This is a genomic window from Thalassoglobus sp. JC818, from assembly GCF_040717535.1.
Classification (GTDB): Bacteria; Planctomycetota; Planctomycetia; order Planctomycetales; family Planctomycetaceae; genus Thalassoglobus.
Genome location: NZ_JBFEFI010000004.1, coordinates 634,386 through 692,056, shown reverse-complemented (window position 1 = coordinate 692,056; position 57,671 = coordinate 634,386). Strand labels below are relative to the sequence as shown.

Annotated in this window: 50 protein-coding genes; 25 read left to right on the top strand and 25 right to left on the bottom strand. The window is 53.3% G+C overall.

The genetic code is table 11. The annotated features are described in order from the left end of the window. Positions 1-29 precede the first annotated feature (29 nt). The 7 genes from AB1L42_RS13795 (at position 30) to AB1L42_RS13765 (ending at position 6,911) form a co-directional block, all read left to right on the top strand. On the top strand, positions 30-908 hold the full coding sequence (locus tag AB1L42_RS13795; protein WP_367056438.1) for a DUF4912 domain-containing protein: 879 nt from the start codon (positions 30-32) through the stop codon (positions 906-908). A gap of 113 nt (positions 909-1,021) precedes the next feature. Beyond that, entirely contained in the window at positions 1,022-1,597 is a 576-nt protein-coding gene (folE, locus tag AB1L42_RS13790; protein WP_367056659.1) for a GTP cyclohydrolase I FolE, read from the top strand. A gap of 95 nt (positions 1,598-1,692) precedes the next feature. After that, on the top strand, positions 1,693-2,388 hold the full coding sequence (locus tag AB1L42_RS13785) for a hypothetical protein (RefSeq protein WP_367056433.1): 696 nt from the start codon (positions 1,693-1,695) through the stop codon (positions 2,386-2,388). A gap of 148 nt (positions 2,389-2,536) precedes the next feature. Next, entirely contained in the window at positions 2,537-2,998 is a 462-nt protein-coding gene (locus AB1L42_RS13780) for a hypothetical protein (protein WP_367056430.1), read from the top strand. 219 nt (positions 2,999-3,217) lie between these two features. Further along, on the top strand, positions 3,218-6,154 hold the full coding sequence (locus tag AB1L42_RS13775; RefSeq protein WP_367056425.1) for an FAD-linked oxidase C-terminal domain-containing protein: 2,937 nt from the start codon (positions 3,218-3,220) through the stop codon (positions 6,152-6,154). Further along, positions 6,151-6,396: a molybdopterin converting factor subunit 1 gene (gene moaD / locus AB1L42_RS13770; protein WP_367056420.1), complete on the top strand. Its 246-nt coding sequence runs from the start codon at positions 6,151-6,153 to the stop codon at positions 6,394-6,396. The genes AB1L42_RS13775 and moaD overlap by 4 nt, the downstream gene beginning before the upstream one ends. Positions 6,397-6,437: 41 nt before the next feature. Continuing rightward, positions 6,438-6,911, top strand: coding sequence for a molybdenum cofactor biosynthesis protein MoaE (locus AB1L42_RS13765; protein ID WP_367056415.1), 474 nt, complete (start codon positions 6,438-6,440; stop codon positions 6,909-6,911). A 205-nt stretch (positions 6,912-7,116) separates the two neighbouring features. Here AB1L42_RS13765 and efp read toward each other — a convergent pair whose 3' ends face one another. Further along, on the bottom strand, positions 7,117-7,689 hold the full coding sequence (efp, locus tag AB1L42_RS13760; protein ID WP_367056410.1) for an elongation factor P: 573 nt from the start codon (positions 7,687-7,689) through the stop codon (positions 7,117-7,119). Positions 7,690-7,811: 122 nt separating this feature from the next. Between efp and epmB the strand changes: the two genes are divergently transcribed. The 4 genes from epmB (at position 7,812) to AB1L42_RS13740 (ending at position 11,808) form a co-directional block, all read left to right on the top strand. Further along, a complete protein-coding gene (epmB, locus tag AB1L42_RS13755) occupies positions 7,812-8,867 on the top strand; it encodes an EF-P beta-lysylation protein EpmB (RefSeq protein WP_367056405.1) in 1,056 nt (351 codons plus the stop codon). A 185-nt stretch (positions 8,868-9,052) separates the two neighbouring features. Then, positions 9,053-10,015, top strand: coding sequence for a DMT family transporter (locus AB1L42_RS13750; protein WP_367056400.1), 963 nt, complete (start codon positions 9,053-9,055; stop codon positions 10,013-10,015). A gap of 244 nt (positions 10,016-10,259) precedes the next feature. Further along, entirely contained in the window at positions 10,260-10,691 is a 432-nt protein-coding gene (locus AB1L42_RS13745) for a hypothetical protein (protein ID WP_367056397.1), read from the top strand. Between the two features lie 106 nt (positions 10,692-10,797). Then, positions 10,798-11,808, top strand: a complete 1,011-nt coding sequence (locus AB1L42_RS13740) for an alpha/beta fold hydrolase (RefSeq protein ID WP_367056392.1) — start codon at positions 10,798-10,800, stop codon at positions 11,806-11,808. A 56-nt stretch (positions 11,809-11,864) separates the two neighbouring features. On the opposite strand, the gene AB1L42_RS13735 is transcribed toward AB1L42_RS13740, so the two are convergent. The 3 genes from AB1L42_RS13735 to AB1L42_RS13725 all read right to left on the bottom strand — a co-directional run bounded on the left by AB1L42_RS13735 (position 11,865) and on the right by AB1L42_RS13725 (position 14,759). Beyond that, complete coding sequence (locus AB1L42_RS13735) at positions 11,865-12,932, bottom strand: tRNA-dihydrouridine synthase (RefSeq protein ID WP_367056387.1); 1,068 nt, start codon at positions 12,930-12,932, stop codon at positions 11,865-11,867. Between the two features lie 48 nt (positions 12,933-12,980). Further along, on the bottom strand, positions 12,981-13,421 hold the full coding sequence (locus AB1L42_RS13730) for an arsenate reductase ArsC (protein WP_367056382.1): 441 nt from the start codon (positions 13,419-13,421) through the stop codon (positions 12,981-12,983). A 210-nt stretch (positions 13,422-13,631) separates the two neighbouring features. Further along, on the bottom strand, positions 13,632-14,759 hold the full coding sequence (locus AB1L42_RS13725) for a sialate O-acetylesterase (protein WP_367056379.1): 1,128 nt from the start codon (positions 14,757-14,759) through the stop codon (positions 13,632-13,634). A 118-nt stretch (positions 14,760-14,877) separates the two neighbouring features. On the opposite strand from AB1L42_RS13725, the gene AB1L42_RS13720 reads away from it, so the two are divergent. Beyond that, positions 14,878-17,799: an FG-GAP-like repeat-containing protein gene (locus tag AB1L42_RS13720; protein WP_367056373.1), complete on the top strand. Its 2,922-nt coding sequence runs from the start codon at positions 14,878-14,880 to the stop codon at positions 17,797-17,799. Between the two features lie 49 nt (positions 17,800-17,848). Here AB1L42_RS13720 and AB1L42_RS13715 read toward each other — a convergent pair whose 3' ends face one another. After that, complete coding sequence (locus tag AB1L42_RS13715; protein WP_367056370.1) at positions 17,849-20,242, bottom strand: PSD1 and planctomycete cytochrome C domain-containing protein; 2,394 nt, start codon at positions 20,240-20,242, stop codon at positions 17,849-17,851. A 229-nt stretch (positions 20,243-20,471) separates the two neighbouring features. Between AB1L42_RS13715 and AB1L42_RS13710 the strand changes: the two genes are divergently transcribed. Further along, entirely contained in the window at positions 20,472-21,194 is a 723-nt protein-coding gene (locus AB1L42_RS13710) for a metallophosphoesterase family protein (protein ID WP_367056367.1), read from the top strand. Between the two features lie 68 nt (positions 21,195-21,262). Here the strand turns inward: AB1L42_RS13710 and sufD are convergent, their stop codons facing one another. The 12 genes from sufD to hisN form a co-directional block, all read right to left on the bottom strand. Next, the gene (gene sufD, locus AB1L42_RS13705) at positions 21,263-22,582 is read right to left on the bottom strand and encodes a Fe-S cluster assembly protein SufD (protein ID WP_367056364.1); all 1,320 of its coding nucleotides are present in this window, start codon (positions 22,580-22,582) and stop codon (positions 21,263-21,265) included. Between the two features lie 141 nt (positions 22,583-22,723). Beyond that, a complete protein-coding gene (gene dapA / locus AB1L42_RS13700; RefSeq protein ID WP_367056361.1) occupies positions 22,724-23,617 on the bottom strand; it encodes a 4-hydroxy-tetrahydrodipicolinate synthase in 894 nt (297 codons plus the stop codon). A 471-nt stretch (positions 23,618-24,088) separates the two neighbouring features. Then, complete coding sequence (locus AB1L42_RS13695) at positions 24,089-25,045, bottom strand: hypothetical protein (protein WP_367056358.1); 957 nt, start codon at positions 25,043-25,045, stop codon at positions 24,089-24,091. A 133-nt stretch (positions 25,046-25,178) separates the two neighbouring features. After that, positions 25,179-25,781: an ATP-dependent Clp endopeptidase proteolytic subunit ClpP gene (clpP, locus tag AB1L42_RS13690; RefSeq protein ID WP_367056355.1), complete on the bottom strand. Its 603-nt coding sequence runs from the start codon at positions 25,779-25,781 to the stop codon at positions 25,179-25,181. 95 nt (positions 25,782-25,876) lie between these two features. After that, positions 25,877-26,509 (bottom strand): ATP-dependent Clp protease proteolytic subunit, encoded by a 633-nt coding sequence (locus AB1L42_RS13685; RefSeq protein ID WP_367056352.1) that lies wholly within the window; start codon positions 26,507-26,509, stop codon positions 25,877-25,879. Between the two features lie 384 nt (positions 26,510-26,893). Further along, positions 26,894-27,853 carry a fasciclin domain-containing protein gene (locus tag AB1L42_RS13680; protein WP_367056349.1) on the bottom strand — a complete coding sequence of 320 codons (960 nt, stop codon included), beginning with the start codon at positions 27,851-27,853 and terminating at the stop codon, positions 26,894-26,896. Between the two features lie 285 nt (positions 27,854-28,138). Further along, positions 28,139-30,034 carry an apolipoprotein N-acyltransferase gene (gene lnt, locus AB1L42_RS13675; protein WP_367056346.1) on the bottom strand — a complete coding sequence of 632 codons (1,896 nt, stop codon included), beginning with the start codon at positions 30,032-30,034 and terminating at the stop codon, positions 28,139-28,141. A 95-nt stretch (positions 30,035-30,129) separates the two neighbouring features. Further along, entirely contained in the window at positions 30,130-31,365 is a 1,236-nt protein-coding gene (gene glp / locus AB1L42_RS13670; protein WP_367056343.1) for a gephyrin-like molybdotransferase Glp, read from the bottom strand. Between the two features lie 24 nt (positions 31,366-31,389). Then, positions 31,390-32,295 carry a hypothetical protein gene (locus AB1L42_RS13665; RefSeq protein ID WP_367056340.1) on the bottom strand — a complete coding sequence of 302 codons (906 nt, stop codon included), beginning with the start codon at positions 32,293-32,295 and terminating at the stop codon, positions 31,390-31,392. A gap of 144 nt (positions 32,296-32,439) precedes the next feature. Next, positions 32,440-33,441 (bottom strand): methenyltetrahydromethanopterin cyclohydrolase, encoded by a 1,002-nt coding sequence (gene mch, locus AB1L42_RS13660; protein WP_367056337.1) that lies wholly within the window; start codon positions 33,439-33,441, stop codon positions 32,440-32,442. 147 nt (positions 33,442-33,588) lie between these two features. Further along, complete coding sequence (locus tag AB1L42_RS13655; protein WP_367056334.1) at positions 33,589-34,821, bottom strand: MFS transporter; 1,233 nt, start codon at positions 34,819-34,821, stop codon at positions 33,589-33,591. An 84-nt stretch (positions 34,822-34,905) separates the two neighbouring features. Continuing rightward, positions 34,906-35,697, bottom strand: a complete 792-nt coding sequence (gene hisN, locus AB1L42_RS13650) for a histidinol-phosphatase (RefSeq protein WP_367056331.1) — start codon at positions 35,695-35,697, stop codon at positions 34,906-34,908. Between the two features lie 201 nt (positions 35,698-35,898). Between hisN and AB1L42_RS13645 the strand changes: the two genes are divergently transcribed. Beyond that, positions 35,899-36,345, top strand: a complete 447-nt coding sequence (locus tag AB1L42_RS13645; protein ID WP_367056329.1) for a hypothetical protein — start codon at positions 35,899-35,901, stop codon at positions 36,343-36,345. An 8-nt stretch (positions 36,346-36,353) separates the two neighbouring features. Here the strand turns inward: AB1L42_RS13645 and AB1L42_RS13640 are convergent, their stop codons facing one another. Both AB1L42_RS13640 and AB1L42_RS13635 read right to left on the bottom strand, forming a co-directional pair. After that, the gene (locus tag AB1L42_RS13640) at positions 36,354-37,682 is read right to left on the bottom strand and encodes a PQQ-binding-like beta-propeller repeat protein (RefSeq protein ID WP_367056326.1); all 1,329 of its coding nucleotides are present in this window, start codon (positions 37,680-37,682) and stop codon (positions 36,354-36,356) included. Between the two features lie 150 nt (positions 37,683-37,832). Then, positions 37,833-38,774: a MoxR family ATPase gene (locus AB1L42_RS13635; protein WP_367056323.1), complete on the bottom strand. Its 942-nt coding sequence runs from the start codon at positions 38,772-38,774 to the stop codon at positions 37,833-37,835. Between the two features lie 220 nt (positions 38,775-38,994). Here AB1L42_RS13635 and AB1L42_RS13630 point away from each other — a divergent pair, with 220 nt between their 5' ends. After that, positions 38,995-39,879 (top strand): prephenate dehydrogenase, encoded by an 885-nt coding sequence (locus AB1L42_RS13630; RefSeq protein WP_367056320.1) that lies wholly within the window; start codon positions 38,995-38,997, stop codon positions 39,877-39,879. Positions 39,880-39,896: 17 nt separating this feature from the next. Beyond that, a complete protein-coding gene (locus AB1L42_RS13625; RefSeq protein WP_367056317.1) occupies positions 39,897-40,874 on the top strand; it encodes an aldo/keto reductase in 978 nt (325 codons plus the stop codon). On the opposite strand, the gene AB1L42_RS13620 is transcribed toward AB1L42_RS13625, so the two are convergent. Beyond that, on the bottom strand, positions 40,849-41,433 hold the full coding sequence (locus AB1L42_RS13620; protein ID WP_367056314.1) for a hypothetical protein: 585 nt from the start codon (positions 41,431-41,433) through the stop codon (positions 40,849-40,851). The two genes, AB1L42_RS13625 and AB1L42_RS13620, sit on opposite strands and share 26 nt — an antisense overlap. 265 nt (positions 41,434-41,698) lie before the next feature. On the opposite strand from AB1L42_RS13620, the gene AB1L42_RS13615 reads away from it, so the two are divergent. The 3 genes from AB1L42_RS13615 to AB1L42_RS13605 all read left to right on the top strand — a co-directional run bounded on the left by AB1L42_RS13615 (position 41,699) and on the right by AB1L42_RS13605 (position 44,937). Continuing rightward, a complete protein-coding gene (locus AB1L42_RS13615) occupies positions 41,699-42,970 on the top strand; it encodes a hypothetical protein (RefSeq protein WP_367056311.1) in 1,272 nt (423 codons plus the stop codon). A gap of 168 nt (positions 42,971-43,138) precedes the next feature. Beyond that, complete coding sequence (locus AB1L42_RS13610) at positions 43,139-44,008, top strand: RimK family alpha-L-glutamate ligase (protein WP_367056308.1); 870 nt, start codon at positions 43,139-43,141, stop codon at positions 44,006-44,008. 2 nt (positions 44,009-44,010) lie between these two features. Continuing rightward, positions 44,011-44,937 carry an inositol monophosphatase family protein gene (locus AB1L42_RS13605; protein WP_367056305.1) on the top strand — a complete coding sequence of 309 codons (927 nt, stop codon included), beginning with the start codon at positions 44,011-44,013 and terminating at the stop codon, positions 44,935-44,937. Between the two features lie 148 nt (positions 44,938-45,085). On the opposite strand, the gene AB1L42_RS13600 is transcribed toward AB1L42_RS13605, so the two are convergent. The 3 genes from AB1L42_RS13600 to AB1L42_RS13590 all read right to left on the bottom strand — a co-directional run bounded on the left by AB1L42_RS13600 (position 45,086) and on the right by AB1L42_RS13590 (position 47,241). Further along, positions 45,086-45,883: an SDR family oxidoreductase gene (locus AB1L42_RS13600; RefSeq protein WP_367056302.1), complete on the bottom strand. Its 798-nt coding sequence runs from the start codon at positions 45,881-45,883 to the stop codon at positions 45,086-45,088. An 83-nt stretch (positions 45,884-45,966) separates the two neighbouring features. After that, entirely contained in the window at positions 45,967-46,905 is a 939-nt protein-coding gene (gene xerC, locus AB1L42_RS13595; RefSeq protein WP_367056299.1) for a tyrosine recombinase XerC, read from the bottom strand. 111 nt (positions 46,906-47,016) lie between these two features. Then, complete coding sequence (locus tag AB1L42_RS13590) at positions 47,017-47,241, bottom strand: hypothetical protein (protein ID WP_367056296.1); 225 nt, start codon at positions 47,239-47,241, stop codon at positions 47,017-47,019. 345 nt (positions 47,242-47,586) lie between these two features. Between AB1L42_RS13590 and argJ the strand changes: the two genes are divergently transcribed. Then, positions 47,587-48,780, top strand: a complete 1,194-nt coding sequence (gene argJ, locus AB1L42_RS13585; protein ID WP_367056293.1) for a bifunctional glutamate N-acetyltransferase/amino-acid acetyltransferase ArgJ — start codon at positions 47,587-47,589, stop codon at positions 48,778-48,780. A 100-nt stretch (positions 48,781-48,880) separates the two neighbouring features. Next, positions 48,881-49,810, top strand: coding sequence for a response regulator (locus tag AB1L42_RS13580; protein WP_367056290.1), 930 nt, complete (start codon positions 48,881-48,883; stop codon positions 49,808-49,810). An 85-nt stretch (positions 49,811-49,895) separates the two neighbouring features. Here the strand turns inward: AB1L42_RS13580 and AB1L42_RS13575 are convergent, their stop codons facing one another. Next, on the bottom strand, positions 49,896-51,068 hold the full coding sequence (locus AB1L42_RS13575) for a hypothetical protein (protein ID WP_367056287.1): 1,173 nt from the start codon (positions 51,066-51,068) through the stop codon (positions 49,896-49,898). A 349-nt stretch (positions 51,069-51,417) separates the two neighbouring features. On the opposite strand from AB1L42_RS13575, the gene AB1L42_RS13570 reads away from it, so the two are divergent. The 4 genes from AB1L42_RS13570 to AB1L42_RS13555 all read left to right on the top strand — a co-directional run bounded on the left by AB1L42_RS13570 (position 51,418) and on the right by AB1L42_RS13555 (position 56,126). Next, positions 51,418-52,224 carry a phosphoribosyltransferase family protein gene (locus AB1L42_RS13570; protein ID WP_367056284.1) on the top strand — a complete coding sequence of 269 codons (807 nt, stop codon included), beginning with the start codon at positions 51,418-51,420 and terminating at the stop codon, positions 52,222-52,224. An 8-nt stretch (positions 52,225-52,232) separates the two neighbouring features. Next, positions 52,233-53,477, top strand: coding sequence for a DUF502 domain-containing protein (locus tag AB1L42_RS13565; protein WP_367056281.1), 1,245 nt, complete (start codon positions 52,233-52,235; stop codon positions 53,475-53,477). Further along, positions 53,474-54,406: a hydroxymethylbilane synthase gene (hemC, locus tag AB1L42_RS13560; RefSeq protein WP_367056278.1), complete on the top strand. Its 933-nt coding sequence runs from the start codon at positions 53,474-53,476 to the stop codon at positions 54,404-54,406. The genes AB1L42_RS13565 and hemC overlap by 4 nt, the downstream gene beginning before the upstream one ends. A gap of 292 nt (positions 54,407-54,698) precedes the next feature. Then, the gene (locus AB1L42_RS13555) at positions 54,699-56,126 is read left to right on the top strand and encodes a tetratricopeptide repeat protein (protein WP_367056275.1); all 1,428 of its coding nucleotides are present in this window, start codon (positions 54,699-54,701) and stop codon (positions 56,124-56,126) included. A 149-nt stretch (positions 56,127-56,275) separates the two neighbouring features. On the opposite strand, the gene AB1L42_RS13550 is transcribed toward AB1L42_RS13555, so the two are convergent. Further along, positions 56,276-57,460 carry a rhomboid family intramembrane serine protease gene (locus AB1L42_RS13550; RefSeq protein ID WP_367056272.1) on the bottom strand — a complete coding sequence of 395 codons (1,185 nt, stop codon included), beginning with the start codon at positions 57,458-57,460 and terminating at the stop codon, positions 56,276-56,278. Positions 57,461-57,671 lie beyond the last annotated feature (211 nt).

The window sequence follows — 57,671 nt, the reverse complement described above, 5'->3', positions numbered from 1 at the left end:
AAGCGGAGAGCTTCTGGGAGGACCCGTTCATGCCACGCCGAGTTTCACGAAATGCTGGGCCGTATCAGACAGCAGAATTGCAGAAGATGACGATGGTCGAGTTGCGTGATCTCGCGAGTCAGCTGGAGCTCAGCGGTCACTCACGTTTAAAGAAGGATGAACTGATCGAGGAAGTGAAGAAAGCGTCTCAGGGGGCAAGCACTCAATTGGTCGATTCCGAAGACGAAGACTCTCTCGAAGTCCAGCAAGTCGCTCCCTTCTGGTTGTCGGCGACATGGTCGGTTTCGATGAAGACATTGAAGCGGGCAGCGGCTGCCATGAAGGAGGACTGGCATCGTTCCGTCTTAGTCCTGCGTCTGTTCCGAGTTCAACACGAAGATTCTGGCCCTCGATCGCGCGAGCTTGTGAAGGATATTTCGCTTCCTTCGGGGGCTCGAAAATGGTTTGTCGAGTTGGATGACCAAACCCTGGCCTGGAAGCTGGAGCTGGGCTATCGAGCAGGCGATCGGAAGTTCTTCTCACTCCTGCAATCGTCAGAAGTTGATGTCCCCGAAAATCAGAAGGACCTGACTCCGCTCGGAGGTGAAGACTCAGCTGGCAATCAGGTCGAATTTCTGGCACCTGACCGGAACGGAGATGTGCGGCTGAGGATTTCCGGAGAGCTGTCACTCAAAGGAGATGTCGGGACGCCCTGTTCCGCCATCGTCGACGGAGAAGCAGTGCAAGTCCACGCTGACGAAGGGGTCTTTTACTGGAGTCGGCCGCTCGAAAACGGCAGAGTCGTCATTCCGGTCGTCGTCGAATGTGGAAGTCAGCGGCAGAGAGCAGTCGTCGCTGTCGATTCGAATGTCCATTACCTGGAAGTGGAACACATTTCCCCGGGTTCGCGAAAATCGACAAAAGAGTGAACGTCCAGGCAACTTTCGGCACTCACCTCTCTACAATATCGCATCACGCACTTGTTGAGTCAGGAAAGTGAGTATCCGTGTCGAAGTCAGAAGCCGAATCCAATTCAGAAGAAATTCCGTCATTCTCCGTCGATCACCCTCGGATCGAAGCTGCCGTTCGTGAAATTCTGGCTGCTGTCGGGGAAGATCCCGATCGAGAAGGGCTTCTCGAAACCCCTTCTCGCGTAGCGAAGATGTATGCGGAGTTGTTCAGCGGGTTGCATCTCGATCCCGGTCGTCACCTGAAGAAGGTCTTCACCGAGACCTACGACGAACTCGTGCTTGTTCGCGACATCAGCTTCAATAGCATGTGTGAACATCACCTGCTCCCATTCCTCGGAGTCGCCCACGTTGGCTACATTCCGAGAGGAAGCGTTGTCGGATTGAGCAAACTTGCACGCATTGTGGAAGAAGTCTCGCGACGCCCGCAGGTTCAAGAACGCATGACGGAAACGATCGCGAATCTCCTCGAAGATCAACTGGCGCCGAAAGGTGTGATCGTGGTGCTTGAGGCGGAACATTCGTGCATGTCCATCCGCGGAATCCGCAAACCCGGTTCTGTGACGATCACGAGTGCTGTTCGCGGATTGTTTCGCAAGAACGAATCGAGTCGTGCAGAAGCGATGGCGTTGATCAACGGCAAGAAATGATTCCCGAATTCTCTCTTAAATTGATTTGTGGGCTCTCTCTCGTCTGGTGTCTGGCGCCCCAGTCTCTCATCACGTCTGGATTCTTTCGGATTCAGATGCTGATCACGTTGGGGCTGAGTGTGCTGGCGTTTTTGACCTCTGGCCAAATGCCTGCAGCCGCTGACGGGGAAAACCCTGCCGCGAGCAGCATGGCCATCTTTGGAGTCGTCTGCGGAATTTTGTCGTTCTTCGGATCGTTCTATTGGACGCTCGAGCGAAGGCGTGTCGGTGCGATTTTTGGCGGGTTGATTGCAGCTTGTTCGTGGCTGTTCCTGATTTTCGTCGTCGCTGGCAGAAGTGCATCTTCTAACCTGGTCGACGCAATTCCGCCCGTGCTCGATGCAGCCAGTTCAGCGATGCTGTTCGGGTCAACGACAGCGGCCATGCTCCTCGGGCACTGGTATCTGACAGCGACCGGGATGTCGTTGGCTCCGTTGACTCGATTCAACCAGTTCTTTCTGGCGAGTGTCCTGTTTCGGATCGTCGTCGTGGCAACAGTCAATTCATCATCCGCAGGCAGCTTTTCATTGAATGATTCGGGGCTGCTAATCCTTCGTTGGGTGGGGTTGCTGGGACCATTGATTCTCGGAATTCTCACGCAAAGAATTCTCAAGTACCGAAACACTCAGTCTGCCACTGGAGTCCTGTATGCAGCGACAATCCTCGTGTTCATGGGAGAAATGGCAGCGAGATTGCTTTCCACTTCCGATCAACACGTCGCTCTGGCTGGCCTCGTTTCTTCTCTGATGTGAAGCAGGAATCGGCTTTGCTTTCCTGATGTGTCTATTCAGGGTGACTCGTTCTCGAGTCCGATTGTTTTGTCAATTGAACGAATGTCTGATGAAGTAAACACCACACAGCTTTTCATTGGCATTCCATCCACGTAACATGTTCGGTCTCATGTATTTGACTTACCATTGCCCCAAGTGTGATGCACTCAATCAGTCGCCGGAATTGTCCGAAGCGGCCACGCTGCAGTGTGGCTATTGCGACTGGGTTCGCGACGTGCCCGTCTCTGTTCCACAGGACAATTCTCCGCCGAATCAGTGTCTCCGTTGCGGCAACGAGGATTTGTGGAGGCAGAAGAATTTTTCCCAGGCAGTTGGTCTGGGATTTGTGGCACTGGCGGCACTGATCAGCAGCATCGCATGGATGTACTATCGACCGATCCTCGCGATTTCGATTCTGATGGCATTCGCCGTACTGGATATGGTTCTGTACGTCGTCATGCCCGACGTTCTCGTCTGCTACCGGTGTCGAACCAAGCATCACGGGATCGACGTCACCGGCCATAAGGCATTCGATCATGAACTCGCTGAAAAGTATCGACAGGAAGAGATTCGTCTGAAAGCCTCCCAGTAATCCCAACGTGGACACTTCACTTCAACAGGGAGGCGTGCCAACATCTGCGACTCTCGAGACACATCTTGAACAGATCTGAGCCAACCCTGGAAATCAGCCGGGCAGACTATCGGGACAGAATGACGAACAGTGGAAGCAGGTCTTCGACTCAGATCCGCGACAGCAGACGACATTCGATAGAATCTTGCTCCCGTTGGAAATGCTTCGAATTGACCCACTTTGGACGAACAACAACAACGAATTCTGGATGATTTGAAAAGCGAGTTCAGTGGGGAACTTCGCTTCGACGCAGCTGCGCGCGAAATCTATTCTTGTGATGCCAGCATCTATCAGATCCTTCCGCTGGGAGTCGCCCTTCCGCACTCAACGGAAGATGTTGTTCTGCTCTGTCAGTACGCTTCGGAAAACGACGTCCCGCTGATTCCTAGAGGAGCAGGAAGCGGACTCGCAGGAGGATGTCTCGGCCGCGGGCTGATCGTTGATTTCTCGCGGCATATGAATCGGATTCTGGCTGTTGATGACTCCACGGTTCGTGTTCAGGCAGGAGTTGTCCGCGATCAGTTGAACGAAGCTCTTCGCGACCGGGGCATGTATTTCCCGCCCGACCCGTCCAACACTGCGGTCACCACGATTGGAGGCATGCTGGCTGTTGATGCTGCCGGTTCTCATGCTGTCCGTGTGGGATCGATGCGAGACCACGTTCAGCGCATTCAAACAGTTCTAGCGAACGGAACGGTCTTCGAAGCACGCCGATACGAGAACGTTCTGGCGATTCCGGAACCGGGAGTCGAAGAAGAACTCGTCCATCAACTCGCGCTCCTTTTGCAAACACACGAGGGCCTCATTCGCGAACGGCAACCGCCGCTCATTCGTAACTGCTCCGGTTTTCAGCTGCGCGGAGTTTTGGAAGAAAACGAACTCGATCTGCCCCGACTGCTCGTCGGCTCTGAAGGAGCACTCGGGCTATTCACCGAAGCGACACTTCACATCTCGCCCCGCCCGGAACAGCGCGGTGTCGCACTTCTACTGTTTGAAGACATCGAGTCCTCCGTCCGTGCGATTCAGAAAATCATTCCGTTGCAGCCCAGTGCGTGCGACTTGATGGATCGTCGCCTGCTCTCTCTGGCGAGAGAATTCGACGAAGATCTTTCAAAACTGATCCCCGAGCAAGCCGAAGCAGCGGTTCTCGTCGAACAGACTGGGTACAGCGAGCGACAGGTTCGCGACCGGTTGCGCGACGTCATGAGCGCAGCCCGGTCAATCGATTCTCAGGTCTATGTTGCTAAAGAATGCTACGACGATCGAGAAGTCGATTCGCTCTGGTCGCTTCCGTATCGAGTCGTCCCGCTGCTGACTCGACTTCGCGGCCTGACCCGTCCCCTCCCCTTGATCGAAGACATCGCTGTTCCTCCCGAATGCCTGCATGAATTCTTGACGAAGGCCCAACGGATCTTTCAGAAGTATTGGGTCACAGCCAGCTTGTACGCACATGCTGCTTCCGGGCAGATTCACTTCCGCCCCTTTCTGCCAATTCCGAATAACGAAAACAGCCCGGTTCTCGAATCGCTTTCGCGGGATCTCTATGAAACGGTGTTTCAGTTCGGCGGAACGGTCAGCGGTGAGCACGGAAACGGACTCGCCCGAACTGCTTTCGTTCGCAGCCAGTATGGTCCGCTCTATCGGGTTTTTCAGGAAGTCAAAGATCTGTTTGATCCTCACAACCTGATGAATCCCGGAAAGATTCTGAACGACGATCCGCATCTGACCATCCGGGATCTCCGCATCAATCCCGACCCCAAGCCGCAACCGTCATCGCTTGTTAATCTGCAATTGAACTGGCGAAACGAAGAAATCGTCGACGAACTATTGCGGTGCAACGGATGCGGCAGCTGCAAAGTTGTCAACGACTCAACACGTATGTGTCCTTTCTTCGCTGTTGATCCGCTGGAAGCGAATTCGCCGCGTGCGAAGGCGAATCTGGTTCGGTCGCTAGTGACGAACTCTCTCGATCCCAAAGCCTTTTCAACTGACGAAGCCAAAGAACTCGCGGACAGCTGTTTCAATTGCAAGCAGTGTCATCTCGAATGCCCATCGAATGTCAACATCCCGGCACTCGCCATCGAGGCCAAAGCTCAGTGTGTGAATGCGAACGGACTCTCCCGAGCCGACTGGTATTTGTCGCGAGCACATTCGTTCGGCCGGTTAGGAGTGGCGATTTCTCCGCTCGCAAACTGGTCGCTCGGCAATTCCATGATGAGATGGCTCATCGAAAAACTGCTGGGGATCTCGCAATCACGTCGGTTGCCCAAATTCGCACGCAGACAATTCCTCAAGAGTTCCTCGTCGTCGAAACGGCAGAGTCAGGATCAACTGACAGAGAAAGCGAACGTCGTCTACTTTGTCGATTACTTTGCGAACTTCCACGATACAGAACTCGCAGAAGCGTTTGTTCGGATTCTCGATCACAACTGCATTCCCGTACTTGTGCCCAAAGAACAGGTCGCGAGCGGAATGGCGATGATTTGTGCTGGCGATCTCGATGCAGCCCGTGAGCTTGCCGAGATCAATCTTAGTGTCTTGGGTGAGGCAGCACGGGAAGGCAAACAAATCGTTTGCACAGAACCGACTGCCGCTGTCTGCCTGAAGGAAGAGTATCCGCGACTGCTTGATCATCCCGATGCACTGGTTGTCGCAGAACAAACAATTGATGCTGGGACGTTTCTTCAACAGCTTCATCATCGCGGTGAACTGAAGAAGGACTTCTCGCCGTTTCCGCATCGCGTCGTTCATCACACACCCTGTCATCAACGGTACCTGAACCCGTCGAATCCGCTCGTCGAGCTGTTGCGATTAATCCCGGAGTTGACCATCGAAGAGATCGAAAAGGGATGTTCCGGAATGGCAGGAACTTTCGGAATGACGGCGACGAACTTTGAGAGGTCTTTAGAGTTCGGAAGCGAGTTGATTCTGGAAATGCAGCGGGATGATCTGGAGTTCGGCGCGACGGAGTGCAGCAGCTGTCAGTTTCAAATGTTGCAGGAGTCTTCGGTTCCGACACTTCACCCATTAAAATTGATGGCACTTGCTTACGGTTTAATGCCATCGCTCAAGAACAAATTGACGCCCTCTCGCAACAAACGATTGCTGACCACATGACTGTTTCCGTCCTCCTCTTTGCTCGTGCATCGGAACTCGCCGGGACATCATCGACAGATTTGGAATTTGACGAGAATCCGACAGTCGCTCAGTTTAAAGTCGCGCTGACGCAGCGGTTTCCCGAGCTGGAACTTCTGTCGAAACAACTCCTCGTCGCGGTCAACAACAACTATGTGCAAGACGGAGATATCATTCCAGACAACGCGGAGGTTGCTTGTTTTCCTCCAGTGAGCGGAGGGTAAGCCACGCGTGAGTTACCAAATCACTGACAGGGTTTCGTGAGATGTCATTCAAAGAGAGCGATTGCTGGATCGAACTGGTCGATCAACCGATCGACGTTGCCGCAGTTCAGGAGTTCGTCACCACACGTTCTGCGGGAGCTGTTGTCTTGTTCCTCGGAACAGTGCGCGAAATGACCGGCGAACGACAGACGGTAGCTCTGGACTATCAAGCTTATCCGGAGATGGCGATTGCGAAGATGCAAGAGATCGCGTCCGAAGCCAAAGAGAAATGGCCGATACAGAAAGTCGCGGTGATTCATCGAACCGGACGACTCGAACTCGCGGAAGCGAGTGTCGTCGTGGGAGTCAGCACGCCTCACCGTGGTGACTCGTTTGCCGCCGGGCAGTATTTGATCGATGAACTGAAGGTGCGAGTTCCAGTCTGGAAACGCGAGAACTGGGTCGATGGAACAACTGAGTGGGTCCATCCGGGCGCTGACGCCGGTCTGCCTGCCAGCGAAGCTCCCGACGCATAGAGCAAGTTGCTCTGTCCGGTGCACTCGCTTGAACTCCTTCATCAATTCAAAGCCGGGGTTGCTCGTGCGAGTGAGTGAACACCAAATCAGATAATGCTCTTTCGTCAGCGTACACGAAAAATGGTCTTCGCGAATTCGCAAACGCGAACTAAACGAAGACCATGTTGAGCAAGCAATTCAATCGCACTGGGAAAGTCGAAACGCCCTACTCGGCAGCTTCTCGTCCCATGTATTTGCCGGTTTCAGCGTCGATACGGACGCGCTCACCTTCGCTGATGAAGGCGGGAACCTGGATCTCCGCACCGGTTTCAACTTTTGCTGGCTTGGTGACGTTAGTCGCTGTGTTGCCTTTGGCGGCTGGCTCTGTGTAGGTCACTTCCAGAATGACATGCTTAGGAGGAGTGACACTGATGAGCTGTTCGTTCCAGTACAAGAGTCCGCACGGTTCCCCTTCTTTGACGAACCGAAGTTGTTCTTCGCCAACTTCTTGAGCCAGGCTGACCTGCTCGAAGCTTTCGTTGTCCATGAAAATGTAGCTGGAGCCGTCGAAGTAAGAATACAAGCCGTCTGCGTTTTTCACATCGGCTGCTTCGAGGCTGTCACCGCTCCGATAGGTGATGTCGAGCAGACTGCCGGTCAGAAGATTTCGGAGCTTTGTTTTGTAGAGCGCCTGACCCTTACCCGGCTTGACGAACTTGCAGTCGATCATTTCGTAAGGAGACCCTTCGACAATGACTTTTACTCCCTTCTTGAAATCACCGGCATTAATCTGTGGCATTGGAGTTTTTCCATTCAATCGCTAACTTGACTTCGGCGGGCCAGTTGGAACCATTTCTCAGGATCAATCCGATGACCTGAATGCAACGTCAACCAGCCGAATTTTGCGGAGGAGAATAGCACATGCCAGCGACTGGGGAAACGTTGTCACCCCTCAATCCGAAAGTGCACGTTTCCTCTGTTGGGCAATCTCAATCGGAAGCTGCAGCTCCGACATGGCAGCAGGAACTGGCCAACGCCGTCCGCACACCGGAAGAACTCTGTTCCCGCCTCGGTCTGTCGCTCGAAAGTGTCTCCCCGAAAGCAGCTGCGACGTTTCCGGCGCTTGTGACCGAGAGTTTTCTCAAGCGAATGGAAGTTGGTAACCCGTTCGATCCACTGTTATTGCAGGTCTGGCCGGCTTCTGATGAGGAAGAGACTGTCGCGGGGTTCGTCAGCGACCCGACAGGTGACTTGCAGTCTCAATCGACGCAGGGGCTTCTACGAAAATACTCCGGCCGAGCTCTCCTCGTTCTGAACGGAGCCTGTGCAATTCACTGCCGATACTGTTTTCGCCGTGAGTTTCCCTATGACCTTGCTCCAAAAAGCCTGGCCGCCTGGGAACCAGCTTTTGAACAGATCGGAGCAGACGAGACACTCAGCGAAGTCATTCTGAGCGGAGGCGACCCGCTCATTTGGAATGATCACAAACTCAAGCGGCTGATCGATCGCATCGAACAAATTCCGCACGTGCAGCGACTGCGAATTCACTCGCGAATTCCGGTTGTACTTCCGAGCCGAATCACAGCGGAATTGATTGAAACTTTGCGGAACACCAGACTCAAGGTTGTGATGGTGATCCATTCCAACCATCGAAATGAGCTTCAGGGAGACTGTTTGGATCAGCTGACGCGGCTTCAAAGAAGCGGTATTCCGATTCTCAATCAAGCGGTTCTGCTCAGAGGGATCAACGATTCGGTCGAAGCACTGGTTGATTTATGTGAGCATTGTGCCAACATCGGCGTCATGCCGTACTATTTGCATCAACTCGATCGGGTTTCCGGGGCCAGTCATTTCGAAGTCCCGATCGAAAAGGGAAAGCAGCTCGTCGATGAACTGAGGAAGCGGCTCCCAGGGTATGCTGTGCCCAGATATGTTCAGGAGGTTCCCGGCGCTCTTTCGAAATTGCCGATCGAGTAAAGAGACGTCATTTGAGTATTGTGGGAACCCGTATTAGCGACCTCGCCCGAGCCTTCAGTACGAAAGCTCTGTTAGAACAGTCGAGGTCAGTTCATCACAAAGAGCAACTTGTGCTGTAGTGACAGCAGTTTGATGAATCGAAAATAACTTCTCCCTCCTTTTTGCCTTCCGGATTCGATTCCCCCATGACAACTTCTGCGACCGCCCAGGAACCTTCTGTCAGAAGCCCGAGCGATGTGCGCGCGGACCATCAGCCGATGGGGCCGGTCTCCGTTTTTCTCGCGCTCATGACGATTACTTTGTGGGGCGGGACGGCTGTTGCGAATCAGGTTGCGATTGATGTCTTCCCGCCGCTGTTCGTCGGAGTGTTGCGATTCGGCCTCGCTGCGATCTTCATGGTGTTCTGGTGTCGAATCGACGGAACACCAGTCTTTCTGAGCGGTCGCCAGTTGTGGCTTTCGTCGCTCGTCGGCGTAATGATGTTCCTTCAAATCGCCACGTTCAACTACGGTACAGCGATTTCGAATGCGTCGCACGCGACGGTTCTCGTCAACAGCTACATATTCTGGGTAGCGATCTACGAGGGTTGGATTCGTCGATCCGTTCGATTTCGGTGGTGGCAGGTGTTCGGATTGTGTCTCGCCGGTTCAGGAGTCCTGCTGCTCGTCGGTAACGCAAACAGCGAATCGCTGTCCGAAATGGATCAGCCGACACTTTTGGGAGACCTGATTCTCGCGTCCAGCGGTTTTGTGCTGGCGATTAAGACACTTCTGGTTAAGAAGGCAGTTCAGGAAGTCCCGCCGACTTCGATGATTCTCTGGCACGACATCGTCGGGACAGCGCTACTCTTCGTGCTCAGCCTGTTGACGGAATCTCCCACAGGAAAGCCGGTGACGGTTGATGCTGTGATTGCGATTCTCTTCGGGGGTATCGCCATTTCAGGCGTTTGCTTTGCCATCAATGCGATGCTGTTGCAAAAGCACGGAGCTTCTCAAGTCGCGGTGTTTAGTTTTGGAACACCACTTGTTGGAATATTGCTGGCTTACTTTATACGAGGTGATCATTTGTCTCGCTGGTTGGTCACCTCCGGCCTCTTCGTTGCTGCCGGAATCTATCTCGTGAATCGAAATCGCCCACTCAAAAAGTGATCGATGTTGCATTTTGCCAACGTCAATTCGATGCAATTGATGCATCAGGTCAACGCAATCTGCGAAGTGCAGACTCGCAGAAAGAGTTTCGATTCTCTGTAAACTGCTTTCCGTAAATGCTTTGTGTTCAGTTTTCTTGACGATTTGTGCCTTCGATTTTCGATGTGGCCCTTTCCTTGCGTTATTCGGCATTCACCACCTGATTGCCAACGACACAAGTTTAGACCAGGCAGCATCGAGACCTATGGCGGAACGCAAGTATACTCACGGCCTGATGATCACCGAACATGATGATGTGACCGTCATCGGAATCGGAAAAATGGAAATCTGGGACGGTGCCGACCTGTCCCTGCTGCGTGATTCCATCGTGCAACTGGTCAACGAAGATCACATTGGGCAAATCGGGGTCGACATGACATTTGTCCAGCATGTGCCCAGCGGCTTCTTCGGAATGCTCTTCGATTGGCACGAACGCGGAATCCGGGTCACTCTCCACTCACCTCGTACACGCGTTTGTCAGATGTTGTGGTTTCGCAAGTTCTTCCTTCCGGACGGAGACGGGAAATTCGTGCTTCATGACGGCGAAGGAGTGAATGAGGTCGTCGACGAAGATCTCTGGTCGCAAACCGACACTTTTCAGCGTGAAAGTTTTTCACTTTTAGAATCCAGCCGCTGATTTCCCCTGAGTTTCGCCGATAAAGTCGAATGGCATTATTAGGAAGAAGTCTCTAACCTACCGCAGTGAGCCACTTCTGAATTCAAGTCACGACGACAAGTAGACGATGTCGACGAACACTCCATATCCCCCATTTCGCCCACATCCACTCGTGGTTGGTGGTCATCTACAGACGATCTTCGGTGCATGGATCACCGGGACGCAAAAGACGCGTGAAATCTCCATTCGACGCCATATCGAATTGGATGATGGCGATCAGCTCGTCTTGATGGATGATTTCCCTGCCAGTCGCTGGAAAGATGGGGATCCTGTGGCTGTGCTGCTGCACGGTCTGGGAGGTTCTGCTGAATCCCCTCACATTCGAAGAATCGCACACAAGCTAAGAGAACAGGGCATTCGAACTTTCCGGCTCAACCTTCGCGGATGCGGAGCTGGCGAAGGTCTCTCGAAGAATCTTTATCACGCGGGTCGGTCTGAAGATTTGCAGTCGGCCATGGAAGTCATTCCCCGGCTTTGCCCAGGTTCTCAGGTTTTCCTTGCCGGGTTCTCTTTGGGCGGAAACATCGTCCTGAAGTGGTTGGGTGAACATTCCGAAACAGCTGTTTCGCTGGTCGACCGGGCCATCGCGGTGAATCCGCCTGTTGACCTCGGAGCATGCACAGCTGCAGTTCAACGTCGGGCCTTCGGATTTTACGATCGCTACTTCGCAAAGATGATGTTTCGTCAGCTTTGCAACTCGTTCGATAAATCCCTCATCGCCAACGCGATCGACGCGCCTCGACGAATCATCTGTTTCGACGAAGCCTTCACCGCTCCGCGATCAGGATTCCGGAGTGCAGCACATTACTACGATGCCTGTAGTGCCGCTCCGTACATTTCCCGCATCAACGTGCCCACGATGATTCTCTCCGCTGAAGATGATCCGCTCATCCCAGCCAAAATCCTTCACGATTTGGAACGCCCTTCCGCCGTTCAACTGCACATCGCCGAATCGGGTGGCCATCTTGGATACTTCGGTTGTACTGGAGATGATCCCGACCGATGGTGGGCCGATTGGCGAGTCATCGATTGGTTCACCAGAGAATCGACCGAAGCGCGACTCAAGTTCGCTGCCTGAAGAGTCTGATCGTCTTTCCGCCCGCTGCCGCCAAGCGTGGTCTGTCCGGTCCGTAGTTACCAGCGCTCAACTGGTCCGTTCGGAACCTTCAACAGTGCGGTCGGAACGGTCGCCACACGCTCTCCGTGCCGCTCAGCAACCTGCTCAACAATCTCGTTGAATTCGTCGATCGATTCAAACCGGCGTAGCCGATCTTCGAGGTCATCCGGGATTCCCAATCGCTGCCCGTACCAGCCCACGAATTTGCGAAAGAGGATGCAACTGTAATCTTCGTGCTGTTCGCACATCAGCGCGAAATGTCGCTTTAAAAACTCGATTTGATCGTTCCGCGATGGTTCGAACGGTTCAAGGCCTTGGGCTTTGTCAGCCAATTTCCGGAAAATCCACGGGTCGAGAATTGCGCCACGACCGATCGCAACCGCAGCACAACCAGTTCGCTGCCGCATCGCAATCGCATCTTCCGGGGAACGCACGTCACCGTTGCCGACGATCGGGATCGATTGGACCGCTTCGACGGTCTTTCGAATCCCGTCCAGGTCGACGTTTCCGTGAAACCCCTGCTGGCGAGTGCGGCCATGAATCGTGATCGCTGTGACTCCGCACTGTTCGAATTCGCGTGCCAGTGCTGGAGCGGTCAGGTGGTCGCGATCCCATCCGAGCCGCATTTTGACAGTGACCGGAACCGACACCGCTTCGACGACTTGAGACACAGCGGTGCATGCTCCATCGACGTCGCACATCAACCGGGCTCCTCCGCCGGAGCTGTTGATCTTCGCCATCGGGCAGCCCATGTTGATATCAATTCCCTGATATCCACGGTCTTCCAGCCACTTCGCAGCCTTCACCAGTTCAGCGGTGATCCCTGAGAAAATCTGAACTGACAGCGGCTGATCGCTCTCGCAGGTTGCCACCAACTGTTGTGACTTTCGGCTCTTCGCCACCAGTTGTGATGCAAGGACAAGGTCCGTCGTCGCGAGGCCCAGTCCGCCGATTTCGCGGATGACGCGGCGAAACGCCAGGTGCGTGTAGCCTGCGAGTGGAGCCAGAAAATAGCGGGAAGGAATACGTCGATTTCCGATATCGATCGGCGATTCGTCAATCTCTGAGGGGGCGGCAAGTGACACGAGCGAGACAGACTTCTGCGACAAGTAATGAGGGAAACAACCCGCACACTATGTCACAGAACGGGGTGAGATCAACTCGTCGGTCAATCTGAGGCGGATTTCATCGCGGACGCGTCGAAATTCCTGCATCTTTTCTTCGTCGCTTCCCGTTGCGTAAGCTGGGTCATCGAAGGGCCAATGCCAGCGTTCGACGTCGCCAGGAAAGAGGGGGCATTCCTTCTCAGCTGAGGAACAAACACTAATGATCAAATCGGGAGGCATTCCTTCGGGAGGAAGAAATTCGTTGATGTGCTTGCTTGTCTGCGTTGAGATGTCGACGCCAAATTCATTCATCGCTTCGACCGCCATCGGATGAACATAACCTGCTGGCTTAGCTCCCGCTGAGAGAGATTCGAACCGGTCCGAAGCGAGTTCGCGCAGGAGCCCTTCAGCCATCTGGCTGCGACAGGAATTTCCGGTGCACAAAAAGAGAACTCGCTGACGTTCCATTTCAAACCCTTCCTCAACGTTCAATTCAGATGTCTGCTGCCATGAAATCGTCCGCGTTTTTCAATAGGGACGACTCGTTGCCCGGAACACGGTGATGAAGTTTGATGACTTTTGTGTCAAAAACGGATGAAACCTTGCGAAAGTCTCAGAAGTGAAACCATCGAAAGACGAAGCCATATCGAATTGGTTTCTTTCTCCTGACTGCGGTCTTTACTCGCTTGGCTGTGGAGTCTGTTTGATCAGTTCGACCATCTCGGTTCCCAGTGCCTGACCGATTTTCGTGAGGATCTTGGCACTCCCAAGGTAGTGGTAACCGCGGTCTGATCCAACGTTGTAGTACTCGCTCCAATCCGAAGTCTTCCAGACTTCACGTTCTGCCAGCTCTGCCGTTTCCGAATCCCAGAATTCGACGGTCGGAACGAAGACGGCATTGTCGAGTGCTTCCGCTGCAGCTTGTTGGGCAGCTTGAAAGTCGCCGCGGTTTCCGTTCGCTCCCAGTTCACCAATGACGACCGGAAGATTCGGAGCGGACAGGTCTTTTCGAAGATCCTCGATCATCGTCGTCAGGCGAGTTGTGTACTGCTGATACTTTTCCTCGCGCTGCTCTCGATCGACCATGTCGTTCCAGCCCTGAAACCACACGAAGCCCGACAGTTGATACTCTCTCGGTCGACCTGCTCCTGGAAACAATTCGTCGGCGTTTGCAAGGACGTCGGAAACATGTTCCAGCATCAACCGATAGTCCTTTCCGTAAGACTGTTGAACATCTTCGAGTGTTGCTGTTGGAGTTCTGCGACGCATTCTTTCGAGATCTGCCTGAAGCTGCTCAGCGTCTGGTTGTGGAGAACTTGGCGAAAGGAAGTCTCTACGAACACTTCTTCCTCCCCAGCAAGTCTTGATGAGAAGAATCTGCTCATCGAATGCTTCGCCGACGACCCATCCGAAACCGAGCTCCGGACCGATTTTGAACTCGCGAGCTCCAAATCCCGGTTTCAAACTTCCGAATCGAGGTCCGTCAGTCGTCCAGACCCAGACGTCATTGCGTTGCGTCCAGAGACCATCTTTGTCTTTCCAGTGTTGATATTCTTGGGCTGTCTCCGAATTGTAGATGAGGTATTCAAGAGTTCGCAGAGAAGCGTGTCCCTGCATGTTCGACTGTCCCGCCAGAATGAAGACTTTGACAGGACCGTCTTTCGAAGCTGGCCACGGATCTTTGTCGAATGCTGAATCGGGAGTTTGGGCGAGAATGACCTGGCTCCCGAAACAGCTCAGGCAGAAAGCGATCAAACCGATCAGCATTCGGGATTTTGCAAAGCTCGGTGTACCGAGTTGGATCATTGATGCACTCCTTGGTTGATACGAGGAGATTGTGCGGTCCTGAGATGAAACATTCCCGAGCTCAGCATAACATCGATGAGTTTCGATGACGATCAATGGCTTCTGAACGCAGACACAGATGACTTCCAATCGATTCTACCTCCTGATGCGGATTTATCTGTTCCTGATCGGTCTCTTCGCCATCGCTGTCTGCTCACTCGTCATGTTCACGAGGTCTGATCCACTGGATCGCGCCGGGGAAGCGTTTCGAGAAAAAGACTTCCCCAAAACGCAACGACTGGCAGAAGGGTTCCTACTCGAAGCTCCTGATAGCCAACTCGCTCGAGCACTGTTGGCTGTGTCGCTCTTCGAACAGGGACAAAGTGAGGCAGCGCTGGATCAGCTTTCTCGTGAAAGCGATTCGCAGAACTCGCCATACATCGACGTTGTCAAAAGCGAAGTGTTGATCAAGCTTGGTCGGATCGACGAGGCTCAAGAGATTCTGGAATCGCTTCGCGAACGGTGGCACTTGAATCAATCGGGTGGGTTTCTTCTCCTTCAACTCTATCAGCGGCAAGGTCGGACTTACGACGCTTTTGAGATTGCTCAACGACTCCATCACGGAAGGTTCGTCAATTCAAAGACACTCGTCTCAGCAGTTGGGATTGGCAAGATGCCAGAAGGTTCGAGGCTCGATTCGAATTTGATAGAGGGCCATTCCGATGGACAACCGGTCAACCGGTTGAGTCTCGCGCACAATTCACTTCATCGAAGTCTTCCCGAGAGCGCATTGAATCTGTTTCGCAACGTCACCGCAGACCATCCAGAACTGGGAGATGCGCAAGGACGAATTGGGCAATTAATTTTGGAACTGCGTCCTCACGAGTTCCCCACGTGGCATGCGGCGCTGCCTGTCGCATGTGCAGACCATCCGGAAGTTTGGATGGCCAGAGGGCTTGGATGCGAAGCAGTCGGCAAGATCGACCAATCGAGGTATTGCTACACGCGGGTCTTGAGTCATCAACCTCGTCACCTGCGAGCGACTGAACGGCTCGCTGATCTGCTCGGCAATTTTCCCGATCCAGATCTTGCTTCAGAAGCGGAAGATCGAGCTCGAATACTCCGCCAACTTTCCGGGCTGTTGAGCGAGCACCAAGCTCGTTTCGATCAACAAACTGTGAAAGCCATTCAGCAGTCATTGCGGCAACTCAGCGACCCGCAATTGGCGGTTCTCTGGGGAAGAGCACAGCCCTGGCCAGACAAAGTGGTCGATTGGATTTCGCTTACTCCCTCTGTGCCGATTCCGAAAATCTCCAGTGATCTCAAAGAGCCATTCGTAGAGAGTCTTCGCAATTCGTTCGAATTACAGACCGAAATCGACTGGTCGAAGACACTTGCTCCATTGGCAAATCTCCAAGTGGATCAGCCGCAGAGACCGGTCGAAATACGATTTGAAAATGTCGCTGAGGATGTGGGCATCGATCTGACATACGACAATGGTTCCCGATCGGTCAATCCATTGAGTCATCTCGTGGAGACGACGGGCGGAGGAGTCGCGGTGATTGATCTCGATGCTGACGGATGGCCGGACTTAGCGCTCGCTCAAGGGAACAACTGGCGCAATTCCGATCCGGAAACTCAGCGTGTGGATCGGCTCTTTCGCAATCTCGGGAACGGAAAATTTGCCGACGTGACGTCGCAGTCTGGACTCACCCCGGCCGGTTTTAGTCAAGGAATTACGACTGGGGATTTCAACTGCGACGGCTTGATCGATTTGTACATCTGCACGTTGCGAGGAAACCGTCTCTATGAAAATCTTGGCGATGGCACATTCGCTGACGTTACCGAACTGTCACAGGCTGCTGGAGATGACTGGTCAATCAGTGCAGGGTTCGGCGATTTGAATGGAGACGGTCTTCCCGATTTGTATGTTGTGAATTATCTGGACCGCGATGCTGTGACTGACAGCTCATGTCTCCATCAAGGGAACCCACGTGCCTGCCCACCGACTCAGTTTGCAGCAGCGAATGATGTCTTCTATTTAAATCTCGGCGATGGAAGTTTCCGAGATGTTACCGCTTTGGCTGGTTTCGATGGAGCAGATGGGAAGGGAATGGGGCTGGTCATCGCGGACCTCACCGGGGGGCAATCGCTGGATCTTTATGTCGTAAACGACACGACGCCGAACTTCCTCTATCAGCTCGATCATGTTTCTGGCTCTGGAATTCCGAAGTATCGTGAAACAGGAGTTTTGGCTGGTGTTGCCATGGATGGAGAGGGACGGACGCAGTCTTCGATGGGCATTGCGACAGGTGACGTGAATGGTGATCAACAGCTTGATCTGTTCGTGACAAACTTTTACGGAGAGTCCAACACGCTCTATTCTCAATTAAGCGGGGCTGGGTTTGTCGATGAGACTTTAACCTTCGGTTTACGAGAGCAAAGCCTGCCTGTTCTTGGATTCGGGACGCAGTTTCTCGACGCTGATCTCGATGGCGACCTCGATCTGTTCGTCGCGAATGGTCATATCGACTGGTCATACGCCACCGGCGAACCCGACCGGATGACAGCTCAGCTTTTTGGGAATAACGGAGGTCACTTCCAGCGGCTTTCTCCCGAAGAGCTCGGGGAGTTTTTTCAGATGCCGGGGTTCGGAAGAGCAGTCGCAACCGTGGACTTCAATCGAGATGGACTTCGCGACATCGCAGTCACGCACATCGATGACCCGTTCGCACTTATGGAAAACCGTTCATCTAAGCAGGGAAACTGGTTTCGCATTCGACTGATCGGAACGGCGAGTGACCGAGTTGCTGTCGGAGCGACGTTGAAGGCTGACTTCAATGAGCAGACACTCACAGGAACAATCACTTCAGGTGATGGATATGCCTGCTCGAACGAAAAGACGATTCACTTGGGATTAGGTGATGCGCCGCTGATCGAACGACTCGAGGTTCGCTGGCCTAGTGGACTCGTTCAGGAGTTTGTAGATGTCCCTGCGAGTCAGGAATGGATGTGTATCGAAGGACAAACAGAACTGTTGTCGAGTGATTCGGGACAGTAGGTGCGCCGAAGTCTGTCTCCCGTTAAGTTCTACTCCGCTCCGAACCAAATCAGTTTCGTGTGATTGTCTCGTTGAGATTCAGAATTGCTCGAGCGACTGTCGTCCAGGCAGCGAGTTCCGCTTTGTTTGAAATGTCTTCGACGGGATCGAGGCCGACTTCAAGGAGTTGCTCCGCAGCAGTTTGGTCTTCTTGGTAGACCGTTCGGCTTCGCTTCAGCAGATCGAGTAGAATCTTTTGCTCAACAGGATCCGGATTTCGCGAGAGACATTCGCTGAATGCGAATTGAATGCGATCCGAATCTGCTTGATCTGCTTCAGTGAGAATCCGCTCTGCGAACGCACGGCCTGCTTCGACGAAGGTGGGGTCGTTCATCAAGACCAATGCTGCCAGCGGTGTGTTGGAGCGAGGGCGTTGAGCAGTACACTCTTCGCGGCTGGGAGCGTCGAATGCTTTCAACATCGGGTGCAAAAACTGGCGTTGCCAGTGCATATAAACTCCGCGGCGATATTGTTTGCCATCCTTGTCGGATTCGTATTCCCGAGGTGGAAAGTTGAGATGCCGATAGTATCCAACGGGCTGATAAGGCTTGGCGCTGCTGCCTCCGAAATCATCGTTCAGAAGTCCGCTCACAACGAGTGCGTTGTCCCGGACCATCTCAGCTGGCAGTCGAAATGAACTCTGACGCGCGAACAGTTGGTTGCCTGGATCTTTTGTTCGGAGAGATTCCGAAGCGACTGACGACTGGCGGTACGCCTGACTCATGACGATTTGTTTGATGGTCTTCTTGATGCTCCAGTCAGAGTTGATGAACTGGAGTGCGAGGTAGTCGAGGAGTTCCGGGTGACTTGGCGGTTCACCCTGCCCTCCGAAATCGTCGAGAGACCTCGAAAGTCCGGTCCCGAACAGCAGATACCAGAAGCGGTTGACTTGCACCCGGGCAGTCAAGCCGCCGACTCCATCTTCGGGATCGGTCAACCAGTCGGCCAAATCGAGACGAGTCGCTCGGTCGCCTTGATGATTCACTTGTCCGAGAAATCGCGGAACGGCAGCTTCGACAATCGGTCCGGAATCGTCGAGCCAATTCCCTCGCGGCAAAACACGCATGGTGCGTGGCTCGATGGATTTTGTGATCATGGTCCAGCGAGCGTTCTTCTCGATGGTTTTCTTTTCTTTTTCGAGGTCGGCTCGCTCTTCGGAATCTTCTTCCGTTAGCTGGGTGAGAGCTTCGTCGATTTCGCTTAAGCGTTCTTTCTGCTCCGGAGAAAAGATTGGAATTTCAGGCGGTCGTCGTGTCGGGAGAGCGTTGCTTCCGAGTTTGAAGTGTTGGGCCTCATCGACGTCGGCGAAAAAAGCAGCAAGCGAGTAAAAATCTTCGATCGTGTAAGGATCGTACTTGTGATTGTGACATTGAGCGCAGCCTACCGTGGCTCCCATCCAGACGGCCGACACGTTGCGAACACGATCAGCTGCGTAAATCGCGAGATACTCTTTCGGCTGCAAACCGCCTTCGTGGGATGTCTGAAGCAATCGGTTGTATCCGGATGCGATCAATTGGTTGAGGTCTTCGTCGTTGATCAAATCTCCGGCCAGCTGTGACTTCGTAAATTCATCGAAGGGAACATCGGCGTTGAAGGCAGAGATCACCCAGTCTCGGTACGGGGAGATATTGTGATCCTGATCTCCATGATATCCGACGGTGTCAGCAAAGCGGACCAGATCCAGCCAGTAAGCGGCCATGCGTTCCCCAAAGTGTCGGGAAGCGAGCAGGTCATCCACAAGCATCTCGTACGATTCTGGTGTGGGAGACTTGGCGAACTGATCAACGATTTCAGGAGACGGAGGAAGTCCGATCAAGTCAAAGTAGAGTCGGCGGACCAGTGTCACCGGGTCAGCTTGCGGAGAAGGAGACAATGACTCTTCATTCATTCGGGCTGCAATAAATCGGTCAATGTCTGTAGTCGCCCAATCTGCGTGTGCTCCCGGATCGGGGACAGGAGTGGAGCGAGGAGGAACATACGCCCAATAAGGTTCGTACTCGGCACCCGACTGAATCCACTCCGAAAGAAGTTGGATTTCGCTCTCCGTGAGTGACTTCCCCGAATCGGGCGGCGGCATCTGTTCGAATTCGTCGTCACTCAGAATTCGTTGGATGAGCAGACTCTCGTCGAGATTGCCTGCGACGATGGCGTATTCCTTCGCAGAAGCTTCATCGTCCAACCGCAAATCTGCCTGCCGATCTTCTTCATCCGGTCCGTGGCAAAAAAAGCATTTGTCCGACAGGATCGGCCTGATGTCGCGATTGTAGCTCGGAGGATCAGCAGAAAGCTCACCTGTCAAAAGGTTTCCGGCGATGCAGATGCTGAAGCAAATCAGGAATTTCGTGAGGAAAGATGTTGAGGATTCCATGTGAATCGAAAGGACTCCGTAACAAGATCCGCTCATGGATCGATTCTCGAATAAAAATTTCCTTCTATGATAGGCTCCCGGTCGATGTTTTGACTACCGTTTGAAGAGTTTGAGCTCAGAGACGTGAGTCTTTGAACTGACTTCTCAAGCAGGAGGCGTCTTGTCTGGCTCAATTTCTGAATCGTTTGAACGCAGTTCTGTTCCGTTTTGAGGATCGATTGATGAAGAAGGTGATGGCTCGTGAAGTGGTCTTGAGGATCGTTCGATGACACAAGGTTCGTCGTCGCGGGTGATTGCGATTGGAGACATCCACGGATGTTTTCACGCTCTCGATACATTGGTCAAAGTCGCTGACCTTCAGCCGGACGACACGCTCGTTTGTCTTGGCGATCTCATCGATCAGGGACGAGAATCAAAAGAGGTCCTGGAACTGCTGATCGAACTGTCGACTCAATGCAATCTGGTGGCGATCCGTGGGAACCACGAAGAAATGTTCCTAGCCGCTTTGGAGAGCGATCAAGCGAAAGAGTCGTGGATGCTCTTTGGAGGAACATCAACGGTCAACTCTTATCACTTTGGAGGAGACATCGATGCGGTGCCTCCTGATCACGTCGAGTTCATTCGGAGCACCGTCGACTTCTTCGAGACTGAGACGCACATTTTTACGCACGCTCTCTATCTTCCCGACGAGCCTCCCGAAGTGTGGCCGCCTCACGTGTTGCGATGGACGCTGATTGAGAAGCCATATCCTGAACCTCACATGTCCGGGAAGACCGTGGTCGTCGGACATACAGAACAACGGTCAGGCGAGATTCTCGATCTCGGCCACCTCATCTGCCTCGACACTGCTTGCTACAACTACGGATGGCTCACCGCGCTCGACATGACGAGTGGTGAAACGTGGCAAGCCAGCAAATGGGGACAATTGAAGGAACGTCCCAGCGAACCCATGCCAGTTCCAGTTCCCAAACCACCTGTTGCTGTTTGACGCAGCAGTTGGTCAAGTTCGAAGGTCTTCATCGCGCACGGTGAGTGGAGCTGGCTTCCAAGCTTACTCTATTCACCGATGCCAAGTTTGCGTTCCACTGCCTGGCTGAGCGTCTCACGAACCAGTTCGACGGGGATGCGATCGTAGACTTCAGCGAAGAAGCCTTCGACGATAACGTGCATTGCTTCGTATCGGGAAAGACCGCGACACATGGCGTAGAAAACCTGCTCTTCGTCGACCTGACCGGCGGTCGCACCGTGTGTGCAGCGAACGTCGTCAGCTTCGATTTCGAGTCCGGGAATGGCGTCTGCCCGAGCATCAGAGCTGAGCATCAAAGCATCGTTTCTCTGATAACCGTCGGTTTTTTGTGCGATCTCATCGACTTTGATCATCCCTCGCCAGACACAGCGAGAATGATCGCGGCAGACCTGCTTGTAGAGAAGGTCGGACGATGTATCCGGTTGATGATGAGTCTGCTGTGTGTAGTACGACAACAGTTGTTTGTCTGTTGCGAAGGTCACGCCGTTGACCTGAGCATGTGCTCCGCGTCCATCAAGGTGGACGTCCTGATGGATGTGCATCAGTTTCCCACCGAGGCCGCCAACGGTCCATTGCAGCATCGCATCGCGAGCCACACGTCCGGACTGGTGAGCGAAGTGGCGAACTTTTTCGTTCCAGTTCTGAAGCTGCACATATCGCAATCGAGCCCCTTGACCAACGATCAATTCGACAGCTCCGACATGGAGTCCGTCGGCGTTCTCGTTGGTACAAGATGTCTCTTCCAGAAGCGTGGCAGAAGCTCCGTCTTCAATGATGATCAACGTGTGGCTGAGATCGGCAGCCCCTTCTCCCTGAAGGCCAATCAAGCTGTAGAGCGGAACATCGACCTCAACATTTCTTGGGACATACAAAACTGCCCCGCCCGTCCAAAATGCCGCATGCCAAGCGGAGAACCGGTCCTGCCCGGCCTTCACAGCCTTCTTGAGGAAGTATGGTTCGAGAAGCTCTCGATGCTCGACGAGCAGTTCGGAAAGATTCCCGAACAGAACGCCTTGGCTCTTCAGTTCTTCGCTCAGAGACGAACTGACACACTTTCCGTCAACTTGAACGATCGCACCGCCGAATTCTCCGCGATTCTGCATGAGAGTTTCGAAGGATGTTTCACCCGCGCTCGACGTGTTGAGCGAGTACTTTTCCGGTCGAAAAGTCCGCAGATCGAGACGCTTAAACTCTTCGGGATCGAGCGGTTCAGAACTCAGTTGCTGGTACTGTTCGAAGGCGTCGCGACGCGATTTCTGAAGCCAGTCGGGTTCATTGCGGTTGCTTAGGAACGACTCGAAACCTGCGGCATCGAATGCAATTCGGTTGTCAGCTGTTGTGACTGCCATGGTGTTACGTTCTCAATCAGTTGAAAGCTGTTGTGTCAGATGACGACGAACGGATGAAGGAGGTCTGTAAGGTGACCCCGGCACAGGTTCATTATAGAACTGCGCGCTTCAATCATAGTCCTGAATGTTCGATTCCCCAGATCAAGAGGAGAGCAGGCCGTATTTCTCAAGCGTTGTACGCAGACTCCCCACGCTCGATTCACTCAGCTGTGTGAGTGGCAAGCGGACGTCTCCCGTATCCTGTCCGAGCAGGTTCATCGCTGCTTTCAGTGGGATCGGGTTCGTCGCCAGTCCGAGCATGTCTCGGCACAACGGGAAGAGTTTGTGATGCAGTTTCTGGGCTTCGGCGACGTTGCCTGAGTTCCAGGCGGTGATCATCGCTTTGACATCTTTTGGAACGATGTTCCCTGCGACGGAAACCACTCCGGAGGCACCAAGTGCCAGAAGTGGCAACGTCAGGCTGTCATCTCCGGAAAGGACCGTCAGGTTGCTGCCGTTGAGGATCTGGGATGCCTGATCCATCGATCCCGTCGATTCTTTGACAGCGACGATGTTCTTCAACTCGCCCAAGCGGCAAATGGTTTCGGGTTCGATGTTCTTCGCGGAACGTCCCGGGATGTTGTAAACGACCTGTGGAATGTCGACAGATTCCGCGATCGCTCGGTAGTGCTCGTAGAAGCCTTCCTGCATCGGCTTGTTGTAGTAGGGGGCGACGAGCAGTGCTCCGTCCGCTCCGACCTCTTTGGCTCGCGAAGTCAGTCGAATTGCTTCTGCTGTGCTGTTCGATCCCGTTCCGGCCATCACTTTGATGCGACCAGCAGCCTGTTCGCAGACGATCGCGATCACTCGCTCGTGCTCGTCATGGCTGAGTGTCGGGCTTTCACCGGTTGTTCCACACGGGCTGACAGCATCTGTTCCCGCCTCGACGTGGCGATCCACAAGACCTCGCAGCGCTTTCTCATCGACTTTACCATCTCGAAATGGTGTCACGAGCGCAACTGTCAGTCCTGCAAACATCTCCCCCTTGCGGGCCATTTTGAACTCCCGATTCTCTGTCTTGAATGAGCACCAATTTTTACATGACTCTGAAGCTTCTAAATCGAGCGGTTTTTCAACCCAGCTTCGACTTCGAAACAGCTTCAAGGATCATTCAGATTTGGCGGCTCGATAAAATTTGTCCGCAGCGGCTCGATTGAGTTTCGTTACGCATCTCCGGTTCTCGCCACTTCACACGCAGATCGGAGTGTTGCAAGAATCTGTGCGGTCTTCCTGAACCAACTCGTTCGCACATTGTCGCTGCAGAAGATGGATCAACTTCACATTTGATCCAATTCTCTCTGAAACGCATCTTAGAGAGATCGCCCTGCAATCGAAAGCGTCACAGTCTCCGTCCGGGAGAGTGTTTGAGAAGAGAATTCACTCGCCCGCAAGGTTTAACCACCGCAAATCAGCTGATCGAGGACGCAATCCCCGACTGTGGGATTAGATGTACGAAACGAATTGGCCTTAGCGAAAGGCAGGAATGGTTTCGTCCCGGAAATTGTCAGAAGTTTGAATTCCAGGCGGAAACGGAGCAGGCGAGTTCTCGTCGGCGCTGATCGTTGCAAATCCTGCTTTGGTCGCGGTTTGCTCTGAATCTGTAAACGGATCGAGGACGTCGATCACCGCCGGAGGTCGCTGCGAGCCTGTCCCGTCAGTGGGCATTTGCTGCGGACTGCCGCCCCCTTCAACTGGAGTTTTAGGGCTCGTGGTCTTGGGAGGGGTGGAGATCAAGTCAGGCGACTGGCGAACTGTCGCCAGAAACTTGGGGGGATCGATTTCGATCGTGTGAGATGCCCGAAATTCACGCCCGTCCGGGGCTTTCAGCTTCACGTGCAGTAGTACTTCTTCCCCGGCGGGAGGAGACTGCCACGGAAACTCAAACTTGAATCCTGAAGAAAGGAAGCCTGTGTGCCAGTACTCGAGTGCTTCCTGGCTGTTGAGTTCCCATCGACCAACGGTTCTCTCGCTCTCGGGGAGTGAGAGATCGATTGCTTCAAAGGTGATTTGACCCACCAGCTTGACGAGATCGCCGTCACCGTCATGGGGGTACACCATCGCATGGAGTCGCTCATCTCCCGGTTCGGAATCCAGATCCTGAGCGCCGGTCAACAGCGTGTTGAAGCGGATGCCCTCAATCGCAGCAATCTGCTCGGTGACTTCCGCAGAGACCAGTTGTGAACCGGTTCCTGCAAGTTGTTCTTCGAGCATCGCAGTCCGTCGCTGGGCGGTAATCAATTGATCGCGGACAGATGCCACTTCCCGTTCGTAGCGTTCAACAACGACTTCCTGTTCGCGCAGCTTTGCTTCAAGCAGATCGATGTGACTCGTTGATGCGCAGCCCAACATGCTGAGGAACAAACCTCCGGCCCAACCGAAACAAATTGTCCGGCCCCACATCCATGTGTTGGTCTGGTGCATCATGCTGACTCAGGTTTGTGGAATTTTCTACTCGAACTTCATGAATGAGGGTGATTTCAAATCTTCAACACAATCGGTTGCGGGCTACGATGTGTTGCTTACTGGCCTCGTTCATGAAGTCCGATTCGAAAAACGATTATCCTTCCAGTCCATGTGGAAGTCGGTCGAGGACACTGTCGATCAGTCCGTACTTTTGCGCAGTTTCCGGGTCCATGAAGTTGTCTCGGTCAGTGTCTCGTTCGATTTGTTCGAGAGTTTGACCGGTGTGTTTGATGAGGATTTCGTTGAGCTTTCTCTTCATCTTGATCACTTCTTTGGCGTGAATATCCAGGTCAGTCGCTGTCCCTTCCATTCCTGCCAGTGGTTGGTGAATCATGATTCGAGAGTTCGGAAGTGAAAACCGTTTGTTAGCTGCACCTGCAGTCAGCAAGAGCGCACCCATACTCGCTGCCTGTCCCATGCAGTAAGTCGCGACATCACACGTGATGTATTGCATTGTGTCGTAAATCGCCATGCCCGCAGTGACGGAGCCACCAGGGGAGTTGATGTAGAGATGGATGTCTGACTTGGGATCTTCAAACTGCAGGTAAAGCAGTTGAGCGACGAGCAGGTTTGCGACCTGATCGTTGACTTGGGAGCCGAGAAAGACAATTCGGTCTTTCAGCAGTCGGCTGTAAATGTCCATCGCCCGCTCTTCGCGACCGGACTTTTCGACAACAAATGGGACAAGATTTGACATGTGAATACTTTCGTGATTCCGTTGGTTTCGAAGATGATCACCCGAGTGAATATTGCGAAATTGGTCTCTGAGTCCTTCAGTGAGTTTGACGCGTGTCAGGACGCTGAGGAATCAGTTTTCGCCTTCGACTTCTTCATCACGATTTCGTCGATGAGGCCATACTCTTTGGCCGCAGCTGGTGAAAGGTAGCGATCGCGCTCTGTGTCTTTCGCCACGACTTCTTCTGGTTGTCCGGTGTGCTCGGAGAGAATTTTGTTCAGGGTCGAACGAGTTTCCAGGATCTCCTGAGCCTGAATTTCGATGTCGGAGACCTGTCCGCCCACCTGGCCGTAGGGCTGGTGAATCATCATCTTCGCGTGTGGGAGGATGTAGCGTTTACCCTTTTCCCCACCGGCGACGAGGATGGCTGCACCGCTGGCTGCCAAACCGACGCAGTAGGTGGCGACTTTACATTCCAGGAACTGCATTGTGTCGTAGATGGCGAGAGTCGCTGTCACCGATCCGCCCGGAGAGTTGATGTACATGTGCACGTCTTGATGACGGTTTTCTGACTGCAGGTACAACAACTTCATCACGATCATGTTCGCATTGCCGTCGTGAATCGGCCCGTCCAGGAAAATGATCCGGTTTTCCAGCAGGAGGTCACCGACAGTCATCTGTCGGGTGCGTTGGTAGTCTGAGTTGTATGGTTGAACTGGCGAAGGCCGTTCAAGGTTCAAGTCGAACATCTGTCTTCCTGTCAGTCGAGGCTTTGTTAATGGGAGATTGTTCGCGTTTCGTGCAACTGCGTCAATGTCGATCCCGCCCCTGGAACCGGTTGAATGTTAGAACTTGCAATACTGGATCAGCGTTCTCACGGTCAAGCGGTCGGGGAGGCAATTTTCAAATCGACGGTCGCTGATTGGATCGGCTGATGCGGTGGAAGGATTCATGTTAAGGGTCTTAAGCTGAGGCGAAAGAGCGTGAGCTGGCCGATTCGCAGAGATGTGAAATCCGACCGCTCCAAAACAAAAACAACTGGCCAGCGAAGTTTCCTTCACTGACCAGCTGGTACAGTAGGCGAATTGAGAGGTTCAGGGGACTTAGGAGCCGATCTCAGAACGATCTCAGGTTTAGTGTTGTGCTCGGATCACGACAGTCTGAGAAGACTGACATGGCGTCGTGTAGACGGCTGCCTGTTTCTTGCTTTCCCCCTTCGGTGGCATCAAAACAGAGTCGACAACATGAATGACTCCATTTGAAGCATCAATGTCTGTCGCGATGAGATTCGCGTCGTTTACCTTCGCGTGACCGCTCTGAACTCCGATTTCGACCGATGCTCCCTGCAGGGTTTTTGCTTTTCCAGCTTCGAGAGCTCCTTCCGAGTAGATGCGTCCCGGCACAACGTGATACTTCAGGATCGAAGCGAGTTTCGCTTTGTTTTCAGGCTTCAGAAGAGATTCAACGGTTCCAGCTGGGAGTTTCGCGAATGCTTCATCCGTTGGGGCAAAGACGGTAAATGGACCTTGCTGATCAAGAACTTCTGCCAATCCCGCTGCTTGTGCGGCTGCGATCAGTGTTTCGAAGGTTTTGGCTTCTTTGGCAACTCCAACGATTGATTGACTCTCTGGGAGGAGAACTGCGTCGATGATGTGAATGATCCCATTCGAGCATTGAATGTCAGTTGTCACAACTTTCGCTTGATCGACTGTCACTCCGTCTTTCGCTGCGATGTCAACTCGCTGGCCGTTGACTGTTGTCGCTCCAGAGAGCTTCACGACTTTCGCCGCAGGAACTTCACCAGCCACAACGTGATAGGTGAGAATGCCGGTCAGAGTTTCTTTGCTCTCGGGCTTTAACAATTCGTCAAGAGTCCCCTCAGGCAGATTCGCGAAGGCATCGTCGGTGGGGGCAAAGACCGTGAAGGGACCGTCTCCCTGAAGTGTTTCAACGAGGTTAGCTGCTTGAAGGGCAGCTGCCAGCGTTTTGAATGAACCTGCTTCGACGGCGGTCTCAACAATGTTCTTGTCGGCAGCGAAACCAACGGACGAAATCGCTGCAATTAACGCAAGGGGAAGGACTTTCTTCAACATGGTCGTTCTCACACTCATTCAATTTGAGGAAAACCGAACGATTAAAAACGTTCAAATCGTTCACTCTTGTTTTGTAGAAAGAGTGCCGATTTTGACCACGGAATTTCCAAGTATTTTCCGACTGATTGGAGCGATCGGTTCGCACAACCATCGTCATGACGTCGATGAATCAGGGTCTTTCTTCGGAGAAATCAACCGCCGAAGCTCCCACACCGCGGGCTGTCGCGATCGAAATTGGCTCACGTTTGAAGAAGCAGTGAGCCCATCAGATTTGACGGCGAAACGTCACTCGCTGGCGACTTGAGATGGTCGAATGATGAAGCTGAGGAAGAATGTTGCGAAGACGGCGACCAGGCACCCAGCTGCAAACCAGTCCCCGTACTTCACGTAAAAGCTCTCGCGAGGATCGAGCGGGACATCAGCAATTAAAGCCAGATTCCGCTGCCTGTGATAGCGACCTGTTTCCGGGTTTTTCATCGACTTGGTCGGATCCCGTTCCTCCCGCTTGGCATCGAGGTCGATAAAGTCATCCGGTTCTCGAACAACACCATCTCCATCGATGACGGCCGAGATTCCTGTATTCACAGCCCGAACCATCGGAGTGCGTGTTTCGATGGTTCGGAACTTCGCGGTGATCAGATGCTGGTCCAATTCGCTTGATCCATGAAACCAACCGTCATTCGTCAGATTGACGAGAACATCTACAGGAGCGCTGTCTCTTTCCTGAGCTTGATGGACGAGTTGTCTGACAAGGTGAGGAACTGTGTCCTCAAAGCAAATGACAGGCAGCAGTCGCCAGTCTTTGTACTGAAACACTTCGAGATTTGTTCCGGCCTGAATCCCGAAATCGCCACGAAACGGAGTCAATGACTGGATCAGCGGAAGTTGTTCGCGAAGTGGAATGTATTCACCGAAGGGGACGCGGTGAATCTTGTGATAACGGCCCTGAATTCCGGTTTGAGGGGCAGCAAAGATCGCCGAGTTGTAGACATCGACCTTGTCCTTCTCCGCCGCGAAAACACTTGCCCCGACGATCAACCCGGCATCGGTCATGTCTGCAATCGACGAGAGTCGTTGCTGGCTGTCTCCGGAATTCCAATAGTCGGAAGTCAGGCCGATTTCGGGAAATTCCTTCTCCAGGATTTCGTCGAGCTGTTCGTTGCTTAATCCCTTTTGAGTCTCGTAGACCGGGTAACGAAACATCCCTTCTGGCCAGACAATCAGATCAGGCTGAAACCGCACCGAGAGACCAGTCAGGTGATAGTGAACCTGAAAGATCTCGCCCCATTGGTCTCGGTCCGACTTCAGCGATGCGACAAAGTTCCCCTGGACGAGTGAGACCCGTGGACCGACCGGAAATGCTTCTGATCCGCGACGAATTTGACCGTAAATCATCGCCCCGATGACCAGTCCGACAGAGAGTCCAATCATCCCGAGTCGATGAAGAAGTGGACGATCTCCTCCGCTGGTTTGGATCAATAGTTTCTCATTCAGCGATGAGGATTCGTCAGTCGCTGTGTTGCTCTGAATTCCAAGCCCACGCCTGATCCAGCGCAGAGGCAGACACTCTGTGATCACCGCGTTGGAGAGCACGATGAGAAACGAGATTCCGTACGAGCCAACGAGATCGCTGATCTGAATCAAGTCGACCCAGTTGTGTTGAGTGTGTCCGAGGTAATACCAGGAAAAACCGGTGAACAGAAACGACCGCAGGTACTCAAGCCCGGTCCAGAGGATCGGCGCGAATACGAACAGGGGAATTCGAAATCGATGCAAGCATGTCCGGTTTAACCAGACGAAGATGGGCCAGAGAAAGGCCAAATAGAATGCCATCGCCGCCAGAGCGATATACATCGACGGATCACCGTATCGCATCCACTGAAGTGTAATCAGCCAGTAAATGAATCCGCTTAGGTACAGCAGTCGATAGGTCCATCCAAGCCGATCGGGAATGCGAGCGATCGACAAAAGGGGAACAAGGCTGATCCATGCCAGCCAACCCCAGTCGAGCGGAGTGAACGCAGCCCAAAGCATAACCGCAGTCGCGAGTGCAGCACGCAGGACAACTCCTCGTCCCGGCACTCTTTTCTTCTTCTGAGGACGTTCGACGATCTCTTGAATTCTGGCTGCATCGGCAGCATTCAGAGATGGCTCAGAAGCAGTCGCAGGCATGTCATCCATGGCATGTCCAGTTTCATCGTTTGGATCGAACGTTGATCATCGGTGTTGGAAGAAAGGACTCAGGCTCAGGCCGTTGAGCCGGTTTCAGTCGACTCTTAGCTTCCGAATGAAGGTCTGGACCACGCGAGGACTTGGACGAGTTCCCCGGCCTGGTACAGCTTGTCTCCAGCATCGAAAACGACGCTGCAATTGGCCAACAGGGTCGAACGTAAGTCGGATGATCCTTTCCAGTCGACCGGATTGACGACGGCTTTCCCGCCTTCGAATTCCAGAGTCGATGGAAACCACACCTGACGATCTCCCCTCTGCTGAAAGTCTCGCTTCAAATGTGCGTTCTGCAGAGGAACGTCCGTCTGGTTGCCTCCGCAAAACTTCCGCAGTGCTGTTCTGACGAACAGTTCAAAACAGACCATACTGCTCACCGGATTTCCCGGCAAGCCGAACACATAACACGGTCCGTTGACCGAGTCGTTTCGCGATCCAAACCAGATCGGCTTGCCTGGCTTCATCGCGACTTTGTGAAAAACGGGTTCAACGCCAGCTCCCGCCAGCACAGACGGGACAAGATCCAAAGTCCCGGCAGATACGCCACCTGAAAGGCAAAGCATGTCGCACTCGAGGCCAGCCTCAACTTTTGCACGCAGGTCATCGCGATTGTCTCGGGCGAGTCCCAAAACGACCGGGATTCCACCACACGATTCGACTTGGGCTGCGAGCATCAAAGCGTTCGAGTTCCGGATTTGTCCCGGACCGGGAGTTTCGCCAACGTCGACGAGTTCGTTTCCGGTGGCAAGAACCGCGACTCGGGGACGATGGTGGACGCGAAGGCTGGCTTTTCCGATCTCACCCAACAAGGCGATTTCTTGCGGACGAATCGACGACCCAGCGCTGAGAACTTCGGTCCCCTGCTGCATGTTTGATCCGCGAGGAATGATGTTCCATCCGGAGCGAAGTTGAGAAGGATCAACGCTCAGGTGGACGACTCCGTTTTCCACCAATGACAATTCGACAGGAACGACGGCATCCACATTTGGCGGGATCGGTGCTCCCGTCATGATCTGAACGGTTTCCCCGGATTGCAGTGGGGAATCCGATGACTCGCCAGCTGTAATTTGTCCGACGAGCGAAAGCGGCACCACTCCCTGAGCGAAGTCTTCGGTGCGAATGGCGAATCCGTCCATCATCGACTTGTCGAATGGTGGAGAATCGATCGGACTCAAAACCGATTCAGCGACGACATGTCCTAACGACTCGCTCAATGGCTTAAGTGAAGTCTCTCCAGGAAGGACTCGATCTCGGACTAGATCGAGAGCTTCGGTCACGCTCAGCATCGTCGGGCACTCTTTCATTGCAGCTTACAGCCCGAGTCGCTTATGAGCAGGGTCGATCAACCAGAGCCAGTCGTCGAAGAGGAATTCGAAACGAATCGCCAGCAAGGCGATTCGACCCATCACGGTATAGCCGAATGCAGCTCCGAACGTGACCATCAACACCCACACACCGATCCGCGAAACCTGACCGACAACACCGGTGTGTTCCACGGAGAAGAAGAAGTAAACGATCGCAGACAGGACGGAGATGACGAGCAGGATATTTTGGACACTCTCCCAAAACTGAAACTCGGAATCCGTCACGACCACAACGGGGACGATTGTGTTGTGGATCTGACTGATGAAATCTGCTTGAAGAAAGCCAACAAGCCGAATTCCGGCTGTTGACCCGATAATGAATGCCAATGGCCAGCGAGCGATCCACGCTCCTTTGGGAGAGAGCCTCCACAGAAGCATTCCGCCTAAGACAAGAGGAATCAGGAACATCCACCAGGATTCATCACGAACCGGCGACAATCCTGGCATCGCCCAGGATTGAATCCACGAGGGCCAGATCTTGCCCAGCAGATTGGGGATGATGACTGTCCAGAAAGCAATCACCATCCAGTACGCAGCGGAGACACCCACAAACACCGCTTCCGCGAATTTGTAGAACGGGTTGTCGCGATACAAGAACGAGAAGATGCACAACGTCAGGAAAGCAGCAACCCAGGTTCCCACTGTTCGAACTGGGCTGTAAACGGCCGTTCCGACGAGAAAGTCGTTGTACGTGGCTGATTGATATTGCCCGTTGACATCTGCGACGTAAGCAGAACCTGCTCCGATGAAGACAGCTCGATAAATGAGCCACCCGGCGAAGAGGAGGCCGAGGATCGCCCAAACCTGTCGTTCTGATCGGGTCGATTGAGGGTCTGCAATCTCTGCAGTCAATGGTCACTCCGTGGCAACAACGGCAGTCGATGGAACGCAACAAGTATTTGGCGCGAGCGATCGCTTCTGTCGACGAAAACAATCGACTTCAAAACGTGAACAATAACGGAAAATACCGGCAGCCTGTCAACTCTTGCAAGTCGCTCACCCTCTCTTGAGGTGGAATGACTTCAAGAGAACATCGGGATTCAAGCGTCCGAACTGAAACACCGAACCTGTTTCGACGTTGTGGAAGACGACTTCACCCGGGCTGAATAAGTGGGGATCAATCTGATAAAAGTCTCGCCCAGCTGCTTCGAAGATTTCGATAAAGGGTCGCCCATACATCTCAGAAGATGATGCGGGGACTTTGGGACCGAGTTCGCGGATCATGTCGTCATCACCACGTACCCACAGCGTTACACTGCCACCGTACAGGATCGCATCGTTCGTGCGTCCGATTCCGGTGAGATCGTCTGCCGCTACGGGAGAAATGGGGGCACTGCCGCAGGCCGATTCGACTCGACTCACATCGAATCCCAATTCGAACAGCTTGTGCATCGCTGTTTCGACCGAACGTGAAACGACTTGAAAGTTCCCCGCCACGCTGGACGTCGGTGCGACGAGAACCGCCACTCCATCGACCGGAACGTTGCATTGATCGGCAATCTCCTGAATGACGTCATCGGTCGGAAGCGCACCTGCTTCGAGGACTCCAACAACGCAGTCAGAAACTTCCTGATATTGAAGTGTTTCAAACAGCGGTTCTGATCCGCGAGCCGTTCGCATCGGACCGCTCGCCATTGCGAAATAGTCGTCGACTTGAAGCTGCCAGCCTGCGTACTGGCTGAGTAAACACGATTCGACAGGATCATCTGTCTGAACAAAAATGTGCGGCCAGCGAACGCCTGCTACGTCACCGGGGACAATCGAAAAGTCCGACAGCCCGGAACAGCAAATCTCCGCCAGTGCCAATCCTGCTGAGAGATTGCCAGGCACGTTGACGCCAAAGTCGAGAACAATCCCGCTGTCAGAAGAAACGGCCGGCTCAACGCGAAGTTCGTCGAGGTTGTACAGGACCTGCTGAACGAGGTCCCAAGCTTGATGATTCAACGACGGTTCATCCTCAAAGAGGTCGCCATCCCAGTCGTCTTCATCGTCGTTCATCGTAAAAACCTCTCAGCAAATGTGTTGTGAACACGAGTTGTAGCAAGTGCTGCCGGTTCCGAGTACCAAGCTGAAACAGGCTTTGAAGAGAGAGTGTCGATTTCGTGTCGATTCCAGAGGCTTCTTGCTCGCTCGGTAGAATCTCACTCAATCACTCTCAATGACGCTGGAGCGTTCGAGTTCTGGAAGCAGACGGATGACCGGTAGCGCAGCAAGCGAAATGAGGCACATCGCCAGCATGGCAGCAGGATAGCCATGTGATGCTGTGATTCGTCCGCTGACGTAGCTTGACCAAGATTCGCAGCCGTTGGTGGCTCCCATCATCGCGCTGAATTGTGTGGCGGCGATTTCCGGACGCGTCAGGTTCATGAACAATGTGTACGACGAAGCTGTGAACGCGCCAATTCCCACAGCAGTCGCAGCCAAAAATACGAGAAGCCAAGCGTTTTGCCCGGATTGATCCCAGTAGGCGACTCCTGCAAGCAGTGTCACGGTCGCTGCAATGGAAGTGAGAAACCATTGTACACAGACTTTCGACCCGTATCGGGTTGTCAGCCATCCGCCGAGAAGTGCACCAGCGACCATAAACCCGATCATCGGCCCCAGCGAGAACCAGCCGATCGTCGATTCTGAGTAGCCGCGATCAACCAGAAATGGCCCGTAAATTACTTCCAACGACTTGAAAGCTGCCCCTCCAATGAATGCGAAAATCAGTCCCAGCCACGTTCGAAAATCGGTGATCGCCAGTTTCAGCGAGGGCATCATCTCGCGAGGTGCGGGTTCACGACCCCGCCGTGAGGCAGCGTTTGAGACCGTCGCGACGAGAAACATGGAGAAAGTGGTCGACAAGATCAGCAAAGCGATCACCCACTCCCGGCTGAGATATTGCCCAATGACCAATGCTCCGCCACCCATTGATGCGCGGCCGAGCAACATTCCGACCTGCATCCAGGCATTGTATGCAGCTCGCTCTTCCGGTTCGGTCATCGAAATGCACATCGCATCGATCGCGACGTCTTGTGTCGCAGCTGCGCAGGCATGCACGAACAAAAGTGCGGCCAACGTCCCAAACTGATCAACCGGATCGAGCCAAAACAACGGGATGAGTGTCGATCCCATCACGCTTTGGGCTGCAATGATCCAGTGTCGATGCGTCCAGTTCGAACTTTGGAAAGCATCAATGACCGGAGCCCACGCAAACTTGAAGCTCCATGGGAGAACTAGAATGGCTGCCAGCCACGTGATTTGCTCAACCGGCACGCCTGCTGATCGGAGTTGTGTCGGAAGTGCGAGCCAAATGAACCCGATCGGAGCACCTTCGCTGAAATAAAGCGATCCGAAGAGCACTTTTCGTCCGGTGACCGTCTCGAACCATTTCATGTCACTCACAGTCGGTTGTCAGAGAACTGAATGCCTTCAACATTTTCGCTGAATTGAGGAAATTGATATGCCGTCCAATGACTTCTATCCGTTACAGATCTTCAGGATTTCATCTCGCAGCGCCGGAGTCGTTGAGATCCCGTTGCCTCCAGTTGCAGTTGATTCCCCCGACCACGTCATGAAGACTCCGCCCGCTTCCTCGACGATCGGAATCAAGGCAGCTGCATCCCATTCCGCAAGCAGCGGATCGACCATATAGTCGGCCCGACCCGTCGCGACGAGAATGTGTCCGTAGCAGTCACCCCAACTGCGTGAGAGGGCGCTCGCAGTTGAGAATTTCTCCAAAGCATCCATGCGGTCAATGTCCTGAAACCCTTCGACAGCAGTGAAGAGGAACAAGGATTTCTCCATTGAGTCCTGCGAACTGACCTGAGCACGAACGGGAGACCCGTCTCCCCGCTGCCACCATGCTCCACCGCCACGACGCGCGTACACCACTTCCTTCAAAGCTGGGATTCGACAAATCCCCGCGACGCAGGTCTCCTCGTATTGAAGCCCGATCAACATTCCGAAGAGCGGAACGCCATGAATGAACGACTTCGTGCCGTCGATTGGATCGAGAATCCAACGATAGCCACTTGTTCCGGGTTGCTCGCCGAACTCTTCTCCAAGAATGGCGTCGTCCGGAAACTCCTGAGCGATCTTGCCTCGCAAAAACTCTTCCGCTCCACGGTCAGCGACCGTCACGGGTGAGCTGTCCCCCTTCAATTGGACCTGAAGATTTGAGTCGAGAAAGTACTTCATCACGATGGCTTCCGCTCGCTCGGATGCCTCGAGAGTAAACTCAAGTCGCTTCTGAATATCGTTTGAATCCATCGCTTTCCCGTCCCTCAAAACTTTCATCATTCTTATTGATGCAGAGCATTAGTCGGCCTTCGATTCTCGCGCTGAAGGCGGTGTTTGCTCGTGCGAGTCGCTGCAAACCAGCAATGAAGTTGCTCTAATCCCCAAAGTCACCGTTGTGACGCATTGTTGATAAATACGAGTACGAACTCAATTCGTGACCCGATTGCTCTTATGAATTCCAATCTTCTCCATCGCATTCGTTTGAAAGGTCCGTGGGAAGTCCTGCCGCCCGGAATCAGCCTCGAAGACATTCCAACTTCAAACCAGGATCTGACTTGGCAGCGACACTCAATGCCGATGGACTGGCGAGCCTTGTTCGGAGAGAGCGGAGGAACAGCCTGGTTTCGCCGTCGGTTTCATCGTCCGTCCGGGTTGACTCCAGATGAGTGCGTTCAGATTTACATCCCTGAAGGTGTGGGCGACGTTTCAGACTTTCATGTCAATCAAAGCGCGTTGAAGCCTGTCAGCGAAGAGCCGCTTCGATTCGATGTCACGGCCAACCTTGAAGACTTCAACGAATTGCTGTTCGCGATTACTTTCGAACCAACAGAAACTCGTTCGCTCCCCGGCGGTCTGTGGGAAACGGTCTTCGTCGAAATTCATTCGAAGTCAGAGTGAAGCGAACATCACTTGGAGGACGATTCGTTGGGGCGCTTGATCTTATAGAGGTGACCGAACGTTCTCAGGAAAATCGCTCCATTGGCAATCGCAGGTGAAGCGCGCATACCTTCATCGAGAGTGTTCTTGGAGAGGATTTCAAACTCCCGACCCGCTTTGATGACGATCGTTTCCCCTTCTTCATTGCAGAAGTAAATGTTCCCATTGGCAATGATCGGGGAGGCAACGAACGTCCCTCCGACGCGGTCGGTCCAGACTTCTTCTCCTGTCTCCGCGTCAATGCAAATCGCGACCCCGTTGTCGGTCACCATATAAATGAGACCATCGTGGAGGAGCGGGGTTGCCAATCGGGAGTTTCCGCGAGGGCGATCCCATAAGACGTGGGACTCATCAACGTTTCCTTGCGTCGTCTCGTCGAGACGCACGCACAACAAGTTCGCGTTTCGGGAACCTGTGTTCAGAATGGCATTGCCTCGAAAGAATGACGGTCGCGCAGCTGCGTTGTAGTCGTCATGAGTGATGGTCCAGAGTTCTTCACCAGTTGCAGCGTCGTATCCGAAGGCCGCTCTTGATCCGGCAGAGACGAGATGAACTCGGTCGCCAACTTCGATGAGCCCCGGAGTGCTGTACGCTTTTCTCAAATCGCCTTCACGTTTCGGCTGTCCGTTCTCGTCGAGGTCATCGTAGTCGGTCGTTCTTTCGGTGAGCCAGAGAGTCTCGCCGGTCTCTTTGTCGAGTGAAACGAGAAACTGCCGATCGATGCAGTCGAACGTCAGAATCAGGGAATTTCGGAAGAGAACAGGAGACGAGCCCGGTCCGCGGAAGTGCCTGCCTTCGATGTCTCGTCTCGTCCAGATGACGTCTCCGGTTGATGAGTTCAGCTTTGCAGTGCCATAGCTTCCGAAGTGAACGTAAACAGCTCCTTCTTCCAGCACGCAGCTGGGAGAAGCGTAGGTGTTGATGTTGTTGCCGAGCGGTTCAGGGTCTGGATTCTCGAACAACAGCTTGTGAATCAGGATCTCTCCCGATTCTTCATCGATGGCATAGACGAACTGTTTTGTTCCATCTTCATTGGCAGCCGTTAACCAAATGCGTCCTTCTCCGATGACCGGTGTGGAATGGCCCTGTTCTTCCAATGAGATTTTCCAGGCAACGTTCTCTTTCTCATTCCACTTGATCGGAAGGTTCGCTGCATCTTTTTCGTCGGCAGACCCATTGAAGTGAGGTCCGCTGCGGTCCGGCCAAGGCATCGTGTTTTCCCCGTGGACGTTTTGTACGCTGACCAGTGAGATCAGGCAGACGAAGAAGACGCAGTCGCGACAACGATCTATGAGCATGGTTCGGCTCTTCGAAAACAGTGTTTCAGAAAGATCTGGTGCAAGCACTCAACAACCGTACAATCGAAGAAGTCCGACTGAGTGGTGGTCATTGAGGATCGATTGGCAGGAACGTATTCAGGCGAGTTCAGTGAAACTGACTATGAAGGTCTAATTCGGGACGGGGATGGTGTCAATCATCTGTTGAATAATGATGCGGGCGCGGTTTCGCTGGCCTTCGCGAATCACACCGCTACAGATGACGCGATGAGCGAAGACCGGGCTCGCGAGGCGTTTGACATCATCGGGAATGGCGAAGTCTCGACCTTCCACGAGTGCCAGGCTTTGAACAGCCCGGTACATCGTCAATGCCCCTCGAGTACTGACACCCAGCGAAAGCTCACGACTTTCACGTGTTGCGTCGACGAGATCAAGAATGTAATCGGAGATCGAATCATCGACTCGGACTTCACGGACCTGTTTCTGCAGTTTCGAAAGCTGTTCCGTCGACAACACGGAGTTCAGTGTTTCAACTGGTTCGCCGGAACGATGGCTTGTGAAAACTCGACGTTCGGCATCGCGCGATGGATATCCGATTTCCGTACATAACAGGAATCGGTCCAACTGGTTTTCCGGGAGAGGATATGTTCCTTCGAACTCGAACGGATTCTGCGTCGCAAGCACAAAGAATGGCTTGCTGAGCGGATAGGTCTTGCCATCGACGGAGACCTGATGCTCCATCATCGCTTCCAGTAAGGCGCTTTGAGTTCGCGGAGTGGTTCGATTGATTTCATCTGCGAGGAGAACATTCGTGAAGATTGGCCCTGCGCGAAATTCGAACTCCCCTTTATTGGGAAGAAAAATGCTCGATCCCAGAATGTCGCTGGGAAGCATGTCCGGCGTACATTGCAGACGCGAGAATTGACAGTTAAAGCTGTGAGCGACTGCTTTCGCGAGGGACGTTTTTCCAACCCCCGGAGCATCTTCGATGAGCACATGCCCTTCAGCCAGCAAGGCGACAACTGCCAGTCGAATGACTTCTTCTTTTCCTAATAAAACTCGCCCGATATTCTCCTCGAGAGACTGGATCAATGCGGCAGAATCGCTTGTCACTAAACACTCCACATCAAGTTTCGGAGAGGATCGGATAAGAGAATAATCAAGAATTGGACCGCATTATAGGAGAAGAACGAAATGGTTCACCTGAGCGGCGACGATTGGACCAGAATTCATCAATAATTACGAATCTTTCGAAATCAATTCCGGCGAATTCTCTTGAATCTTGAGGCTGATCGGAACCCACTTTTGTGATTTGATCACTACAATTCTCGTTATGAATGTGCCCGAAATCCCCTTCAATCGAATTGCGATCGTGGGTGTCGGACTGATTGGTGGATCGATCGCTCTGGCATCTCGAGAGAGAAATCTGTGTCGATCAATTGTCGGCGTCGGCAGAAATCCCGATCGCCTGAACGAAGCCATCGCTCGAAATGTGATTGATTCCGCAGTCTCGTCCATCGATTCGCTGGAAGACGTCGATCTCGTCATTGTGTGCACGCCAGTCGATCGAATCGTCGACCATGTCGCGTCGATCTTGAAGGCAACTCCTTCAGAGACGCTGATCACAGATGCTGGGAGTGTTAAGTCTGGAATTTGTGAGCAGGTGCTCGAACTCGACGGTGGCAGAGAGCGATTCGTCGGGTCACATCCGCTGGCTGGGTCCCATCAATCTGGATTCGAACACGCAACGGCTGACTTGTTCGTCAACCGAAAATGTGTTGTGACTCCCATGCAGGAGACCACTCCGGAACTGACGGAAACCATGATGCAGTTCTGGAAGAATCTTGGAATGCTGGTCCACACAGCCACTCCAAAAGAACATGACCGAATTCTGGCGATGGTCAGCCACCTGCCTCATTTGGTCGCTTCTGCACTTGCAGGCATTGTGCCAGATTCGGCACTTGCGTTTGGCTCGACCGGATTTCGTGATACCACTCGCGTCGCTGCTGGCGATGCCGACTTGTGGACCGCCATCTTCAACGACAACTCCGATCAGATTTGTGCCGCGACGTCTGATATGATCGAGAGACTGTCGGAGTTTCGCACTGCCCTTAAGAATGACGACAGGGAAGCGATTCAGAATCTCCTCGAGTCCGGGCGGGTCAGTCGAAACGAGTTTGAACGACTGCAAGAGGCTTCTCTTAGAGAAACACAGTAGAAGTTGAAGAAGGTGTCATGATGAGTGTTCTTCGTAAGATTGGAGCCACCGATATCGAAGTGACTCCGGTCGCGATGGGGTGTTGGCCAATTACCGGAATTACGAGTGTCGATGTCACCCGTGATGCCAGCCTGCAAACTTTGCAGGCTGCGTTTGATTCCGGAATCAACTTCTTCGACACTGCTTACAGCTACGGGTACGAAGGCGAAAGCGAACGGATGATCGCCGAGGTCTTGGGCGCTCATCGAGATGAAATCGTCATCGCGAGCAAGTGCGGACTTTCCTGGAACTCAAAACGGGAGAAAGTTCATGATGCGCGGCCGGAAGTCATTCGTCGGCACTGCGACGAGAGTCTCCAGCGGTTGAACACCGACCGCATCGATCTGTACTACTTGCATGCACCAGATCCCGAAACGCCCGTTGAGGACTCTGCAGAAGTCTTCAAGGAGTTGCTCGATTCAGGCAAGATCCGGGCTGTCGGTGTTTCTAACTTTCACACCGTCGAATTGTTCGAGCGGTTTCGAAGCGTTTGCCCGATCGCGACGGCACAGCCTCACTACAATATGCTGCAACGTGAAATCGAAGATTCCATTCTCCCGTGGTGTGTGACGAATCAGGTTTCCGTGATTCCGTACTGGCCGCTCATGAAAGGTTTCCTCGCGGGAAAACTTTCGCGAGATCACAGCTGGGACCCGAAAGACGGTCGCCAGAAATACGAAGTTTTTCAGGGCCGTGAATGGGATAAGACACACGACTTTCTCGATGAACTTCGTCCGCTCGCGGAGACTGCTGGCATCTCGCTCGCCCAACTAACGATTGCGTGGACGATTCAGCGTCCCGGAATCACTTCTGCTTTGTGCGGCGCGAAACGTCCTGAGCAGATTCAGGAAACCGCGCAGGCAATGGAGATTCAGCTCCCAGCTGCAACCATCAAAGCGATTGATGAGGCGATCGTCCGTCGCGGACCAGTTATCTCCCGTCCGGCGGTGACATAACATGGGGGCGACGAGGAAGCTTCTCCCCCACTGCGCGGATGCCTTGAGTCGTCTTCTTCAAGTCGGCCAATCGCTTCAGAACATTACGTTCCGTGTTGTCCACTGAATCTTCCGGATTGCTCGCGTCGAGTCGCGTGGACTCCTCATACCATTCCACGAACGCGTTCAGTTCATCCTGAAGTCGATTCAAAGCGTCGTCTTGTCGGAATTGCACGGTTTGAACCGGTTCTCCCAAACGTAGCTTTTTCAAGGTCTCTTCAACCCGCTGCAGCGGGGCAGAAATCGTTTCAGCCGATCGCGAGATTGCTCGCAGCAGAAGCGGTGTCGTGACCGCAGCTGTTAGCACGAGTGGATAGGCCTGAGTCGCGAAGTGAAGATAGAATTCCCAGAGATCAAGAGTTGGTGCAGATTGTTGTAAGTAATTGACAAAAAATAAGATGTGCCACAGTGCAATGTGGTAAGCCGCCCACGCAAATGCGCAATTCGCCAGGAAGTTGGCGGGAAGAACTAGGCGAGACTCCGTGCTCTGTTCGGCCTGCTGTTGGGTTTCCAAAACCATCACAACCTCTATATCTGTAAATCTCCGAATCAACCCGCAACCCTATCTCGGCCACGCTTGCAATCACCCTTCAAAGCGGAAATTATGGGGAAATCACTAAGCGGGACAGAACGGTATTGAGGATTATGCTGGACGTGCATGTCAACAATTCAAGCACGTCGACCGGTTGACGTTCGCGGTGACTGTCAGGCACGATATGGGTCGCTGCCACGAAAACAGGTTCCCAATCGGGACTGCCGACTTCTTCCTTGTAGCCTCGAAATCCATGGCAATTCAGTTTCACTGTCCATATTGCACCGCAACCGTGCGGGTGAGAGATGACGCTGCTGGCAAAGTCGGACAATGTCCGAAGTGTGGTTCACGTGTGAGGGTTCCTGCTCCTCAAGCGAACCCACCTGCTTCACCGGAAGCGGTCGATCCCAGTCTTGCCGACACGGACGAGTTTGAAGTCTACGATCCCGATTCTGCGCCGCTGCCGGAATCTCAGAAAAAGTCATCTCGCAGCGCTGGTGCACCTGAACCAACCGACCCTTTGTTGAAAACAACTACGGAATTCAACCTGTCAGAACCAAGCTCCGCTTCACCGCCGGAAAATGCCACTGATTCGTTTCAGTTCGGTTCCTCGGAACCAAGTTCCATGCGTTCCTCGCTGCCTCGTCGACGTCGCAAACGTCGCCTTGGTATGCTCCTGCCGCCTCTGTTCTTCGGCGGCCTGCTCGTCTTGCTGGGAGTGTTTTATTCACTCCAGACACAACCAGTTTTCACCGGAACGATTTCGGGAGAGCGGTTACCGGCGGATCACATTCTTCGAATGGAATTGAAAGCGGACGACTTCAGCATTCCTCAACAACGCTTCAACACTGTCCTCGAACAGCTTCGCGAAACACCCACGACGGTGCGCAGTAATCTTGTGGTTTTGGACCTCGTTGCGGATGGAGACAAGCTGCGAATGACGTTGAGTCCGGGGCGTCAGGCGGAGTTTGTCAAAGCTCGCCTGCTCAGCCTCGCTGACATAGACACGTTTTATCAGGATCAGTTTCGAGAACTGGAACAGCAACGGTTTCAGGAGTTGAAGGCCAGCATCAATCGCATGTTTGAGGAGTGGTCCGATCCGCAAGCGAGTTCGCAGAATGCGTTGCTCCCTGAGTATCGGCAAGCTGTCGTCTACAATACTTTTGTGAGCGGACTGGGACGGATCTGTCACGCAGTCCAGGAACAAACCGCCTATCCTTGCGTCTACGAAAGTCAGTCTGGCGACTTCTATTTTCTGGTTCCGATCGGTACGGAGTCATTTACGATTCGGGAACGCAAAACTGCTGGCGACAATACGATCCTCCCATCTGAGTTTGCCGTCGAAGTGAACGTCGCTCCGCAAATCGCTGAGGATTTGACGATTGAAGTCGAGACTCATGAGACCGAGCCTGAAGACTCTTCGGATATGGAATCGGACGCGGAGAGTGAGCCGTCCGATGATTCGCCTTCCGACCCAGAGTCGGCGGATGATCCTGATTCGGATTCGAACTCAACAGGGCAGTGATTACTGAATCGTCAGGGTTGGGAAGTCATCGCATTAAATGACTTCGAAGTGGGGAAGATCTTCCCTAAACTCCTCACTAACTTACCCTGAAGCTCTTTCTGAATCATTGAAGGTTTCGGTGAACCATTCGGTTACCAGAGCTTGGGTTTATTGCGAACAGGAATCGCTGTGCGGATTGCGATCTTAGGTCACACTGGAAGTTGGTATGTGGAACAACTGCTTCAAGCTGGCGAACGACGGGGCCACGATTGCGAAGCGGTCGACTTTGAACGGCTGGCGTCGTTCGTCAAAGACTCTACGACCGAAGTCACAAGCGATGGAGTAAAACTCTCCGGTATTGATTGCGTTATCGTTCGAACAATGCCTCCGGGATCATTGGAACAGGTGGTTTATCGGATGGATGTCCTACTGCAGTTGCAGGAAGCGGGAGTTCGGATCGTTAACCATCCACGCGGGATCGAATGTGCGGTCGACAAGTTTCTTTCAACTTCTCGATTAAGCGCGTGTGGAATTCCAATCCCGCGCACGATCGTGACTGAAACGACCGATCAGGCGATGGAAGCGTTCTCCGTTCTCGGACAGGATGTGGTCGTCAAGCCCCTGTTCGGTGCGGAAGGGCGCGGGATTATTCGACTTTCCGATCCGGATCTCGCCTTCCGATCGTTTCGCGCGATCGAACGTCTCAATAGCGTGATTTATCAGCAGGAATTCATTCTTCATGAGGGCTTTGATGTTCGAATTCTTGTGTTGAATGGCAAGGTTCTGGGGGCGATTCGCAGAAGCCATCCGACCGACTTTCGAACGAATGTGGCTCGTCAGGGAAAAGCCAGTTTGCATCGTCTCACACCGGAAGAAGAAGCTATCGCCGTCGCTGCTGCCGGGGCTGTGCACACGTGCTTTGCAGGTGTTGATGTGCTATACGACCTTTCCGGGCGCTGTTATGTGATTGAAGTCAATGCTGTGCCGGGCTGGAAAGCGTTTCAATCCACAACGAAGATCGATGTCGCCCAGGCACTGTTTGAATATCTTGAGGAATAAAAATGTCACCCGCTCCGAACGATGTCATCGAAGCCCTGCTCAACGATGCCCCTGACCTTCTCCGCTGGTCCGGAGCTGTGGCACGCAAGCTCCGTTCATTCAACATTGCTCTCGAAGGAAAGTCCTCCGGGAATGCGAACACGGATGCGCTGACACTTGCAGATTTGACCGTTCAGGAACTGGTTGTCGCTGGTCTTCGTGACCGTTCGCCCATCCTGCGTGAATGTCGCATTGAAGCTGAGGAAGAGAACGGAGATCTGGGAGCATTTCGTGAGGATGGAGAACTGACCATCGCTCTCGATCCGATTGACGGAACGAAACAGTTTCGTGATCGAACTGGCAATGGCTATTCCGTCATGCTTCATCTTCGCACACGGGATGATGTGTTGTTCTCGCTGGTCTATTGTCCCGAAGATGGACCGACCGGTTCTTGGACCATGGCCTACGGAGACACATTGAAATGCGGTCCCGACGACTTGAGCGTGTCTGCTCAAAAATGTCTTGAGGCGATGCCCAACATTCAGTCGAGCAACCGACCGGATTCTCGCAAAATCTATCTGATTGGATTCCAGAAGAACGATGCAGCGAATGCCGAAAAAGTGACAGCTGCCGGACTCGAGGGATTTCCGCCCGACGAAACACCGGGAAGCATCTATCCTTTGCTGGCCACGGGCGAGTTCGGTGGGTCGCTGATTCATTCTCCGAATATCTACGACTATCCTGTGTCGATGCAGATCGCTCGACTTCTGGGAGGCGACAGCGTCTGGGTACACAATGGTGAACCTGTTCACTTCGAAGAGACGTGGATGGACGACCGGGCGTCGATGTTACGACTGCCGGGAATTGTGGCCACTGCCGATTCACCCGAGAAGCTTAAGATTCTCGTGGATCTGGCGCGAGACTGGAATCCGGTTCGTTACGTCGACTAAAGCAAGTTGCCCTTTCCTGTGCACTCGCTTGCTTTGTTGCACAAGATAAAAGCTGTGCTTGCTTGAGCGAGATTGTCCACACCAAACCAAAAAATGCTCTATGACTCTGGCGAGTGATTCAGTGTGGACTACAGCGAAGTCATCTCAATCATTTTCCCTTTGAAGCTGAGGGAAGCGGTTGAAGCCGCTTCATGATCCAGAGGATGACAGGTCGCGCCGTGAAACGAACTGAGAATGCGAGCAGGTTGTTCATGAAGCCAGGGACAACGAGTCGTCGCTTCTTCCGCACGCCGCGATAACCCGCATCGACGACGGGATCGACGGGCATTTTCAGCATTTGGAAAATGGTCGCATTTTCCATGTCTGAGTCAGATCCGAAGCCGGTGATCGTCGGTCCCGGACAAAGGCACGTGACAGAAACTTTCGTGCCCCATAACTCGGCGGTCAATGCTTCCGAGAATGACAAGACGTAAGCCTTCGTCGCGTAGTAAACAGCACAGTTCGGCCCTGGTTGGAAAGAGGCAGTTGATCCGAGATTGAGAATCGACCCACTGTTGCGTTCAATCATCCGTGGGAGAATCAAGCGAGTCAGCTCGGTCAAAGTCACAATGTTGAGCATGCACATGTCGACGTGACGATCGACCGGGATCTCTTCGAACTTTCCGTATTGTCCGAATCCAGCATTGTTGACGAGAACGTCCACATCGGGATGTGTTTCGACAACTTTTTGATGCAATTCCGAAGCAGCCCCGGGAGTGGAGAGATCCATCGAAATGATGCGAGTTTTGGTCCCGTGATCTTTGTGGAGACGATCGGCGAGTTCCTGAAGTTTCTCTTCGCGACGTGCGACAAGAATGAGTTCCGCACCGTCAGCAGCAAATCGCTCAGCGATCTCCCAGCCAATGCCTGATGACGCTCCCGTAATCAACACAACTTCGTTCGCCATGCCGTCCTCATCTCTCGATCTTGTTGATCCTTGCGATTTCATGCCAAAGCAGCCGGGATCAAATTCTTGACGATGTCATCTTATCACTCATCGTCGTCAAATTCGTGATCGATGTCATCCGACATGGCAGCGTGAGGGTGCGAGTGCTCGTAAGTTTCTCGCATTCTTCGCGTGCTGACGTGTGTATAGATCTGCGTAGTCGTCAGGCTTTTGTGCCCCAACAGCTCCTGAACACTTCTGAGATCTGCTCCTCCGTCAAGTAGATGTGTGGCGAAGCTGTGACGAAGTGTGTGCGGCGAAGTGATCCTGTCGAGACCGGTGATCTTCAGATATTTGTCGATCATGCGACCTATGCTGCGCGTGGTCAGTCGCCTTCCGAAACGATTGAGGAACAGTGCCTCTGTCTCTTCGGGAAGCCCGTTGGGATCGGGTTCGCGAACGCTCATCCAGCGTTCAAGTGCTCGAACTGCATACGATCCGACCGGCGCGATTCGTTCTTTCTTGCCTTTACCGAAGACTCGCAAGATGTTGGCACCGCGGTCCCAGCTGTCGACATCGAGGCCAACCAGTTCCGCGACACGAAGTCCGGCTGAATAGAGTGTTTCGAGAATCGCCCGGTCTCTCAAACCCATGGGATCGTTAGTGGGCGGAGCTTCAAGCAGACTGGCGACTTGTTCGCTGGTCAAAAAGTGCGGCAACTTGCGTCCCGTACGAGGAGTTCGAAGTGCTTTCGCGGGATTCGATGTCGTGATCCCTTCTCGCATTGTGTAGCGAAAGTAACTTCTCAAAGCAGCGAGTCGGCGGGCGATTGTTGTTCGAGCGTACTGGCATTCGTGGAGATATGAAACATATCCACGAAGCACCGGAATTGAGATTTCTTCCGGATGAGGGATCGTGCCGACTCGATCCTGCAGATAATCGTAGAAGCTCGCGAAGTCATCTCGATAAGACTTGAGTGTCAGTTCCGACGCATTGCGCTCGATGTGCAGATAGCGGAGAAAGTCATCAACACTTTTTTGCAACGTCACAGCTCCAGATCGAGTCGAAAGAACTCCGCCGAGTGATTGTCAGCTCGTTGAAAAGAGCTTGGAACTCCTGTTGGCGAATCAGCGAAGACTCTTTCTGAAAATTCTTCAAGCGCTCCGTCGAAATGATGTGGTCGACTTCTTGGCTTCGGCCTGAAGCTGACGAACTCGCTGGCTCAGCACGGCAGCGTCGTACCAGGTGAAATTGAGTTCGGGATCTGCCGCGTAATGTCCGAAAGTCTGAAGCAATTGAGGGGCGCTTTCTGCATCAAAGAGGAAAACGAAACGTTCTCCATCTTTGACCATTGCGACAACATTGACACTCCTCGACATGATGCGACACCTCATTTCGCCGACAAACTTCACTGATGTCGTTATCGACGAGTCAGCGGGAAACGGTGAGGAGATGCGGACGCGGATTCCGAAGAAGTTTCTGGAGCCGGTTGCTGTCTTCTGTAATCGACAAGATCCATTGTCTCACCGAGAATTGCCCAGCTTCCCTTCCGACGTTCTGCGCAAATACATTGGAGCTCGTAAATTCTGAAGAAACTGCCGTGAGAAGTGACTTGCAATTGAGCGGGAAAAATCAGAACAATTCTCGGTGAAAAGCCGAATCACGGTGTTTTTCTGAGTCTGTCTTGTGTTTCGTTCATCCCTTTCAAAGCTCTCCATTCCAACATGACAAGTCAATTTGTGGTTCCCAAGGGCTTTCGAACGAACGGGGTTGCTTGCGGGATCAAAGCATCCGGAAAGCTGGATGTCTCGGTGTTTGCCTCGGACAGCCCGGCGGTCGGAGCGGGTGTGTTCACTCAGAATCAGGTTGTCGGAGCGCCTGTTCTGGTCAGTCGTGAGCGAACGCCCAGCGACGCGATTTCAGCGATTGTCATTAACTCTGGCAACGCCAACGCTTGCACCGGCGAGCGAGGATTGACCGACGCCCAGATGATGACGTCGATCGTCGCTGAGCAACTGTCGACCGAAAGTGAAAACGTACTCGTCTGCTCGACAGGAGTGATTGGCCACTTCCTGCCCATGGAAAAAGTCAGCCAGGGAATTCGGGGTGCGTGTCAGGGACTCGGCAGTCAACCTGAGCAGTTGACTCTCGCTGCGAAAGGGATCATGACGACGGACACCGTCGAGAAAATTGCTTCGCAGACAATCAATATTGATGGCCAAGAGGTACGGATCACCGGAGTTGCCAAAGGGGCAGCGATGATCGCTCCGAACATGGCGACGATGCTCGCGGTCGTTATGACTGACTATTCACTTCCGAAAGAGTTGGCCGGCGGACTGCTAAGAACCGTTGTCGATCAGTCATTCAATTGCATTTCCGTGGAGGGACACACCAGCACCAGCGACAGTGTGTTGATGCTCGCAAACGGAGCATCGGGCGTGCAGTCCCCGGCACAGGGACCGCATCCGGAATTCATCGAAGGACTGATCAAAGTTTGCCAGGAGTTGTCGCAACTGATCATTCGCGATGCAGAAGGCGCTCAACACTTCGTGAAGGTGTCCGTCTCCGGGTTACCGGAAGTGGCGCAGGCACGTCGCATTGCCAAAGCTGTTTGCGAAAGTCCACTCGTGAAGACAGCGATTACCGGGAACGATCCGAACTGGGGCCGAATCGTTTCCGCAGCAGGATATGCTGGCGTTCCTTTTCTCGAACGAGACTTGTCGCTGGAGATCAACGACGTCGTGGTTTATGACCTCGGACGTCCATTGGACTTCGACGAAGTCTCGCTGTCACAACTGATGGCTCAGGGAGAAGTCGACATTCAGCTCAAATTTCGGCTGGGAAATGAGTCGGTCACCTATTGGACTTGCGATCTCACTTCAGAGTACATCCGTCTGAACGCGGACTACACGACGTAAATTTCCGGAGCCGAACTTTCAATCGAAGGGTTGTCAGTCGTCGGCCGGTCGTTGACAATAGAGAGATGAGTCTGACATCGGACACGAAACGGACATCACAATGGCGAGGATTTTGGTTGTTGATGACAGTCTGGTCGACTTGCGATTGGCAAGCCGATTGCTGGAAAAGATTCCGGACTGGGAAGTCACAACTGCGCGCAACGGTCGTGAGGGTTTGGAACAGGTCGAACTTGAAATTCCAGACTTAATCGTCACCGACCTGAAGATGCCGGAGATGAACGGGCTGGAACTGGTCGAAGCCATCCGCAACGAATATCCGCTCGTGCCTGTGGTGCTCATGACTGCCGGCGGAAGTGAAACGATCGCCGTGACTGCCCTCGAAAAAGGAGCGGCCAGCTATGTTCCCAAGACAGAACTCGGAAGCGAGCTGATCGACACTGTCGAGAGAATTCTTGCTTCCTCAAACAAGCGGCGAAAACGTCGCCGGCTTCTGAACTATCTGTCATCAGTCAGCTACGTACTCGACAACGATCTCGATCTGATTTCCGCACTCGTGGCAGAGATTCGAGAGACTGTCCAGGAAAGATGGATCTTCGACGAAAACGAAAGTCTTCGGTTTGCCTCAGCGGTCGATGAAGCCTTGACGAACGCTTACTTCCATGGAAATTTGGAAGTCAGTTCTGATCTGCGAGAAGAGGATCCCAACGCCTATCACGATCTGGCGAACACGCGTCGCAAGGTGGAACCGTTTCGGTCGCGGCAGATTCATGTCGAACTGAACATGAGCAAGGAAGAAGTCTCGATCACCATTGTCGATCAGGGATCAGGATTTGATCCTGAAGCTTTGCCGGACCCGACTTCTCCCGGGTATCTCGAACGTCCAAGCGGGCGAGGCGTTTTGCTGATGCGAGCGTTCACCGATTCGATTGAATTCAATCCCACCGGCAACGCTGTGACTCTTCGCAAAAAAGTGAATCGCCAACTGAATGGCGATTACATTATCGACGACACTCTTGAGACCAGCGAGTAAGCTTCTCTAACTGACTCGCACGAGCAAAATCAGCATTCGAATGAGTGAGACCGCGCAAGCGAGTGCACTGGAAAGACAACTTGCTCTAGAACCGGAAACCGACGCGGCCGATAAATTGTCCGTCGATGTCGAAGTCTCGTCCGGGAGAGGTGTATTTGACTTCACGATTGAAGGCATAACCACCTTCAGCGAATGTCGTCACCCAACCTGCTTCCCAGCGGAATCCACCGACCAGACGGTAGTCGCTGAATTGGACTTTTGCATCCGAGGTATTGCCAGCGATCGTCAGCTCGGTTTGATACGACTCGACGTGGTATTCCCCTTCGACGTACATCCAAGTTGGAACCCCGTTCGGAGTTCCGAGAAACACGCTGGCTCGCGTGGTCGGGAACAACAATCGGAATTCCCAGAGATCGTTGGGAGTCCAAACTGCACCCGCGTAAGGAATGACGATGTCATCGACTCGATCCCAATAGGCAGCTCCGATCACCCATTGCCATTGAGGGCTGACGGGCACGTAAGCGACGACTCGGCCATCGAACTGAAAGCTGTCTGAATTGAGAGATGTGTCCAGATCAGTAGCGATGGCAGGCGTGAATCCGAACTCGAAAGTACATCCGCGGGGACCGGTCCGCTGCAGAGCCAGATCGAGTCCGAAACGGAAGAACGATCCCGGAAGGTCTCGTGTTGGGTCATCGGCGGTTGGACCCTGAATGCTTCGCCAGTTGAACTGAGGTCCGAACGTCCAGACATCGCCGGGCATCCCCGGTGTCAAATATTCTTCTTCAACGTCGATCGCCCAGATTTCGACGTCGCCCACGTTCGGGCTACTGGTTCCGCTGCTGGGCAACCATGTTCCGTCAATGCGCGAGTTCCAGCCAAACTGCTGTGGCTGAGGACCGAACACACCGTATCCATTTGACGGAGCGATCGGGGCAATCATCCCGCCTGCCCACGGATCTTGAGTGATCGGCGTCGGGTAGCTTGGTGCTCCGGGACTGGAATACGGCTGCGCAATCCCGCCTTGAATCGCGGCATTCGGGTCGCCAAATGTTTCTGGCGGATAGAACGTCGTAGTTCCTGGAGGCGGAACGGTTAATGGTCCAGTGGCATACATGGGCCCTGATGTCGTGACATCCTGGCCGCGAACGATGTAGTCCGCAGGAGCATTTAATGCTTGATCGAACGGGTTCGCAGCGAAGGATGGGACCGCTGTCGTCAAGCTGGTCGCCAGGACGAGAAGAACGGAACTGTTCACAGGGACATCCTTGTCGAAGAGTGGTGAGGGAGAGGAAGCTTGGGGTGAGAAAGGGCTCACTCAGAAATGTGAATGAGGGTCGGAAATTTCCAGAAAAACAGACAAGTCGTCAAGATCGCCTCAAGTTCTCAGCAGGCGAGTCCGCGATGAAAGCGCGTTCCTTTTTCGCTTTGTCCAATTCGCAAATCTCGTAAGTTGTTGGCGCATCGAAGTCTCGTGCGATTCGGCAGTCCCTGTTGCGATGGAATTGTCAGTTCTACAATTCAAAATCGTTTTTCAGAGTTTGCTCAAGTTTCGTTGAGGAAGCGATTCATCATCGATCGCATTGCCTCACAGAGAAGATGTGAGAATGTTCCAAACGGGATGGATGAGAGAACTGACGCGGGCTCTTCTCGATTTCGCCTACCCGCGGATCTGTCTGATTTGCGGGAGTGCACTTCACGAATCGGAGAAGTTTGAAGTGTGTGACGTTTGCCACCGGGAGGTCAGCGGTGCGAAGTTCCCACGATGCCAGATTTGCTCAGGCACCGTCGGACCGTACCTGAATACCGTCAACGGCTGTGCAGATTGCAGCAAGTCCTCGTTCGCATTTCAGTCGGTGCAGAGTCTCGGGCCGTATGAGGAACCGCTGCGAGGGGCAATTCTCAGAACGAAGACCGGTTCCGATTCTGCTCTCACGTCAGCGTTGACTGATCTGCTCTGGAGTCAGGAAAAAGAGCGTTTAAGCTCGCTGGGCGTCGATTTAATCGTTCCGGTCCCGCATCACTGGATCGATCGGATTGTGTCTCCGCGTCCACCTGTCGAGTTGATTGCCGAACGGTTGGGGGGCTTCTTGATGGTGCCGGTGGAGCATCATATACTTCGCAAGCATCGGCGAACTCCCAAGCAGCGGACGATGGAAACTGTCACCCAGCGACGACAAAACCTTCGGGCTGCCTTCACCGTGCCCAAACAGGCAATATTGGATGGGGCGCACATTCTGCTTGTTGATGATGTATTGACGACCGGGACAACCTGTCAGCGGGTGTCGTCAGAACTCAAGAAAGCTGGCGCCAGTCGAGTTGACGTTGTTGTCATCGCCCGCCATGTCAGCCAGCAGTCCCAAAAATCGGATCGTGTGACTTTGGAATCCTCCGAAGAAGCGATCACAGGTTGAGTGTTTACATGCAGGATGAAGAAGAGTTTGGCAAATCGAACAATGCGGAGGAATCCGCACCCGTTCGACAACTGACGCCAACGCGAATTTTCCTTCGCGGACTCGCTGTCAGTCTTCCCGCCATTCTTACCGTATTGATTCTCCTCTGGGTCTTCGAGAAGGTGAACGCCTACTTGATTACTCCAGCTACGTGGGCGGTCAAGTATTCGATTGCCTCACTGGTGGATCAGTCCATTGAAGTACACGACACACCCGTTCAAGGTGACGTTAAGCTCTTCCGGATCGATGGGGCTCCGTCGCTCGATCTGTGTGGAAGCGACTATCTCGTCACAGCTGAGCTGCAGTCCAAGTACCGTCGATTTATCGAGAACGAGCCGCCCATCGAACTCAACTTTGAGTCCGACGAAGAGGTGACTCCGCTCGATGCTTTTGCCGTCAGGCATCAGCGACGAATCCAATGGCTTCAATCGAACGCCGATCGAATTCCGAGCGGTGTGTATGTTCAATTCGGTCCGCTCGCTGTTCCTTACGATGTTTACTCAGAAGTCGCGAGACATCTCCCTCCAGGGCAAATGCCGACTTCGGCCCGAGCTGTGTATATGGAATACGTGGCCCGGAAGTACCTCGGAAGTGTTTTTCCGCTGAGCTTGCTGACAGTCGTCATCTTCATCGTTCTCTTCTACTTCGCGGGACAATTCGTTTCTGCACGGATTGGAAACTGGTTGGTGAGAGGTGTTGAAACGCAGGTGCTGGGACGGCTGCCGGTTGTGCGAAACGTTTATGGATCGGTGAAACAGGTCACGGACTTCGTGTTCACTGAGAACCAACCGGTGGAATATCGACGAGTGGCTGCCGTGCAGTATCCCCGAGACGGCATCTGGACGATCGGTTTTGTGACCGGTGAAAGCATGATGCAAATCGCGATGGGGGCCGGTGAACCGTGCGTTGCCGTGCTGATTCCAACGTCACCGATGCCGATGACCGGATTCACAGTCAATGTTCCCAAAAGCAAAGTTCTTGATCTCGACATCACTGTCGAGCAAGCGATGCAATTCTGTATTTCCTGCGGTGTGCTTTCTCCTCCCCACCAGAAGTTGACGAAAGCCAAGTTTCAGGAACTTGTCGAAAAAGGCTTGCTCAACGGACCGCGGAATCCCCCCTCCTCCTATCCCGGAGGGAGTGTCAGCCCACCCGCTTTGAGCCCATTAACTCCTCCGGAAACTCTCAAACCGGATGACGGAGAAAACGATTGAATTCCAGTAAATCAGGACGCACGATCAGAATTGCGACTCGTCAGAGTCAACTGGCACTCTGGCAAGCAAATTACATCGCTGATCTCCTTCGACGTGAGACCGACGAATTCGATGTCGAGTTGGTTCCTCTTTCCACGATTGGAGATCGCGATCGCACAGAACCGCTGCGCAACATGGGCGGTCAGGGAGTCTTCACCCGCGAAGTTCAACGTGCTGTCCTCGATGAATCTGCAGATATCGCGGTCCATTCACTCAAAGACCTTCCGACCGATACAGCCGACGGTCTGGCCCTCGCAGGAGTACCAGAACGAGCGTCACGTTTTGATGCTCTTCTGATGCCGCAAGGTGCGGCTGTCTCGGGACTCGACGAACTTCCGGAGAAGGCACGAATCGGCACTGGCAGTCCGCGTCGACAGGCTCAAATCCTCGCTCAGTATCCCGAATTCGAATTGTGTGAGATTCGGGGAAACGTCGAAACGCGGATTCGCAAGCTGGATGATGGGGAATTTGATGCCGTCATTCTCGCGGAAGCTGGTCTTCGTCGACTTGGATTGGAAGATCGAATCGGAGCCATTCTCCGCCCTCCTGTGATGTACCCAGCTGTGGGGCAAGCAGCCCTTGGTCTTGAATGTCGAGATAGTGATAAACCCGTGATCGAACTCCTGCAGTCGATCACGAACGACGAAGCACTTGCCGAAGTGACTTGTGAACGGGCATGTCTCGCGACGCTGCGAGCCGGGTGTCACGCTCCGGTTGGCATTCACTGCGTTGTCGAGAACGATCAGATCGAAGCAACTGCAGTTGTTCTCAGTCCGGATGGCCGCGAACGTTTTGAAGCTTCGGTATCTGGTTCATCAGGCGACGCTCTCACTCTCGGTCGAAAACTTGCAGAGACCTTAATCGCTGGCGGTGCCGAAAAGGTGCTGTGATCGACAGTTTCGTAGAAGCGAACGAGTTGTCGGATCGCGAACAGTTTCGTTTGCATCGCCCCCGAGAGATCTTCTTGAATTCCTGAACAAACGCCGTTCGAGTCCCGTCCCGGTCAGACTGGGGTTGATGGATTCTCTAGCATCGGTTACGACGCGCGGAGAAAATCAACAGTCTGGCGCTGCCGATGCGTTCAGGTCGAAGTACAAACGAATGTTGTTTTGTGTTCGCTCCTCTTCGGTCGATCGCCAAAAGTACTCTCACCCTACGAAATTTCCTCAGGGAGGAATCAGGATGTTTCGCTTCACCACTTGTTTGACGGCAATGCTTTTGCTCGTCGGAATCGCCGGCACGACGCACGGCCAAAATCCCGGACCGGATCTCGAAGCCGTCAAGGAACAAGCAGACGATGCTTACCGACAACGGAACTTTCCACAGACAATTCAATTGTCGAATCAGGTTCTGACCACTCAGCCTCAGGACCATGTCGCACTCTATCTTCGCGGAAGTGCACAGGTTGAAATGGGAATTCTGACCGGCGATGCAGACATGCTTCGTCGCGGGATTGCCGATGCTCGAAACGCGATTCGATTCGAGGAAAAAGGTAAGCCCGAGTACTACCTGCCGTACATTTACGGAATGAGCCATCTCGCCGATGTCGAAGAGAAGCAGGCACACGCTCAAACTGCCAAGACTGTGGCTGACTCTGTGCTGGAGCGTGATGATCTCACCGCTGAGCAACAGGCAAACCTGCTTTATCAACGGGCTCAAGCAAACATGCGGCTCGAAGATAATGCCGCTGCTGAACGAGATTTGAAGCAAGCCATTCAAGTCTCACCGAAGCACACCGCAGCCCACATGGCATTGGCGGAATTCGCAGCCCGAACGAAAAGTCCTGCTGAAGCGATTGCCGCATTCTCCAGCGTCGTTCAGGCGTTTCCTGAGAATCCAGTTGCGTGGAACAATCGCGGGATGTTCCTGCAGTCTCAAGGCAAAACGGCTGAAGCGATTCAGGACTTTACTCAGGCAATCAAGCTCAATGGACGCTTCATTCCTGCGTACATCAACCGTGGATTCGCTCACCTGGAATCAGGCGACTCAGCTGCTGCCGAAGCTGCTTTGAGCGAAGTTTTGACCATCGATCCAACTCAGATTGGAGCGTTGAGTCTGCGGGCGACAGCGAGATTGAATCAGAACAAAGCAGCGGAAGCTCTTCAAGACTACAAACGCGTCGCCGAAATGGCTCCTGAGAATCCAATGTCTCACGCCGATCTTGGATTCGCTCAGTTCTTCTCCGGCGACTTTGCCGGTGCGTTTGATTCCTTCAACAATGCACTTCGCATTCAGCCTGACATGCGATTTGTATTGCCATGGAAGCTGGCGAGTGCCATCCGTGCGAACAAGTACCAGCAGCAGGATTATCAGGCCATCATCTCGAAGCCTGCAGAATCACGGGATTGGATTGACACACTCGTCCTCTTCCAACTCGGACAGGTTGACGCTCAGTCGCTGTTGAAGGCCGCCCATCCCGAAGACAAAGATGCACGGGCTGCACAGTTGTGTGAAGCTTATTACTTCATCGGAATGGAACTTCTTCGACGGGATCGCCAGCAAGATGCTGTGGCTTACTGGAAACAGTCAGTTCGATCAGAACTGCCACGGCTCTCAGCCTATCGAGGAGCTGTTTTCGCCTTGAAGAATTCCGGAGCGAGCACTCAGTAGCATCGTCGAGTCCAGAGATCTAGATTCTCGATCGACTCAAATCGACAGCCCGCTTTTCGGATTCGAAAGGCGGGCTGTTTGCATTTTTCAGTCAGCGAGTGAGGCTCACATCACTCAGACGTACGACTGAGAAACTGAGAGTTCGAATTCTATTCCTGGTAGTCGATCTCAATCACTCCATCGTCGATCATGGACTGAGCGTGTTTCATGGCTTGCTTGAGCCGCATTTGTTGTTTCTCGCTCAGGTCTCTTTTTTGGCACCGTTCGAGCCGCTTCTTCGCTGCGCTGGGGCGGTCTTCGACATAGACGAAAATCTCGGCGATTTCGAGAAGAGCAGCGGAATGGTCCGGATGTCTTTTGAGGAAGCGGTTGTAGATCTCCATCGATTTTTTCATCGCGCTGGCGCGACGAAGTCCTCTCGCAAGCAAGAGCAGTTGTTCGCTGCTGGGGGACCAATCTGGCAATCGGGATTGAAGCCGCATCAGTTCCATATAGGCAGCTTGAGCTTTTGAATTCTTCAGCAGCTTCGCGAAGCGTTGCGGTGAGGCTTTGACGAACTTCTCTGTCGGATTGGTTTCTTCAGGGCGAACTCTCTTCGCTGTCTTCGTCGATTTTCGACGGCGACGAGCATCCTGAAACTGCTCGGAAAGATAGTCGTCGCTGTTGGGGGTTTGTCCGGAAACATAAGAAAGCAAATCCCAGCCTTCGCAGTCCACGAGTTTGAGTTTCAGATACCCAAATCCCACAACAGCACCGACCGCTCCTCCCAGCAGGTGCAGCCACTCACTGTATGCAAAGTCTCCCAGCACGAGAGCGAAGAGTAGAGAAGTCGCCAGCATGAGAAGCGAATAGGCCACGATCGAAATATCGAAGACACCGACGAACCGAAAGAAGAGCCAGTAGAAGACTGTCAACTCGTTGGCGGGTGCCCAGATCAGAGAGATCACCATCAGCCCGTAGATGATCGCCGACGCTCCGAAAGAAATTCCCTGATCGGTGTAGATCATTTGTTCCACGAAGCATTCGACGATACCGATGCCGAAATAGAGCGGGAGAAACTGCATCCACCCGATCTTGCCTTCGATGATAATCCCGAAGCCCCACAGGAAAATCATGTTGAAGAGCAAGTGGAAGAAGCCGCCGTGGACGAAGTTGGAAGTGATCCACTGAAAGGGAGTCAATCCGCTGCTGTGCTGTAAACCATACCGCTCGATCGCGGTTTCGATGTTATCCCCGATCGCCAGATACACAGCGACATTTAAGACGATGAGTACCAACGTCCCAATCGGCCGATAATAAATGGGAGCGTCGGTCGAAAAGGGAACCAGAATCATCGATCAATTCACCCTGACACGACAGCGAAATCCGTGCGAACTAGTCTCCCTGCTGATGAGATCTGTTCCTCAAAGCTCACCGGCCTTTCGAAGGACTCGTGACGACTCTTTCGCCGCCTGAATTCGTTTCTTCCAATGCTTGCGATGTCAGCCCTCGTGAAATCGCGAGGGCGGTTTTCGAGAAGACATCGATAGAACGAAGCTGCTGAAT

Excerpts from the sequence above, each read along its gene's own strand:
- AB1L42_RS13795 (WP_367056438.1), top strand. The coding sequence starts at position 30 with ATGCCACGCCGAGTTTCACGAAATGCTGGGCCGTATCAGACAGCAGAA.
- AB1L42_RS13785 (WP_367056433.1), top strand. The coding sequence starts at position 1,693 with ATGCTGATCACGTTGGGGCTGAGTGTGCTGGCGTTTTTGACCTCTGGC.
- AB1L42_RS13780 (WP_367056430.1), top strand. The coding sequence starts at position 2,537 with ATGTATTTGACTTACCATTGCCCCAAGTGTGATGCACTCAATCAGTCG.
- moaD (WP_367056420.1), top strand. The coding sequence starts at position 6,151 with ATGACTGTTTCCGTCCTCCTCTTTGCTCGTGCATCGGAACTCGCCGGG.
- AB1L42_RS13765 (WP_367056415.1), top strand. The coding sequence starts at position 6,438 with ATGTCATTCAAAGAGAGCGATTGCTGGATCGAACTGGTCGATCAACCG.
- efp (WP_367056410.1), bottom strand. The coding sequence starts at position 7,689 with ATGCCACAGATTAATGCCGGTGATTTCAAGAAGGGAGTAAAAGTCATT.
- epmB (WP_367056405.1), top strand. The coding sequence starts at position 7,812 with ATGCCAGCGACTGGGGAAACGTTGTCACCCCTCAATCCGAAAGTGCAC.
- AB1L42_RS13750 (WP_367056400.1), top strand. The coding sequence starts at position 9,053 with ATGACAACTTCTGCGACCGCCCAGGAACCTTCTGTCAGAAGCCCGAGC.
- AB1L42_RS13745 (WP_367056397.1), top strand. The coding sequence starts at position 10,260 with ATGGCGGAACGCAAGTATACTCACGGCCTGATGATCACCGAACATGAT.
- AB1L42_RS13740 (WP_367056392.1), top strand. The coding sequence starts at position 10,798 with ATGTCGACGAACACTCCATATCCCCCATTTCGCCCACATCCACTCGTG.
- AB1L42_RS13730 (WP_367056382.1), bottom strand. The coding sequence starts at position 13,421 with ATGGAACGTCAGCGAGTTCTCTTTTTGTGCACCGGAAATTCCTGTCGC.
- AB1L42_RS13725 (WP_367056379.1), bottom strand. The coding sequence starts at position 14,759 with ATGATCCAACTCGGTACACCGAGCTTTGCAAAATCCCGAATGCTGATC.
- AB1L42_RS13720 (WP_367056373.1), top strand. The coding sequence starts at position 14,878 with ATGACTTCCAATCGATTCTACCTCCTGATGCGGATTTATCTGTTCCTG.
- AB1L42_RS13715 (WP_367056370.1), bottom strand. The coding sequence starts at position 20,242 with ATGAGCGGATCTTGTTACGGAGTCCTTTCGATTCACATGGAATCCTCA.
- AB1L42_RS13710 (WP_367056367.1), top strand. The coding sequence starts at position 20,472 with ATGACACAAGGTTCGTCGTCGCGGGTGATTGCGATTGGAGACATCCAC.
- sufD (WP_367056364.1), bottom strand. The coding sequence starts at position 22,582 with ATGGCAGTCACAACAGCTGACAACCGAATTGCATTCGATGCCGCAGGT.
- dapA (WP_367056361.1), bottom strand. The coding sequence starts at position 23,617 with ATGGCCCGCAAGGGGGAGATGTTTGCAGGACTGACAGTTGCGCTCGTG.
- AB1L42_RS13695 (WP_367056358.1), bottom strand. The coding sequence starts at position 25,045 with ATGATGCACCAGACCAACACATGGATGTGGGGCCGGACAATTTGTTTC.
- clpP (WP_367056355.1), bottom strand. The coding sequence starts at position 25,781 with ATGTCAAATCTTGTCCCATTTGTTGTCGAAAAGTCCGGTCGCGAAGAG.
- AB1L42_RS13685 (WP_367056352.1), bottom strand. The coding sequence starts at position 26,509 with ATGTTCGACTTGAACCTTGAACGGCCTTCGCCAGTTCAACCATACAAC.
- AB1L42_RS13680 (WP_367056349.1), bottom strand. The coding sequence starts at position 27,853 with ATGTTGAAGAAAGTCCTTCCCCTTGCGTTAATTGCAGCGATTTCGTCC.
- lnt (WP_367056346.1), bottom strand. The coding sequence starts at position 30,034 with ATGGATGACATGCCTGCGACTGCTTCTGAGCCATCTCTGAATGCTGCC.
- glp (WP_367056343.1), bottom strand. The coding sequence starts at position 31,365 with ATGCTGAGCGTGACCGAAGCTCTCGATCTAGTCCGAGATCGAGTCCTT.
- mch (WP_367056337.1), bottom strand. The coding sequence starts at position 33,441 with ATGAACGACGATGAAGACGACTGGGATGGCGACCTCTTTGAGGATGAA.
- AB1L42_RS13655 (WP_367056334.1), bottom strand. The coding sequence starts at position 34,821 with ATGAAATGGTTCGAGACGGTCACCGGACGAAAAGTGCTCTTCGGATCG.
- hisN (WP_367056331.1), bottom strand. The coding sequence starts at position 35,697 with ATGGATTCAAACGATATTCAGAAGCGACTTGAGTTTACTCTCGAGGCA.
- AB1L42_RS13645 (WP_367056329.1), top strand. The coding sequence starts at position 35,899 with ATGAATTCCAATCTTCTCCATCGCATTCGTTTGAAAGGTCCGTGGGAA.
- AB1L42_RS13640 (WP_367056326.1), bottom strand. The coding sequence starts at position 37,682 with ATGCTCATAGATCGTTGTCGCGACTGCGTCTTCTTCGTCTGCCTGATC.
- AB1L42_RS13630 (WP_367056320.1), top strand. The coding sequence starts at position 38,995 with ATGAATGTGCCCGAAATCCCCTTCAATCGAATTGCGATCGTGGGTGTC.
- AB1L42_RS13625 (WP_367056317.1), top strand. The coding sequence starts at position 39,897 with ATGATGAGTGTTCTTCGTAAGATTGGAGCCACCGATATCGAAGTGACT.
- AB1L42_RS13620 (WP_367056314.1), bottom strand. The coding sequence starts at position 41,433 with ATGGTTTTGGAAACCCAACAGCAGGCCGAACAGAGCACGGAGTCTCGC.
- AB1L42_RS13615 (WP_367056311.1), top strand. The coding sequence starts at position 41,699 with ATGGCAATTCAGTTTCACTGTCCATATTGCACCGCAACCGTGCGGGTG.
- AB1L42_RS13605 (WP_367056305.1), top strand. The coding sequence starts at position 44,011 with ATGTCACCCGCTCCGAACGATGTCATCGAAGCCCTGCTCAACGATGCC.
- AB1L42_RS13600 (WP_367056302.1), bottom strand. The coding sequence starts at position 45,883 with ATGGCGAACGAAGTTGTGTTGATTACGGGAGCGTCATCAGGCATTGGC.
- AB1L42_RS13590 (WP_367056296.1), bottom strand. The coding sequence starts at position 47,241 with ATGTCGAGGAGTGTCAATGTTGTCGCAATGGTCAAAGATGGAGAACGT.
- argJ (WP_367056293.1), top strand. The coding sequence starts at position 47,587 with ATGACAAGTCAATTTGTGGTTCCCAAGGGCTTTCGAACGAACGGGGTT.
- AB1L42_RS13580 (WP_367056290.1), top strand. The coding sequence starts at position 48,881 with ATGGCGAGGATTTTGGTTGTTGATGACAGTCTGGTCGACTTGCGATTG.
- AB1L42_RS13570 (WP_367056284.1), top strand. The coding sequence starts at position 51,418 with ATGTTCCAAACGGGATGGATGAGAGAACTGACGCGGGCTCTTCTCGAT.
- AB1L42_RS13565 (WP_367056281.1), top strand. The coding sequence starts at position 52,233 with ATGCAGGATGAAGAAGAGTTTGGCAAATCGAACAATGCGGAGGAATCC.
- AB1L42_RS13555 (WP_367056275.1), top strand. The coding sequence starts at position 54,699 with ATGTTTCGCTTCACCACTTGTTTGACGGCAATGCTTTTGCTCGTCGGA.
- AB1L42_RS13550 (WP_367056272.1), bottom strand. The coding sequence starts at position 57,460 with ATGATTCTGGTTCCCTTTTCGACCGACGCTCCCATTTATTATCGGCCG.